We start from the raw sequence: 57,671 nt of genomic DNA on the forward strand, positions 1-57,671 counted from the left end.
ATGAACGCTAATTCGCCGCCCATCGCTCCCGCACAGCCGATGCATTTCGAGGATCTCATCCTCGAACAGGGCGATCTGATTTCAAAGAAATTGCATCTTTTAAGCATGCAGCAGTTCCCGCCGAATGCCAAGAAACTGCTTCGCCAGTTCTCGCTCTCGGAAGTGGCGCAGTTCCTCGGCGTCTCTCAAAGTACGCTGAAGAAACTTCATCTTGAGGGAAAAGGCCCCCTCCCCCAGACATCGTCGTCGGGTCGCCGTTCTTATAGTGCTGAGCAGATGGCGGAACTGCGTCAGTATCTCGATCAGCATGGACGATCGGAAGCCAGGAACTACGTGCCGCACCGTCGGTCGGGCGAAAAGCTCCAGGTCATTGCCGTCGTCAATTTCAAGGGCGGTTCGGGAAAGACGACGACGGCCGCCCATCTCGCGCAGTACATGGCGTTGACCGGGCACCGTGTCTTGGCGGTGGACCTCGACCCGCAGGCGTCACTTTCGTCGCTTCACGGTTTTCAGCCCGAACTCGACCTGTCGCCGTCGCTCTATGAGGCGCTCAGATATGACGATCAACGCCGATCGATCAGTGAGATCATCCAGCCTACCAATTTCCCGGGCCTCGATATCGTGCCTGCGAACCTCGAACTTCAGGAGTACGAGTACGACACGCCGCTTGCGATGTCGAACAAGAGCTCGAACGATGGCAAGACCTTCTTCACGCGGATTTCGCGCGCGCTGTCGGAAGTCAACGACCGCTATGACGTTGTCGTCATCGACTGCCCTCCCCAGCTCGGCTATCTCACGATCACCGCGCTGACTGCGGCTACGAGCGTCCTGATCACGATCCATCCACAGATGCTCGACGTCATGTCGATGGGCCAGTTCCTTTTGATGCTGGGCGGGATCCTGAAGCCGATCCGGGATGTGGGTGCTGCGGTCAATCTCGAATGGTATCGCTATCTGATCACCCGGTACGAGCCAACGGATGGGCCGCAGGCGCAGATGGTGGGCTTCATGCAGACCTTGTTCCACCAGTTTGTGCTGAAGAACCAGATGCTGAAATCGACAGCGGTTTCAGACGCCGGAATCACCAAGCAGACCCTTTACGAAGTCGACAAGAGTCAGATGACGCGGTCCACCTATGAGCGCGCGATGGACTCCTTGAACGCAGTCAACGCCGAGATCGCCGAACTCGTCCATGCCTCTTGGGGGAGGAAGGTTGTCAGTTGAGAAGTGTAAACTTCCCCGGCGACGGCCCGGTAGATCGCAGGCAAACGGAGCAGGCAGATGGCGAGAAAGAACCTACTGGCGGGTCTAGTAGACACAGCGGAAATCCCGCACGCAGACGTTGCGCCCGCCTACCCGATGCGCGGGGCTTCGAAGAGCATGGTGCGCTCGCTCGACGAGTTGTCGCGCCAGGCCGAGAAATTTCTCGAAGGAGAAACGGTCGTCGAACTCGACCCTGAGACACTCGATGGTTCGTTCGTCTCCGATCGCATGGGCGATAGTTCCGAGCAGTTCGAGGAATTGAAGCAGGCGATTGCCGAGCGCGGGCAGGATACGCCCATCCTTGTGCGCCCCCACCCGTCGGCAGCCGATCGTTACCAGATCGTCTTTGGACACCGCCGAGCCCGCGTTGCCCGCGAGCTCGGCCGCAAGGTTAAGGCGGTCGTCAAGGCGCTGGATGACCGTACGCACGTTATCGCCCAGGGACAGGAAAACTCGGCGCGCGCCAACCTCTCCTTCATTGAACGGGCGAACTTCGCCTCGCACCTCGAGAAGCTTGGCTATGACCGGACAATCATAGGATCGGCGCTTGCTGCCAATGCGGCCGCTATCTCGAAAATGATCGCCGTAATAGATCGTATTCCTGAAGAGACAATCGCAAGGATCGGGCCCTGCCCGGCGGTCGGCCGAGAACGCTGGGTCGAGTTGTCATTGCTTGTGGGTAAAACCGCCAACGAAGAGAAGGTGAAGGCAATCGTCTCTGATCCTTCCTTCAATGAACTGAGCACTGACGATCGCTTCAATGCCCTGTTTTCTGGTCTGAACAGCGCGGCGAAGCCTGTCCGGAAGACGACTCCAAAGATCCTGGAGAACTGGCAACCGGCGGACAAGACCGTCTCCGCTAAGTATTCGAACTCCGCCAAGGCGTTTGCCTTGTCTATGAAATCAAGGAATGCCGGCCCCTTTGGGCGGTATATTGCAGACAACCTGGACCGGCTCTATGCCGAGTTCCTGGAGCAGGGTAACCGGAAGGAAGACTGACGCAAAAGAAAAAGGCCCCCAGACGGTAACCATCGTGGAAGCCTCTCTCATCGTTTAGCAGCCTGAGAATCGCATTTCCACGAATCGCAGTCAAGAGTCTTTGGCACCGGAACGGGTGAGCGGACGTCTTTTGCCTGAGGATAGGTGAAAGAAGATGCAAGATGGAAGTGTGACGACGCCGTTCGGGCGGCGGTCGATGACGCTTGGCATGTTGGCAAGCCAATATATGTCGCGTGAACTCGAACCTGAAACATCGGCTGACAAGTGGAAGCTGTTTCGAGCGCTCTGCGAAGCTAAGCCGAAGCTCGGCATCAGCGAACGTGCGCTCTCTGTTATGAACGCACTTTTGAGCTTTTATCCCGAGACGACCTTGTCTGAGGAAAACGGCCTCATCGTGTTTCCCTCTAACATGCAGTTGTCGCTTCGTGCGCATGGCATGGCTGAAGCGACGTTGCGTCGCCACATCGCAGCGCTCGTCGACGCTGGCCTTCTGGCACGCCGGGATAGCCCAAATGGCAAGCGCTACGCCCGCAAGGACGGAGACGGTTCGATCGATGAGGCCTATGGGTTTTCGTTGGCTCCGTTGCTGTCACGCGCACGCGAGATCGAGCAAATAGCTGCCGATGTCAAAATTGAGCGACTGCAGTTGCGTAGACTTCGCGAGCGCCTGACGATCTGCCGGCGCGATATCGGTAAGCTGATTGAAGTCGCCATTGAGGAGGGAGTGGACGGTAATTGGGACGGAATTCACCAGCACTACCGCAGCCTAGTAGCGACCATTCCTCGAGTGGCAACGGCCGCGACCGTCGCCCCCATCCTCGAAGAGATGGAGATGTTGCGCGAGGAAATCTCCAACCTTCTGGAAATCAGGTTAAAAATCGAAAATTTGAGCGGCAATCCTGATCAAATTGAGCGGCACAAACAGAATTCACATCCCGAATCCACTAATGAACTTGAACCTCGCTCTCGAGAAGAGCAGGGCGAAAGGCCGAGCCCAGCCATCGAACCGCAACGCGAGCCGATGAAGGTGTTTCCGTTGGGGATGGTGTTGCGGGCTTGCCCAAGCATCTCAGATTATGGCCCCGGAGGCGTAGTTGCCAGCCCGCGTGACCTGATGCAGGCCGCAGTGGTCGTCCGCTCGATGCTCTGCGTCAGTCCGTCGGCCTACCAGGATGCCTGTGAGGTTATGGGGCCCGAGAACGCATCCGCTGTCATGGCCTGCATTCTGGAGCGGTCAGGGCACATCAAATCGCCCGGCGGATATCTCCGCGACCTAACGTCTCGGGCAAAGCGGGGCGAGTTTTCGCCGGGGCCAGTGTTGATGGCACTGCTGAGGGCGCGCGGCGGAAGTGATCGATTGGCCTCCTGACCGAAGAACCCGCTTAATCGGCGGGAACCAATCCCCTCAGCTCTTGGGCGACCGCTTGTTGTCGGCTGACAAAATCGGCAGATTGCGACGTCGAGTCAACCGACTAGGAGAAGTTATGACGCTGTCGTTTATGGTGGTCTCAGTAGGGGGAGCAACTCCAATGGTCCGCGTCGGTACGAGGACTTCACAGTGCAGGTAGGGACATTCGATGGCAATATGGACGACACCAAAGTCAGGGACAAGCCCGACCAGTCCGCAGCTCCCTCAGCATGGTGTCCGAGAAGTTGGCGGAGGCATTCGAGCATCAGACCAGAGATGTTGCTTGAGCGCCAGGACGATGCTGTGAAAGGCCAAATGCTACACCAGATCTTGATTTTTGGTTGGTTGCGAAGCAAGGGGATGACTATTGCTTCCTCAAAACAGACTGTAAAAAGTTGTCAGCTGACAAAAACGGAAATTTGCGCAAATTAATCAAAGCGTTAGTTCTAAACTGTCTTCGTGTGCTGTTGAAGGGAGGGGTTCCGTCGAACTTTCGAGGCGTTGATCGCCTGTTTGTAGGACGCGAGTCGTAAAGTCGTTGTAGCCAGTCCGTAGGTGACCGCCGACAGGAGATAGGAGGGCGCGTTTCGTCATTCTGCCAGAATGACTGTCACACTTCCAACAGAGCATTAGTTATCGCTTGGCCAAGCGTATTTCATGCGGCTGGTAGCGCTCGCCGGTCGATATTTGCTTCATTTGGTAGATGCGGAACACCACCGCGCTGTTGGTTCCGGCCTTCCATGAGCCAGCGTTTCAAGGCGATCGCCGGCCGGCAGATCAAGAGCACATGTTCGTCATCATCGCTCGTCGTCGTTTTGGTGCGGTCGAGGCGGATTGAAACGCAGGGTGGGGCAGGGGAGGCTTCGTCGGTTGGCACGGACCTGTTCCTGGTCGGTGAGACATCAACGTGTGACGCTCTGATTGACCGGCCGCGGTGGTCCCTGGGACCTTCGTTCGCTATTCGATGTTCTACCGTATGTTCCTGCTCAATTAAATGTTCAGAGGCGGGAAGGGGTCCTGAGTTCGATTGACGCAGCGCGCTTACGCTTCGCCAATTTGGTACAGTCCGGCGGGTTGACGAGGGCCCGTAACGAAGTTCGGGGGCAGCGATGGCAACGGTACTGTCGGCATTCCATGAAGGCCTTACCACGGCGGAGATCGGGATGTGCAAGGAGGAAAATCCCTACCCACAACAGCGACTGGAACGCAGGCTACGACGCTGCCACGAAGGCAGGCGAAGCAACGAAACTCGACGACAAATAGGGTCGTGCCCCTTGCCAGCGTGCCCCGAGCAGCCTCGGCGACGGGCTTTTCCGTACGTTCCCGCGCTCACACGATTAGATGCGCTCGAAGGCAGCTCCACTGCTTTCAAGAAGCGCGGCGGATCCTGAAGACCATTATGTTCGGCTCCTATGCCTGCGACGCTGTAGTCGATCCCCACACGACGTTGGGCGGTTTTCGGACTTCGGAATTCTCGTCCTCGTCAGCGACCGCAAGCTCGCTGAGCCGCAATACTCGAACAAGGCCTCCGACCGGTTGAAGTGGGACACGGTCATATCGACGCCGGTCGCGGCTGATCGCGCGCGGTGCGAGAAAGATCAACAACTAACTCGCCAAGGGAAAATTCGTCTTCGTCGATATCCTGCGCGAGGGAATTGTGCTCTACGAACTCGAAGAGCGCCCGCTCGCGGTATGGCGGTGCTGTTCGCGCGGCCAAGCTTCGACGAGCCGCTGTCCCGGTGTTCGGCCAAGTCGCGCAGGAACGTCAGGCTATGCGAGAGGAGGGCCGTGGTTCGTCAGGGTTAGTAGCAGAGTGGGATAAGCGCCCTCAACGGCACGGGGGCAGGAACGCCGCGTGTTTGTCCCAGTCGCGGGAGATTGCCACACGGCTAAGCTCAAGCAACCGTTGGGCTCTGCTGTGTTGCCTGTCGAAATGCTCCCTTGCCATTTTGAAGTCTCGGAGGAAGCGCTGTACTGGCTGATGGAGCGCGCCGACTTCCTGCTTCGGCAGTAGAAACCATCTTACCGCGAGCGTCTAGCGGTACTCGAAGGGGCAGCGGGCCGGGCAGACTGATCTGTACGTGGGCAGATCAGGTGGCGCGGGAGCATGATCCTCGAACGGGTTCCTCATCCAAGCGAATACGTTCAGGACGAGCGCATCGAGGTCGGCCGCGCCCGGCGTAACCGCGCCGGTGAGCGCGGCGATCACCGTTGCCTAGAGAAAGGCAGTCAGCGCGAGCATCGCCGTGTCGCGCGTCGGCATCGAGGGCGACTCAGGCACCTAGCCCACGACTCGCGACGACGAGTTCAGCCGCCAGAGCCAACCTTGCGGGGCTCTGCGGAAAGCGCGCCTCGGATGAGCCTCTGCGGCAAATGGAGGTCTCACCTGGCGCCGGACTTCGACCCGTGCACGCTTGGGTTCCGAAAACTCAGTGATCTTATCTGCACGACAAATCAGTTCGACGTGTGGCAAGCCGAGGATGCTCCCGTCAGCATCACGGCTGAAACAAAGAGGCAAAAAGTAGCGTCTATGGCGACGAAGATCGCTTGCTTGGGCTGGGCAGTTGCGTCAACGTTCGGGCTGCTTTACCCGGAGCGGAGAAGCGTCTATCTGTGCGCGCGTATACGAAGCGAGCCTCGCCCGCCCTGTGGCGGTACGGCAAATGATCGAAGGAAGGCATGATGGCGACCGGAACGGTAAAATGGTTCAACGCGACGAAGGGCTTTGGTTTTATTCAGCCGGACGACGGGAGCGCCGATGTCTTCGTCCACATTTCAGCGGTGGAGCGGGCTGGCCTGCGGGAGCTGAAGGATGGGCAGAAGATCAGTTACGAGCTGGTAAAGGATCGTAAGTCCGGCAAGATGTCGGCTGACAATTTGCAGGCCTAGGCCGCCCCTTCCTCACAACGCGAGCTTTCTGGAATAGCCCGGGGGTTGCTCGGTCTTTTTCCATTTGGAAGCATGCGGCGACCGGAAACAGTGCTGCACCCAGCTTTCGACGCCGCGTGAACACTCTTGAATTCATGAACCAGCCTCTCAAGAGCGAACCAGCCCGATGCGGTTCGCCTCGTCCAGTAGTGCTCGGACGGAAGACGGTTGCCATTTGCGGCCGCCACGTGGCGGTCGCTCCTGCATCTGGTCCAACTGGGCGGCAATGTCGCGCAGCGACAGATCGGGATCGGCGATGGCGATCCCGGCAACCAGCCGCATCAGATGATCCTCGGGCGGCCGGCGCGGCGATCGGGCAAGCAGTTCCGGTTCCGCGAGCTTTTCGCGCACCAGCCGGTGGACCGCCCGCCGCAACCGTTCGACGGTCCAGTCGTGCCCCCCGCGATTGAGGATCCGCACGACATTGTCCCAACTGTGTCGCGGGCGCAGCCGCCGGACTGTCGGCAGCCAGGTCTGCGCTGACACAATCAGTTCATCGAGGTAGGCCCGCTCGCGCGCCGCTGAGACCGCGCGGATGGCTTCCGGCCGGCGTTCTCGAAGCCCGGGATTGCCGGCAAGCCGGCCGCGCGCCTTGGCGGCCTGCATACCGGACTTGGTCCGCTCCGCGATCAGCGCACGCTCGAGCTGGGCGACGGCGCCGAGCACCTGCAAGGAAAACATTCCCTGCGGCGTCGAGGTATCGATCGGATCACGCAGCGAGCGGAAATGCACGCCGCGCTTCTCGAGGTCTTCGATGACGTCGAGCAGGTGGCTGACCGATCGGGCCAGACGGTCGAGGCGAACGACGACGAGGACATCGCCCGTGGCAAGGTCTTTAAGAAGCTTCGCAAGCACCGGCCGCGCGCGTGATGCGCCGGATCCGTGCTCTTGGTGGATGCGGTGGCAACCGGCCGCCCGCAATTCGTCGACCTGAGCGTCGTTGAGCTGATCCTCGGTCGAAACACGGGCGTATCCGATCAGCCTTTGCTGCAGGGAAGGAGAATTGAGGTTTGCAGCCGTTGCCATCGGATTTTTCGGCCGTTTCGGGGCGGTTTGTACAAATGAAACATGTGTGAGAAAACGTTCCTTTGCAAGCGTGTTTTATGGTCTGAATGGAAGCCCGTCAGATTCAAAATACCGCCGTGGACGAGTGTCGGGTCATGAACATAGGCTAACGCGCGCCAGCGGGCTTCTGTGGCGGAAATGCCGCGAGTTCGGTTGTTTTGAAGGCAGCACGTATCGCGCTGGTGTTTCAGGCGGCCTTTGAGATGGAAAAATGACTGAGGAAAGCTCTGCCGCCTACCGCTCGGACGAGGGCCCTTCCATTCGATCCGGCAAATGAGTCTGCCGAACTGGGTTGAAAAGCGGCTGAAAAGCCCGGTTTCCTAGGCAAATCCACTGATCCAGGACGACTGACAATGGTCAACCAGACCGCCAAATCCATCGCTATCGATACTTGGTACCTATCGATAGTTATAGGCGCTTCTAGGAGCCATACCGAGTGAGGAACCTTAATTTCCAAATAGAGTTCTCTTAGCGAATCATTTACCATGATTTCAATGCCTTACGATCTCACCAGATTACCCATTCAGACGCTGTTGCGCCCAGTCTCCGACGTCGGCATTGCGCTCACCCGCCTCGACGAGCGCATTGCCCGTTCTGACGTGGGGGGCGGGTGGATCGAACGCTCGCATTTTGCCGATGCCTGTGCCTCGCTGTGGATCGACGGCGAACTCGTCCACCTCGAGGACCTGGTGCTGCACGACGCCGGCCACGACATTCGCACCCCGACGCACGAACTCTCCATTGCCCGCGACGTGCTCCGAACCCGCCGGCGCATCGCATCCCAGCCACCCGGTTGGGCGTTGAGCCCCGACGGCCTCCGCACCCTCCGGCAGGCGTGGCCTGCAGCAACCCTTCGAGCCGACAGGATTGCGGGAGGAAAAGAGGCCACGCCAGACCTTGCTGCAGACAAAGGAGGGGAGGGGGAGCAAGCATCCGACAGTCCGTTCGACGCTGAGCTCGCCGCCATCGATGCGCTGCTCGCCCGATCGGAAGCAGCGATCGAGGCAGCGAAGACGCCCGGCCCGGCTCGGGCCGCCCGGGACAAGGATCCGCTGGTCTACGATCTCGACTGGGACGAGGACGACCGTCTCGAGGAATGGCTCGGCGTGCTTACCATGATCGGAGATCAGCCGCCGGTGCTGCAGGCGGTCGTTGCTCTCGACGCCTGGAACGAACTCGCCGTGCTGCAGCACGCGCCTTGGCTCGGCCGGCTGCTGGCGGCGTCGCTGCTGCGCCAGGCCGGCATCACCACCGCGGCGCATCTCGCCACCTTCAATCTGGGCCTGAAATCCATCCCCGTCGATCGCCGCCGCCATCGCGATCGCGCGACCCGGCTAAAGGCGATCGCCCACGGGCTGATCGCGGCGGCCGAGTTCGGCCTGAAGGAACACGACCGCCTGGCGCTGGCGCGGCAAATGATGGAGCGCAAGCTCGCCGGCCGGCGGATCTCGTCAAAGCTGCCGCAGCTGATCGAGCTGGTCATGGCAAAGCCGCTGGTCTCGGCCGGAATGGTCGTGAAGACGCTTGAGGTGACGCCGCAGGCGGCGCGGCGGATCGTTGGCCAGCTCGGTCTTCGCGAGATAACGGGGCGGGGGAGGTTTCGGGCGTGGGGAGTAATTTGAGATTATCGCGTCTGCCGCGTAGTTTCGGGGCGCGCGATCACTCTGCGCCGGCCGGATCTGGCCTTCATAATCGGCTAGCAGCGGCAGCCTTTTTCCAAAGGTACCGGATTGGACGCGTCAGCGGAAGTTGCTCTTGCATCGGCTAAGCCGTTCGAGACCCTCGAGTTAAATTGCTCTTACGAATCTCCGCAGGCCCGCCCTTTCGCGACCGCCGACCACGAGCCCTAGGCTAGGAAAGTCAAAGTGATACCGGTCGCGCCAGTTCCAATCTGGATGTTCGTTCTTAAGGAGAGAAAGCGCTGGGTTGAAGCGGCGGAGTGGCCAACCAGTCAGTTCATGAAGTTCCGGGCTCTGCAACTCGATATTTTCAAGCATCAACTGCGCAATACGCATAGCATCCTGCCGCGTCCCACCCCCCTCCCATCTCATTAGTTGATGATCGAACTGCTCGTAAAATAGTTGCGTTGGACGAACCCGCCATGCACCGATCGTATTCTGCAAGCTCAAGAGCCCATAGCCCGCGAGTTCTTCTGCCTTGTCGATTATCTCGTCTTCCGAAGTCTCGGGCAGCAAGTCTTTCAGCTCATCAAGGTGAAGGAAGTGCTCCGCCAACCCGTCAGGGCAGGCATGACCAACAGCGTGAATCATTTGCGCTTCGAGGCCGGAAAACTTTATCTCGCTCGGTGAGAGGATCTCTTCGTGACGGTCCAAACGCATGTCATGTTCGTTTGAACGCTCAGTAATGGATTTCTGCCAATCCTCCCGTTCTTGCTCTGACTTAGGCGGGTGAGTCGTGTGGTAGAGGCGTGCAAGAGCACCGGTGATGGGCCCGAAACCAGCTAGCGCTTCGACAATCGCGCGAATGCCCGCGCGTCTAGGGTGGGCACGTGGCGCGTCAATGATTTTCCTGGTCCGTTCGGTTTCATCTGGCATCCGGTCTTCCTTAAATTGGCTGCGATGACGAGCACCTTCTCGATCTAGGCAACAGATTGCCCTGCGATCGATCCTCCTGGTCGTGTTACTGCTCCCAGAGGCGGCAATTCAATTCGATACTATAAAGGGAGCGTCGGGCTCCTCGAAAACACGTGCACTGACCGCGCGCCCCTCGATAAAGCAACGTAGAGATGCTCCTTCGTCATCGCGTTGCGAGCATGATCGGCATTGAGGATGATAACGTGGTTCGCTTCCAAGCCCTTTAGAAGAAGCGTCGAGCCAACAGCCTTCATCGGAATTGCCCGTCCCGACTGCCTGCGCTGCTCGCGCAAAATCGCAATCGTTTCTCCGGGTGTTTTCGCGGTCTTGATGGCGGCGGAAAGGCAATCGATCAGGATATTGAAGGCACTATGTCTATAAATGCGTCGGTCGCGATCCGAGGCCATGGAGCGAAGAAAGGCGACGGCCTCTGCGTAACTGCCACCGTTGGTCAGCGTAATCGCTGCCAGTTCCTGCGGCGTCGGCGGCGTTCTGTTCCGATTGTTTAGGATTGTATGCACTCGCGCCTGGAGCTGATCCCCATTTACGTTAACCATCACGGTCGCCAGAAATTGCGTGCAGGTTTGAAGGAGGGCCGATCCCGTTTGTCCCGTCATCTGCTCCGCAATGCCGACGACGTCACGGAAGTCGACCGGTTCGACCACGCTGACGCCTTGCGCGCGACTGGCATAATCGTGGCGCGACTGAGCCTGGATGGAATCGCCAATGATGAGTAGGCTCTCGTTCGGAAACTGTCGGGCAACTTCGTACTGGACTCGGACCTGTTCCGCGATCAGCGCACCGGGCTCGGCGCCGATCGGATGCCAGAAAATTCTATTTGGACAAGTCCTCAGATCGATGCTGTTGCCGGATGCAAGCTGCGTCCGGGCTGCGACAAGCCAGTTACCTAAGTCATGCGCGCCGGCATTGTTCCACCTCCACGGTGTCGTCAGAAGGCCAATTCGCGGGAACGCTGCTGCGGCCTGTACGTACCAGCCCGCAAGCGGATCGTTGCCGAACCCAAAAATAGCCTGCATCGGGTCGCCGAAAACGACGGTCGGAAGCGAATTGGCGATGCCACTGGCGATCGTATGCTGGCTGACGGAGCAATCCTGGTATTCGTCGACGAGGAGCCGGCCGTATGTCGCACGAAGTTCTCGATCGATGTCGCCGGACTGGCAAAGTCGGCCGACGGCTGCCTGAATTGCGGGATAATCCGGTGGCAAGAGCGGGTCGTGAAGGTATGAGGCGCGCTCTGGAAACATCGAGACCATGCCAATCGCCCAGCCGGCGATCGTGTTCAGTCGGTAATTGGTTGGCGGGACGTTGGCGCGGTGCAATCGGTGTCGCAGCGCCGCCACACCAGCTGTCGTATGCGTAAGAATCAAAGTTGGTTTCGACACCGTGCCAGCGGCACAGCCGGTGATGAGCTCGGTTTTGCCGCAACCTGCTGGTGCCTCTACGTGACCGCGGCACGTCTGCAGGATATCGAGAACTGTGACCATGTCAGGAGGCCGTGCCGGCTGGCACGTTCGTCACCCATTGCCACAGAAGCTCGATCGGGGTTCTGAACAATGCATGGGACCGCAGCATATGTGGGGCGACGACCTCGCGCATAGCTCGCTCAGCTGGCTCGATGTCTTTGAACCAACTACCATCACCCGCCGCTCGTCCGAGAGCTGGGCGCATTTCCTCGGTGAAGGAATCTCGGCAAAGAGCCAACGTCAAATTCCCGTTGCTAGCATTGCCGATCCGGGCGTTGACGGAGTCCTCACCGCGCCAGTCGCAGGCAATCTCGAGCAGTCCCGAAACAAAATCGGCGGGCACGGAGGCGAACAACGCGCTTTCGGTCGAGTAACCCTCGGCCCACCGGAATACGGCCACACCCGCGCGCCGGAGATCCTCATAGACCTGAGGGGCGTAAACGACGTCCGAATCCATGAACAGAGCAGTCCGATAGCCCATGTGTGCGAAAATCATTGCGCGTTCCATCATGGTCGAGCCGCCGCCGTCGGCCCAGTGGGAGCCATAAGAAAGGATACTGCGTTGACCACGTTCCTGGCAGGTGAGATCGATGCCGCGGAGAATGCCTATCTCGGTCTTCCCTTCGCAGACGATGACGCTTGGCGCCAGGAAAGCCTCGGCGCAAGCTCGCAGCGTTTTTTGTGCAGCCTCTTCAGCGCCGAGATGGGTGACCCAGTTTCGGGTTACCTTGCTCGCGCGTTGGACAATAATCTCTCCGTTCATGATGGGCGGAATCTTCTGGCTGAGCGCGCGGACGGCGAACAATTGACATGAAGAAAGCTCCCGCAGCACGATCGGTGAATGGGTGGTCAGGAAAATCTGCTGGCTTGCATCGTTGCGCTTGGCGCCAAGAGAATCCAGCAGCCGTACAATACGGTAGGGCTCAAGGCCGAATTCGAGCTCATCGACGATAAAGATTGAGGAGCGTCCAACGGCCTTCTGCAGGCCTGCTACAAGAAGCCGCGTCGAGCCGGAACCAAGGTTTTTCATCGGAACCTGATCCTGGTCGTGAAGTGAGATCGCACCGCCCGAAAGGCTCACACCCTTGACATCGAGCAGCGCCTTCACCTCATCGACATGGATTCCCATAGCGTTGGAAATCTGCCTCGAGGTCGCCAGAATAGCATCGACGCCTTGGCAACCCTTGTCCGCGAAGGCCTGCCGAGCCTGACGTGACGCCGATGCGAGTGCGGCGGAGGTCTGCGTTGTGTCGGTCGAAAGCTTTCCCAGAACCGAGCGCGGGCCGAGCGCCATGTGGTGAGACGCCGCCGCCCCAAGCCTGACCGGAGCAAGCTTCTGCCGGTGTTTCCACTGGAGATTCTTTTCCCGGCCTTCAGCTGACGGTCCGGGTGAGTACAACATCCACTGCGGCTCTAGGTCATCCCTGACGATTAGCCGGGCCGTCAACACGGTCTCAAGCGCCGCGCCGGTCTCGTTATGCAGCTCGCCCGTCGCATGGTCCCATCCGCGCAGGAAATGACCATAGGTCTCCAAGTCAGCCAGCTCGTCATCAAGGCTTCCGACCGTGATGTCGATTATGATCGGCTCGGATACTTTACACAAATGAAAATCCGCGTCGGTGAAAGTGAAGTTTTGTCGATTGCCAATGCAAAGATCGATTGCGTCGAGGATTGTAGACTTTCCGGAATCTCCTGGTCCTATAAGGCAGTTGATCCCGGGCGAGGGCCACCATTTCAGATGGGAGATGCCTCGAAAATTGCGGACTTCCAATTCTCTGATGACTGTCACAGTTCGAATCGCCCTCATTGACTGTACTTAAAATATAGCTGATTGCATGCCAGGAGGGTCACGGTCCGTCCACCGAGGTTTCGGGCGTGGAGTAAGTATCCTCAGAGAGATATGCGTCGACCTGGCTGCTCCGCGATTCGGAGTTGTGTGAGCGTCGACCAGCGTGTCATTTCAGGTACCGGTTTAGGGATACGGCGAATGAAGGAACTGCCGCACGGAATTTTGAATACCTATGCGCTAGCCCTGCCGCGAGGGCATGCATTCGGGATGCGTCCGCCGTGCGAATCCTGGCAAAGTGACGATGGGCTTTCAATCGGGATAATCAGGCGGGACGTCGATACCGATGAATTGGGTATAATGGTGAGGCGCCGTCGGCTCGATCATGTTTGGATCACGGTTGTTGAAGACCGGCCAATTCCCACACTGGTAGAAGCGCGCGTTGCATTGTCTGGCTTGCTCATCGACAAGCCGCCGGAGCCGCTCCCCCCGAACACAGCACCTAGGCCAGCCCTCTATGATTTTGAAGGTCGCACGCTGAGTGATGCGTTCAAGGTTCTATCGACTCGTTCTCATCGAGTAGCGGCGTGGATGATGAACCAGCTGTACTTGTCGCTCCCTCATCCAGACAAGAACTGGACCGGGGATTGCCAGACGGGGAACTTTCACACGCGCTTGTGGGAAGCTCAATTGTTGGCGGCTTTCCGGGAACAAGGGCTTTTGGTCGAGCAGCCGCACCCATCGCCTGATTTTCGGATTGAAAATCGGCTCGGCGGGGAAGCATGGGTCGAGGCAGTCACCGCGAATCCGATTGTTCCATACAATCACGTCAACGCGCCGCCAAGCGAGCAGCCAGACGACAAAGAAGAACTATCCTCTGGGGCGGCCGCGCTACGTTTTGCGAAAACGCTTGGGAGTAAGCTTCAGCGAGACTATCCTTCGCTGCCTCATGTGGCCGGAAAACCTTTTGCGATCGCTCTTGCCGACTTCCATGCTCCCGCATCAATGGTGTGGAGCCGGGAGGCACTGATCAGCTATCTTTATGGCATGCGGGCGTACACTGCCGACGTCGATGGGAAACGTATCGCTATATCCGTTCCGATGACTGAGCTCTTGGGTCCTTCGAAATTTCCAGCTGGACTATTCGCTTCGGATCGACAGAGTGATTTGTCTGCCGTCATATTTTCTAACGCCTGCTCGATTGCAAAGCTGAACCGCGTGGGGGTGACCTTGGGCGCGAAGACTGATGGGCTGCGGTACATGCGTATCGGCCAACTCTTTGACAGAACGCCTGGTGCCTTGGAAGGCATATCATTTTGCCTTGATATACGAAGCAAAGATTACCTATCGCTGTGGCCGCAGGGCAGCGAACCGTGGTCGGCGGAGATGGAGGTGTTTCACAATCCGTTTGCTCGGTGCAAGCTTCCAAAGGAGTTGCTGCCGGAAGCAACACACTGGTTCGAAGAAGCCGGCGAACTTGTCTGCTCTTCCTACTACGAAACATCGGTACTTTGGTCGCAATCACTAATCTTGGATGAGGATGCGAGGATCCCTACCCTCGACGATTTCCTACCATCTTCTCAAGCCGGTGCTTGATGTGGCAGAGGTATAGAGGCCGATTCCGATCAGGGGCGAAATGACAAAGTGGCACCCGCTGCCGAGCACGTCCGCTAGGACATCTAACTATCGGAAGAATCCGTTTGTCTCGAGTAAGAACCGAACTGAGTAGGGGGTTAGGTCAAAAACTTGCCTTGAAACGAGCGCGCCGTCAGGATGCGCCTGGATGTGTTCACCGCTTTCTACATCGTAATAATTGAGAGCGATTTCCGGGGGCCATGCAAATTTAGGGTCGAACGGTACCTCTGCATATGGATTGAAATAGACTTGCAGCCCATCCAGATGGGTCTCACGATAAAATGATGAATGCTGGATAATCATATCTGCACCGCCGATCTGATTCCCGCCTTCTCGTCTCTGCGTGACAAGGTAGTTCAGCGTGGTGAGCTGAAACCGGTGCGTTCCGACCTGCCAGAGTTTCGAACCGGGCTCAACCTTGTCCTTGTCGATCAGCCTGTAGCGGGTTGCTCGGACGAGTCTATCCATTTTACTTTCAACAACGGCTTTTCCAAAAGTCCCGACCGTCGAGAACAAAACGGCGCTGATCTCTTTGAACGTGTCGTTCGTGAAAATTCCCATCTCAACCGGCGCACCCGAAGGCTTCAGAAGAGGGGTTTACTTGTCTTGTTTCCCTAGGTCTGGCCCTTCGAGCACCGGCGGTGCCATACCAAAAAGGACCATGTTGATAAGTTCGTTGTTTTGAGAGAGCGAGAGGTCGCTATCGAAGGGCGCGATCGCAATGAGAAATGGTCGACCGCGCACGTGGCTCATTGAGGAATACGGGTGCTTCTTTCCATAGCTGCCGCGGTAAAGATCCTGACCTTGCCCCCAAGTTTTATCCAATTTTGAGTTCGCTCCAGCGGTTTTTGGATGCTGTATTTGGGGCGGTAGCGGCGGGTTGCGGTGCGGAGCCATTTCGGCTGCGCAGCACCGCATCACGTCGCGGGTTGATGGTCTGAGCGAACTCGGCAGGCGTCAGCCAACCAAGGCCTGAGTGCGGGCGGTGATCGTTGTAATCGCTGCGCCAGTTTAAAAGCGCGGATCGAGCTTGAGGCAATGACGAGAACAGGGTTTCATTCAAGAACTCGTCTCGCAGCCGTCCGTTGAAGCTTTCGATGAAGGCGTTCTGGATCGGCTTGCCCGGGGCAATGTAATGCCAATCCACCTTGCCCCGATCCGTCCATTGCAGAATCGCGTTGCTGGTGAATTCGCTGCCGTTGTCGCTGACGATCATCCTGGGCTTGCCGCGTGCCTGGATGATCCGGTCCAGCTCACGGGCAACCCGCAGGCCGGACAGCGAAGTATCGGCGATGAGGCCCAAGCATTCTCTGGTGCAATCGTCGACGACCGTCAGAATCCGGAACCTGCGTCCATCGGTGAGTTGATCCGACACGAAGTCCAGCGACCAACGATCATTGGCAGTCATCGGGATCAGCATCGGCGCTCGGGTGCCAATCGCTCGCTTACGGCCGCCGCGCTTGCGCACCGTCAGCTTCTCCTCCCGATAGAGCCGGAAGAGCTTTTTGTGGTTCACTAGGTGTCCCTCACGTCTGAGCAGCACATGAATGCGTCGATAGCCGAAGCGGCGGCGTTCATGTGCCAGCGCCTTCATTCGCTCGCGAAGGCCATGATCGTCGCTGCGCCTGGTTTCATAACGGATCGTCATTCGGCAAAAGCCGATGGCTTTACACGCCCGCCGTTCGCTCATCCCATGTTGGCTCATCAGATGCGCGACAGCACTCCGCTTGGCTGCGGGCGTCACCACTTCTTTCCCAAAAGGTCTTTCAGAGCAGCATTGTCGAGCATCGCATCCGCCAGAAGCCGCTTCAGCTTCGCGTTCTCGTCCTCCAGCGTCTTCAGCCGCTTGGCTTCGGACACGTCCATGCCGCCGAATTTGGCCTTCCATTTATAGATGCTCGCATCGCTGACGCCGTGCTTGCGGCAAAGCTCCGAGACCGGCGTGCCCGCCTCGTGCTCCTTCAGAATCCCGATGATCTGTTCGTCTGTGAAACGGTTGCGCTTCATTCTCTGGTCCTCTCAATGGCCAGAGCTTACTTCAAAATGGATTATTTCAACGGGGCAAGGTCAGAGATCCAGACGTCACTCTCGTCCTCGACAGTGATTTCAGCCTGAAGCGCGCCCAGTTTCTCGCTGATGTTCGTCGCATCATCTGATCGTGTCCCTGGAAGTGGTGTAGGTCGCGGCTGATGGCCGTGCTTTCCAACGTAGGGCCGGAGGAATATCAGCGTGCCACAGCGGGCAGACTGATCTGGGGATCATCGCTCATTTGCACCATGGTCTCAAGTGTCAGGTATCTGGCGCGTTGGACGGCCCATTCATCATTCTGTTCGAGCAGCAGTGCGCCAACGAGACGGACGATCGCTTCGTCGTTCGGAAAGATGCCGACCACCTCGGTGCGGCGCTTGATTTCGCCGTTGAGACGTTCAATCGGATTCGTTGAGTGCAGCTTTGCCCGATGCTCCTTCGGGAAGGTCATGTAGGCCAGCACGTCCTCTTCAGCGTCGTCCATGATGGTGGCGAGCTTCGGCACTTTCGGTCTGATCTGATCGGCGACACTGCGCCATTGAGCGCTTGCTGCCTCCGGGGTCTCCTGGGCAAAGGCCGTTGCGATGAAGGCGGATACGACCCGCCTGCCGCTCTTTCCAGCATGTGCCAGCACGTTCCTCATGAAGTGAACCCGGCACCTTTGCCAGGTGGCATTGAGAACCTTGGTGACGGCGACCTTGAGACCTTCATGCGCATCGGACACGACAAGCTTGACGCCACGCAATCCTCGGCGTGTCAGCCTGCGCAGGAATTCCGTCCAGATCGGCTCGGCTTCGGACGTGCCGACTTCCATACCCAGAACCTCACGCCGCCCGTCGCTGTTGACGCCGACCGCGATGATGACGGCAACAGAGACGATGCGACCACCACGCCGGACTTTGAGGTAAGTCGCGTCGACCCAGACGTATGGCCAGTCACCTTCAATCGGCCTGTCGAGGAACGCCTTCACCTTGACATCGATCTCTTCGCACAGGCGGCTCACCTGGCTCTTGGAGATGCCGCTCATGCCCATCGCTTTGACGAGATCATCGACCGAGCGCGTCGAGATGCCCTGGATATAAGCCTCCTGGATAACGGCGGTCAGAGCCTTCTCGGCCATCCGACGGGGTTCGAGGAAGCTCGGAAAGTAGCTGCCCTTGCGTAGCTTTGGAATGCGGAGCTCGACCGTTCCGGCCCGAGTCTCCCAATCCCTATCACGATAGCCATTGCGTTGAGCGAGACGCATCGGGTTCTTCTCGCCGAAGTCAGCACCGGTGGCTGAACCTACCTCCAGTTCCATCAGTCGCTCGGCTGCAAAGCCGATCATCTCGCGCAATAAATCGGCATCGGCGCTCTTCTCAACGAGCGAACGCACGTTCATCATGTCATTGGTCATCGGTGATCTTTCCATCAGGTTGGTCTTGAACAACCCGACCCTAAATGGAAAACACTGATGGCCGCCTAAACCTCAGGACCTACACCACTTGATGGGACACGATCCATCATCTAGCAATGCGCTTCGGATGAGGAGAGTGATCTTCTCTCCATTCAACTCAAGTTTGGGTCGGTCATCGACAACCCGGAAATCGGGTTTGTCACCCTCAACGGCGCCGTCAGTTCTCACTGACGGCAGAGACTTCCCCTCGTCTTCACACCAGAAGGCCTTGTCGAAGATGTCGAGGGGCGATGCGCCACACCCGGGGCAGTGCCAGAGGTTTTGAGCGATCTGAATACCGGTAATCTTTCCGCTACAATGTAAGCAGAACCACGCGTCCGACTCGCGCCCCCACAACGGGCGGCGAACAACCCCGTCGAGGTCGGGTTTCGTGGACCGTCGGGGCCAATCCGTGGAGATTTCGCCCCGAACCCAGCCCGATCTCTCACTAGGCTAGTTTCCGTCCATAAAGACGCGTATTTTTCTGCGTTTACAATTACTTGTCCTTGGTGCAAGGGTCCTTGAGGGGCGCTGGCGGGATAAAGGGCGCGGTTTCTGTGCAGAGCGGAGTTACGGGCGCGATCACGCGCACGCGACGAGGGCCGGTATGACCGGTTCGAGGCGGCCGCGATGGCGGGTCGGCATCAGCTCGGTTTGAGGCGTGAGAAGAGAACGAGGTTGTAGGCCACGACCGAGGACCAGACGTAAGCCTTGAAGTGGTCAAGGCCGCGCCAGGTGCAACGCGCCAAGCCGTAAGCGCGCTTGAGGCATGAGATGCCAGCTTCGATGCCGGCGCGGAAGTTGCGCAGCTTGCGGTAAACCCAATTGCTTTGGACCATGTCCTCGATCCTAAGGCCGGCCTTCTTGTGAAACGCCATGTCGCGAACGCCCCAGGCCTTCGCTGTGGCCAGATTGTCGCGGCTGGCGAAGCCGCCATCGGCCGCCGCCTGCCGCGGCGCGTGTCCATAGAACGCGATGTGACGCTCCAGCATCGGCAGTAGCCGGTCGCTGTCGGCGGGATTGCCTGCTTCGATCACCAGATCGAGGATCATGCCGCTCCTGCCGGTGGTCAGGTTGAGCTTGTGGCCGTATTCGGCGTCGCGACTGCCTTTGACGATGATATCGGCGTGGGATTCAAACAGGCTGACCAGCTTCTCGCCGGCAGGCACCGGCTCGCCGGCCAATACCCGCCGCTCGCTCTGTGTGAGGATGCGTTCGATCAGCGGCCGATAGTGACAGACCTGGCGTTGCCACAGTTTGATGAACGGATTGGTCGCCGCGGCCAATCGCTCGCTCGCCCGACGCAGATAGGCCAGGGTCGCGCGGGCGATCGTGATCAGCTCGCGGTAGAGTTGGACTCGGTTGGGCCGACCGCGCGTGAACTGGATGCGGCGGGCGCGCTTCTTGGCCGCTCGGCAATGATCACGCCATGACGGACCGGCGTCGCCAACCAACGCATCAGCCTGCTTCAGCAGGCGCACCATGACCCGTACAGCATCCCACAGCAAGCTACTGTCGCTCGGTTCGTGCATGAGCGCCGAGGTCACAGTGCTGTCCAACCGCACGACCGCGCCATCTTCGCGCTTCGCCTGCTGAGCACTCAACAGCAGTGCCCGATTGATCTGTTCCCAGGTCTCGGGCCGGATCGCGCTAATCGTCTTTTGCAGCACCGACTTCTGCGGGTTCCACGACCACGGCAGCCGGGCAAAGGCGCGGAACGACGCCGAGTCCTCCAGATGGAACGCCAGCTCCTGATAACTCAGTTGTCGGTATTGCTTGAGCAGCGCGCAGCGCAACACCGCTTCGGCGGGCAGCCCCTGTCGTCCGGTGGCTTTGACGCCGAAACGAACCAGGTCCCGGGCCACCAAGCCAAGTAGATCGCGATGCTCGTCCAGCCATTGCGACATCGCCTTCAGCTCATGGCCGATCTCGTGTGTCGCGAAAACATCGAATATGCTGGCTTGGACGGTGCGTTCTTGGCGCATTGTCGGCTCCGGCGGTGAAGGACTTTGGAATCAGTGGCATGATCCAAGGTACCTGAAACCGCCGGGCTTTGCCCGTGCAAACTACGATTCAGCCAACAAAATCAACACTTTGTCGTTTATGGACGGAAACTAGGCTAAGTGCTTTCTGGAGGAATTCCAGCTCAAACACCGGGCATTTGCCATCATTTTCGGTGACTGTCTGGACGATCGGCCGCGCACCAGGGTTTTCTGGCACTGTGATGCTCCACCCATCTCCCACCATGATGACATCGTGTAAAGCCACTTGAAGGCGGTATGGGTGATCGCCGATCATGCCATGTTCGGCGTTATCCAGGTACGCCAAGCGGTGGGCCATTGCTGCAGGATGCCCAGCCTGAAAATCTGCTGGAAGAGCTCCCTCAACGATGGCTTCGACGCTCGCCATCTGTTCGGGACTGGGGATCCAATCCTTTTTGCTGGTGGAGACGAGTTTGGTCCAGCTAACGAATCCCAATTCCCCCGCAAGCAAGTCGAGAGCTTGGTGTAGCGAGACCCTGTTGGCCCGCGCGTATCTTTTAGCAAGACGCCTGAGGCTGCTAAGTTTATTCGCTTCGGTCATATCCATGTCCTGAAATGATCCGACCATGTACCCGCTAATGGCCAGACCATGCCGATTGGCACGGGTGACACTTCAGAAATGAAACGCTGACCTAGCTTTGCGTGGCGGGCACACCGGCCCGCGTGTAGGGCCAAGCTTTGTATGCCAGGCAGGGCGTCGTCGGTCAAGCGAATGCAAATTTACCCACGGCGATTTGACACAGCACGCCGGCAACCGCGGAACGGTGATGACACTGTCACAGTATTTCAATGCTTTAGTTTGAATTGGCCGGCGGGCCGCGGGTTCATATCCCTTCAAGGCGAAGGACCGGAGACATCCGGACTGAGCGGCATGTTGCCGGCTTCCAGTCTCAGGCGGATGGAGAGTTCGCGTTGCTGCCTTTGATCTGGACGCCCGGGAAGCGGGAAGAACGGATTCTTGGTCCGTATGAATCCGAGCGTCTCAATTGGGGCCGGAAGCGGTCCGGCAAGTTTCGGAATAGCAACGAGAATGCCGGACATTGCGTGAAACGCGGTAAGCGGTTAGCTGACGGCGTCCGACCTGAAGTTCCAGGGCATGAGGGCTTCGATTTCGGATGCTGGCCAGCCTTGAGCAATGCGGGTCAGGGTCTGCGAGAGCCAGTCGAGCGGATCGGCGCCATTCATTTTCCATGTTTTATGCCGACCGTCGAACTATGCCGAGCACCTCTTCCAACATACCGGTTGAAACGCGCTTCTCTTGCCGTTTTGGTCGAAGACCAGTCGTTGGCACTCGGCATAGTTCTCATGCTCAGAGGGCGTTCAGGAATTCCAGAAGCCGGTCATTTGGTCGAAATCGCTTGGTCTTGGCGCCTTCGTACGGCTTCAGCTTTGCGAGTGCGGATTCCTTCAGTTCAAGATGTGCATGAAGATAGGTCAGCGTCGTTTCCATCGCCTCATGGCCCAGCCACAGGGCAATGACCGAGCAATCGACGCCCGCCTGTAGCGGCTCCATGGCAGCGCTGTGCCGCAAGACATGGGGCGACACCCGCTTCGAGCGAAGGGAGACGCAGTGCTCGCGCGCTTTGGCGACATATTTGTTCAGCAGGGCCTGCACGCCGTCGGCGCTGAGGCTGCCACCGTGCATATTCGGAAAGAGAGCCGTTGCGCCTCGCTTCCCTGGTTCCTTGAGCCAACGCCGGAGGGCTTGCTGTGCAACCTTGGTGAGCGGCGTACTTCGCTCTTTGCGGCCCTTGCCGACGCATTGCACATGCGCGCCCTGGCCCAGCATTACCGAGTCTCGGTCAAGATCGATGATCTCGGAGACCCGCAGCCCCGTTTGCGCGGCCAGCAATAGCAGAGTGTAGTCGCGGCGCCCCAGCCACGTGCTTCGATCCGTGCAGTCCAGGATTGCTTCAATCTCGGGCCTGGTTAGAAACTGAAGCTGCCGCTTGTCACATCGCTTGCTGGGGATCGCGAGCACACGCTGAATATGGGCGCTATGTGCCGGCTCCTCGAACGAAGCATATCGGAAGAATGATCGAATGGCTGTGAGGCGGAGATTCCGGGTCCTCACCGAGGCGGCTCTCTTCGTCTCAAGATCCTCCAGGAATGCGCCGATGAAAGGAGCGTCCAAATCCCGCAGTGTCAACTGAGATGGGGCTCTCCCAAGGCGCGTCTGTGCGAACGCAAACAGGAGCCTGAAGGTGTCGCGATAGGAGGCAATGGTATTGGAACTTACACCTCGATGCTTCATGAGCCGATCTGTGAACCACCGCTCGATCAGCACGGCCAGGTCGTTCGTGCGTCTCATGACCGAATCTCCCAGCGCTTATCCAATCGCCGTACGGCATGGTTCATCAGTTCCGGCGCGGCGGACAGGTACCAGTAGGTGTCGCGAACATTCGCATGGCCGAGGAAGGTCGAGAGAACCGGCAGCTCGCGTTCCACATCTTCGCCAGCGCGATGCCAGTTGATCAGGGTCTGGACGGCGAAACGGTGACGAAGATCATGAATCCGTGGGCCATCGCGATTCCCCTCCTGCCGTAATCCGATTTGCCGGGAAAGTCGCCAGAACACGCGGTGCACGTATTGATGCAGCAATCTGCCGCCCTGTTCGGCGACGAAGAAATAGGGACTGCGCGGCGTACCAAGGTGTGCATCGCGTCGGACGGCATAGTCTGAAAGGACAGCGATTGTCGTGGCGTGCAGCGGGACCAGCCGTGACTTGCCGAACTTTGTCTCTCGGATAGTAATGACGCCCTGGTCGAGATCGACGTCGGCCCGGAGCAGGCCGAGCGCTTCGGAATGGCGCAGTCCGGCCACCGCTATCAGTCCGAACCGGCAGTGATTCCAGCGTCGAGGGCCGGCGGCAGCGAAAGTGCTGCCGCCACAAGCGCCTGAATCTCGATCTCGCTATAGATGTAGGGCTTTGTCCGCCGTGCCGGCGGCACAGCGTCGCTTAGTGGCACTTCCGTCAGAGGATCGAAATGAGTGAGGTGCTAGGCAAAGCAGCGCACATCAGCCAGGCGGATGGACCAACTCGGCTGTCGGCCCATCAACGTCACCCATTCCATCGCCAGATCAGTCGTGATGGTATCGGCGCCGCGGGCTTCCATGAAGGTGACGAATGACGACAACCGTCGTGCCGGACCGTCGTATTTGTATCCCAGCCCTTGGCGCATGCCGACATAGCGCTTGAGCGTTGTGCGAAGCCGGCTCATTGGACACCTCCCGGCCAGGGTAGGCTCAGTTCACGCAGCTTCTCAATAGGTACTGTCACATTGATTGAGCGGTGGTTCTTGTAGGTCGGTGCACTCACGGTCATGGGTGCGCTGCTACCTCAATTTCCTTACCGCTCAATCAATGTGACAGTACCCGTCTAGCCGCACTAGCGCTTCATTGACCATCAGCCGGATCGGGCGCAGTGGATGATCGGCTGGCACGAAATCCTCCAACCGCTCATCGTGAACAGCTGCTCCATGAACACATCGCTCCTGCGCATCGAACCCCTCGCCAAGGGGATCGGTAGTCTATCTTTGGCGTAGGTATTTCAGCAGTCTGCTAGGCGCCCGCCGCCACGTGCGGGCGACGCCGGCATCAACCGGCGGGCAGATGTGCCGAGGGCAACAAGCGCGCCTGACGTAACGCCGCCAGATCAGCCGAGCCGGTGCAGAAGCAGGCGACGGCCAACTGGCGGATGACGATCTCGAAATGTGAGACAACCGCCTCGGTGGACACCGTCGCCGCGCCCAGCACGCCGGCCGCCTGCCCAGCGATGTCCGCGCCCAGGCGGATGGCCTTGGCCACGTCGACGCCGTCGCGGATCCCGCCCGACGCGATCAGCTTCACCGTTGGCAGCGCCCGACGTACCGCCTGCACGCTGGCCGGGGTCGGAATCCCCCAATCAGCGAACGCCATCGCCACGGTACGGTCGGCGGCATCGCGGGCGCGCTCGCCCTCCACCGCGGCCCAACTGGTGCCGCCGGCGCCGGCGACATCGATTACCGCCACGCCCGCCTCGACGAGCGCACAGGCCACCGAGGCGGACAGGCCCGACCCCACTTCCTTAGCCACGATCGGCACGCCCACGCTGCGCGCGGCGCGAGCGATCTGCGCCAGGACGCCGCGCCAGTCGCGGTCGCCCTCCGGCTGTACCGCTTCCTGCAGCGGATTGAGATGGATGATGAGTCCATCGGCCTCCAGCGCATCCACCGCCCGGCGCGCCAGGTCCAGGCCGTCGGCCTCGCGAAGTTGCGCGGCGCCGATATTGGCCAGCAAGGGAATGTCTGGGGCCAGGCGGCGCAGCGCGCGCGTCAGCCCCTGGGAGTTGAGGGATTGCAGGCTCAAGCGCTGCGAACCGACGCACATGGCGATCCCCAAGTCTTGCGCTGCCTCGCTCAGATGCCGGTTGATGGCCTCGGCGCGTGGCATGCCGCCGGTCATGGAGCTGATCAGCAGCGGCGCGCGCATGGTCTTGCCCAGCAGCGAGGCGCGCAGGTCGATCTGCGTCAGCTCCAACTCGGGCAATGCGCAGTGTTCGAAACGGATGTACTCCCAGCCGGCGGCGACCGTGGCCGGCGCCGTTCGCCGATCCAGCACGATGTCCAGATGGTCGTCCTTGCGCCGGCTCAGGGCGGTGTCGCTCATGCTCGCTCCATCCGTCGCATCGGGCGACGGCGTTGCGTCGGATCGGACCGACGGCAGCGCGCACACGCCGCCGCCTCCCGCGCATTCAGGCCGGCGCACGCTGGCCTCCCCCCGCAGCGTCGCTGCGGTAGCGGCTGGTCGAGGTCTGGTAGAACTGCGCGCGGATGGCCGCCATGGCCTCGATCAAGGGTCCCCACGGCGCGGGAAAGCGTTCTTCCGCCATCACCCGGTGCAGCATGCGCGTATGGCCGGCCAGCTCGTCGTTGAGGAACTCCACCGCAGGCATAGCCGGATAGCGCTGCTGCACCAGGATCGCCGCGTTGTCGGCCTCGCCGGCCGACCTGTCCTTGTCGCGTCCATGCAGATCGTTCTGCAGGCGCCCTATCGCGGAGATGAGCCGCAGGACATGGCGAAACGCCGGACGCGCGCGCAAGGTCGCCATGTCCAGCCCCCACAGCAACGACAGGCAACAGAACACGTTCGCGTAGCCGATCGAATCGATACCGTTGTGCAGGTACTCGGCGTAGGACCAGCGTTCCGCCCCTGCCGCCTGCGCGTGTCCGGCGCGCAGCGCCGCGCAGTAGCACCGGGTATCGTCGAGAAGCTGAGCATAGTCGCGACGATCGTAGGCGAGCGCGGCCAGCGAAGCGCGCAGCACAGCGCAGCCCTCGAATCCGGGGAGCGCGCACGGCACGCCCTGCCCCACCGCCAGCTCCACTGCGGCGAGCTGCTCCGGCGCGATCAGGCCAAGGTCGTTGCAATCGTCGAGCCAGAACAGCAGCGCCAGTTCGCGATAGAACGCCACGATCAGCGTTTCGTCCTGCGGATCGCGGCCGGTGCGGGCGCTGGTGTCGCGCAGGCTCGGGTGGATGCGCTGCAGGATGTACTGGCCGCCCCTGACTGCTTCCTCGGCATGCTCGTCGGCGAACCCGGTCAGGGAACGCCCCCACTCCAGCACCTGCTGCAGCGCGCGTTCGGTCTGGATCATGGTGCCGCTCCTGCTCCCTCGGCCAGGACGCGCCGCCCCCAACGAAGCGCCAGCCACAACCCGGCGAGTTCGGCCACGCGCACGACCCGGGTGGGGCAATACAGTTCCTTGCCGATCCACAACGGCGTCTGCGGCAATGCATGCGCCGCATGGCGGGCGAGCATCCACTCCAGCGCACGCGCCACCGCCTGCGCGATGCGCCGGCGCCCTGTCGGCTCTTCGCTCCCGTCCATCACGTGCAACGCGAACAGCGCATAGGCGGTTTCCTCGAATGTGGACGCGCGACCGGCGCCCCAGCCGCCGTCGTCGCGCTGCGCCTGCAGCAGCGCCGCTAACGCGCGCTCGTCGCGCCACTGGGGCTTGCCTTGCGCAAGCGCAGCGACCGCATGCGCGGTGGGATACAGCCACGAAACGTGCCATTTTTCGTTGTCCCATAGACCGTGCGGGTTGCGATTGGCCTCGACGTAGGCGCTGGTGCCGGCGGCGGGCTTTCCCAACAGTCGCAACGCATGCAGGGCATGGATGTTGGTCGACACCGAGGCATTGCGCTCGCCGGGGAAGGTGACGAACAGCTCGCCGATTTCGAAATGGCGCAACGCATCGACCGCCGGCTCGCGGCCTGCAAGGCGCAGGACGCACAACGCAACGGCGGTGTCGTCCGCATCGGCCGCGAAGTGCAAGGCCGGGCCCAGACCGCGCACGCCCAGGCGGGCGTCGAGCTGCGCGACGATCACGCGCACCGCCTCGGCGAGCGCGGGATGCGCGAACAGCCCGGCCAGATGCAGGGTGTACAGCGACCAGCATGGCTCGAACACATTGATCGGCCAGACGTTGGGAACGACGCCTTCGATGCCGCTGCGCGTCGCCCGCGATGCCGCTTGCAGATACGCGTCGGCGCGCCCGACCTGCGGCGTGCTCCCCTGTGTGACGGCGTGCGCACGCCACGCGGCGGTGGCCGCCGGACTGATGCCGATGCTGCCGTCGTCATCAGGGCATGCAGTGGTCGGCGACGTCCCCCAGGCTTCCCAGGAGTGCAGCAACGGATGGCCGCTCGGCAACGTCGCCACCGCCCGCAGCTTGACCAGGCACGCTTGCCGCAACGGCAACAGCGCCGGATGGCGCGGAAACTCCACGCCGCCCAGCAAGGATGCGGCCTCGCCGCACAACTGCGGCAGGATCAGCTCCGCGCCGATCGGCGCGTCTTCCGGCACCACATGCGAGTAGGGATCGGGCTGGCGCTCGAGGAACCGGGTTGCAGTCTGGACTGCGTCGGCAGCGCCGAGAAGAGGATCGGCACGCTGCAATGCCAGCAACGCCGCCCACGTGGGCGCATGGCGGAACAGCGGGAAGTCCGCGCTTCCCCATCCGCCATCGGCCTGTTGCTGCGCGATGAGCCACGCGTATGCGTCCTGCCGACCGGTGACGTTGCCGTGGAACTGTAGAGCTCGCGCCGTGTCATAGACGGACGGACCGACGCTGCCGCCGTCGCTCATCTCGCTCAGCAGGTGGCGCAATTCGGAAAGGATCTGTTCGGACAGCGCGTTCACGCGGAATGTTCCTTCTGCAGACGGTTGACGAGAACCAGGATCGGGCAGTCGCCGCGAACTCGGACACAGTGCTGCATGCACCGCTGCCGCTGGTCGATCCAGCGGCACACGGGCGACTCCATGCGGACGGCGCGCTCATGCGCATGGCGCGTGCTTGAACAGATACGCGTTGGCCCGCTGCAGCATCTGCGCCATGCGTTCCGCACGCGGCCCCAGCGGGGCGATGGCCTCCCCGGCGTCGCGCAACAGATCCAGCGCGAACTGGCGCGCTGCCTGCAGCCCCATGATCGACGCGCAGGTCGGCTTCTGCCCCGCCGCGTCCTTGCCGGGGGTCTTGCCCAGCGTCGCGGTATCCGCAGTCGCGTCGAGAATGTCGTCGACCACCTGCAACGCCAGGCCGAAACAGGCGCTGTAGCGATCGAGCGCACAGTACAGCGCAGCGTGCGCGGCATCCTCCGCGATGGCGCATAGCGCGCCCATGCGAACGGATGCGCGCACTAGCGCTCCGCACTTCATCCGGTGCATTGCCACGATCCTGTCCAGCTCGACGTGCTTTCCGACCAGCGACAGATCCATGGCCTGCCCGCCTGCGGCACCCTCGGCGGACACCGCCCGCGCCAGTTCGCGCACGAGCGCGATACGGTTGTCGCCCGGCGCATCCAGGCTCGCCAGGGTGAGGAAGGCGTGCGCCTGCAGCGCATCGCCGACCAGGATCGCAGTGGCTTCGCCGAACCTGACGTGCACGGTCGGAAGGCCGCGGCGAAGCACGTCGTCGTCCATCGCGGGCAGGTCGTCGTGGACCAGGGTACAGGCGTGCATCATCTCGATGGCAGCGCCGACGTCGTCGAGCATGTGCGCCGGCGTGTCGGCCAGTGCGCCGGCAGCCAGACAGAGCAATGCGCGGGTGCGCTTCCCGCCATGCAAGGTGGCGTAGCGCATCGCCGCCATCAGCTCGGTCTCACCGTCGTCTTCGGCGCAGAGAAGACGCGCTAGCGCCTGTTCGACCCGCTTTGCGCCGTCCTGCATCCAGATCTCCGGCAGCAGCCTGCCGGATGCGCCGCCGCCGAGCGCGGAAACGCCAGTTCGGTCGTCGTGTAGCGTGGAATCGGTCTGCATGTTGTTCATGTCCTTGTACCTGACAGGAGACGGCCACGGCGAGCGGCGATCCGCCGCGGCCGGCGCCGCTGCCTCGCCACACGGGGCATGCGATGCCAGCTCATGAGATATGGCTGCCGCGGGAATGCGCCGTTGGCCGAGTTGCAATTCCTGCAGCGCGCGACGCGGCAGGAGCGTGATTGCCGGATGCACGCGCAGCGTCTCGCGGAATAGCGCCTCGGCGACCGGACACTGCGCCAGGTCCTCGTGCCGGGTCGGCGCCGCGCCCACGCGTTGCGCCTCCTCGACCAGGGCGTCCCACAGCACAGGCTGCCGCGCCAGCTCGATCACCATCCAGGCCATCGTCGAGGCGGTGGTGTCGTGACCAGCAAGCAGCAGCAAGCGGATATTGGCGACCAGGACGTCATCGGAGAGCGCATCGTCGCTGCGATCGAAGGCGCTCACCATGTCGTTGATCAACCCGGTGCGCGCGGCATGCGCGCGCGCGTCGCGGACGAACTGGCGCAACCGCGCATCGATCCAGTCGCGGGCGGCGCGGCCGCGCCGCAAGGGCAGTCCGGGCAGGTCGACCGGGGGCGCGACGATCAACTGCAGCAGTTGCCGGTACTTGCGATGCCATCCCGGCAGGTCCTGCGCTGGGATTCCCATGAGGCGGAAGATGAGCTTGAGCATCAGGTCGCCGGTTTCGCGCAGGATGGCTACGTCGCCGCGGTCGCGCCACGCCTGCACCCGCGCCCGGATGACGGGCGCGAACAGGGCGCCGATGCCGGCCTGGGTCAGCCCCTTGGGCAGGAGCGCCGCCTTGATTGCATCGCGCGCCTGCCGGTGCGCGCCGCCGTCCTGGGCGACCAACGTTCCGCCAAGTAATTCGGGCGCGATCTCTTCGATCAGCGCCGAGGACACATCCTTGTGCCGGAGTAGTGCGAACGCATCTGGATCCACGCAGGTCATCAGGTGTCCGGCAGGCCCGAAATCCAGCCAGAAGTGGCTGCCCAGCGTCCGTTCCGCGCGCCGCAGCAGGCGCGGCAGGTCGCAGACGATGGCGGGAAGATGCCCGACCAGGGGGAAAGCGCCGGGCACGACCGGGATGTCGTACCGCAGCCGGTGCCGACGGTCCAGCGGGTTGAGCAGCATGTCCATCAGCAGCGCCCCGCTTCGGCGGTGTCGCCGGCAGCCCGCGCGGCGCGGCTGTTGCCACCGTCGGCGTACGTCGGGACATGCGCCAGCATGCCGCCGTCGATGCACACGACCTGGCCGGTGATGAACGCAGCATCGTCGGAGAGCAGGAAGGCCACCAGCGCGGCCACGTCCCTTGCCGATGCCGGCGCCGGTCACCACGGCCACTTTGCCTTCAAACCGTCCCATCGTGTCCTCCTGGATTGCGTTGGTCTTTCGCGGCATGCCGCTCAGCCTCCGCCGGAGAAGGCGCAGGGTCCGCGCTGGCGCGCTCGCCATCGCCAGTGTCGCTTTCGATGACCCGGATGGCGGCGACCGGGCACTGGCTGGCCGCGAGCAGCACGGCGGCGTGCAGCGCCTGCGGGACCGTCGCCACGCACACTTCGGCCACGCCGTCCGGTTTGCGCTGGCGAAAGGTGCCCGGCAGCGTCAGCACGCACTGCCCGGTGGTTCCGCACAGATCCTGGTCGACCACGACGCGCATCTCAGCCCCCCCCTTGCGCATGCAGCCGCACCGGCAGCGCGCGGAACGTCCTGAGGAACGCGGAGGGCTCCCGGGTCGGCTGCTCGGCCAATGCCAGCGTGGGGAAGCGCGCCTGGATCCGCGGCAGGCTCTCGGCCAACTGCATCCGGGCCAGTTGCGCACCGGGGCAGAAGTGGATGCCGTGGCCGAAGCTCAGCATGATCTTCCCGTCGGTCGACATGCCAGGATTGGTGCCGCCAGGATTGGTGCCGTAGAACCGCGCGGGATCGAAGCGGTCGGGATCGGCGAAGGCGTCCGGGTCGCGATTGCCGGCCGCGATCAGCAACCGCACGTCCGCGTTCTTCGGGATCACCACGCCGCCCAGCTCGATGTCGCGCTGGGCGATACGCGGAGTGGGGCTGAACAGGACGGGCGCGTCGCAGCGCAGGACTTCTTCGACGAATGCCTTCACCCCCACGGCGTCTCCCTGCAGCCAGTGCCGCTGTTCGGGATACGCCCGCATCGCCAGGACCGCATGGTCGATGGTCGCAGCAGTGGTGGCGAAGCCGCCCAGCAGCATGCCCCACAGCATGCTGATCAACTCCGCATCCGACAGCGTGTCGGCATCGTCGTCGTGTGCGCCGACCAGCATCGACACGATGTCGTGGCGGGGATCGGTGCGCTTGCGCTGTATGAGGTCGCCAAAGTAGGCCAGCACCCTGGCGCTGGCCGCGTCCGCCGCGGCGAGCTGGGGATCGCTGGCGTGCGGGCCCAGGCCTTCCACAATGGCGCCGATGCCGGCGGCGAGCCCCAACATGTCGTCCTGGGGCAGGCCGAACAGTTCGGCGAAGACCAGCATGGGCAAGGCTAGCGCGAATTCCCGATGCAGGTCCACCGCCTCCCCGCGCTCCAGCGCGGGCGCCATGCCGTCCAGGCGCGCTGCGACGATGCGCGCGGTGCTCGGCCGCAGGTTGTCGATCTGGCGCATGGTGAAGTCGCGCGAGATCAGCCGGCGCAGACGCGTATGCGTCGGTGGGTCCTTCATCGCTAGCGTGGATGCCATCAGATTGACCGACAGGCTCGTCGCGGCACGCGGGAAATAGCGCGCCAGTTCGCCCGGCGCCGGTCCCCGAAACGCATCGCCCGTGGCCTTGAGCGCCCAGTAGATGTCGGCGTGGCGGCTCAACAGAAAGAGGCCCGACGCCGCGCGATGCACGGGATCGTGCTCGCGCAACCACCGCATGAACGGATACGGGTCGTGGATGCACGCTGGCGACGCCAGTTCGGCGAAGGCGTCCCGGCATGCTGCAGTGGTTTCTTGCGCGTCCATCTTGGTTACCTGTTGGCTGGCTGATCTGACAAGCGATGGAAGGGTATCCGGCGTGTGCCGCCGTTCAACTAAGGCAGCAAGAGTTGTGCCAACTGCGCAGAGAGCGCCTCAGATAAGCTGCTCTGCACATCATTCTATGACTTAACTGAGCGCGGCACGCGCGGGCCGAACATCACTATGTCGCGGACGCGACAAACCCGACAGTAGGTCAACGCAAGGTATGTCGGTCGCCTTAGCTTGGCGCAGAAGTCAGGGTTCGTCTGTCGGGCATGATCGGACGTCCAGTATGGAACCGAAGCTATGTCATCGAAGGGAGGAAGGTGACCGGCAGGCGCTGCGGGAGCGAATGACGTAAGACGAAGCTATACTAGCTTAGCTAGTGCCCGTCCATAAACGGCAAGTCGCTGATATTGTTGGTTATTCTCGGTTTTTCCGCGGGTAAAGCCCGGCGGTTTCAGGTACACTTTAGCATCAAGCGACTGATTCTAAAGGGAAACCCGCAACCGCCGGAGCCGACAATGCGCCAAGAACGCACCGTCCAGGCGAGCATATTCGATCTTTTCGCCGAACACGAGATTGGCCGTGAACTGAAAGCGATGTCGCGATGGCTGGACGAGCAGCGCGATCTGCTCGGCCTAGTGGCGCGAGACCTGTGTCGAGACGGCATCAGGGCCACTGGACGGCGAGGGCTGCCGGCCGAAGCGGTGCTGCGCTGCGCGCTGCTCAAGCAATACCGACAGCTGAGCTATCAGGAGTTGGCCTTCCATCTGGAAGACTCCGCCTCGTTTCGAGCCTTTGCCCGGCTGCCGTGGTCATGGAGCCCGCAGAAGTCGGTGCTGCAAAAGACGATCAGCGCGATCCGGCCCGAGACCTGGGAAGAGATCAATCGGGCACTGCTATCGAACGCTCGGCGGGCGAAGCTCGAAGATGGCACCGTCGTGCGGCTGGACAGCACCGTGACCTCAGCACTCATGCACGAACCGAGCGACAGCAGCCTGCTGTGGGATGCTGTGCGGGTGATGGTGCGCCTGCTGAAGCAGGCTGATGCGTTGGTCGGCGACGCCGGTCTGGCGTGGCGCGATCATCGCCGCGCGGCCAAGAAGCGCGCCCGCAGAATCCAGTTCACACGTGGTCGGCCCAATCGTGTCCAGCTCTACCGCGAGCTGATCGCGATCGCCCGCGCGACACTGGCCTATCTGCAGCAGGCGAGCGAGCGATTGGCTGTAGCGACCAATCCGCTTGTCGAACTGTGGCAGGTCCAGGTCTGTCACTATCGCCCGCTGATCGAACGGATCATCAGCCAGAGTGAGCGGCGGGTGTTGGCCGGCGAACCGGTGCCAGCCAGCGAGAAGCTGGTGAGCCTGTTTGAATCGCATGCCGATATCATCGTCAAAGGCAGCCGCGACGTCGAATACGGCCATAAGCTCAACCTGACCACCGGCAGGAGCGGCATGATCCTCGATCTCGTGGTCGAGACTGGCAATCCGGCCGACAGCGATCGGTTGCTGCCAATGCTGGAGCGCCACATCGCCTTCTATGGCAACGCGCCACGGCAGGCGGCGGCCGATGGCGGCTTTGCCACGCGCAACAACTTGACCGCAGCGAAGGCCCGGGGCGTTCGCGACATGGCCTTCCACAAAAAGGCCGGCCTCCGGATCGAGGACATGGTCAAAAGCAATTGGGTCTATCGCAAGCTGCGCAACTTCCGCGCCGGCATCGAGGCCGGCATCTCCTGCCTGAAGCGGGCCTACGGCTTGGCGCGTTGCACCTGGCGCGGCCTTGAGCACTTCAAGAGTTATGTCTGGTCCTCGGTCGTGGCCTACAACCTCGTCCTCCTCACGCGCCTCAAACCGACCTGATGCCCACCCGATATCGCACCTGCCTCCCGCCGGCCATGCCGCTCCGGCGTCGTGCGCCCAACAACCCCCAACAACCCCGCTCAGACGAAAACCAGCGCCCCTTGACCCCGTCCACACCCTCCAAGCCGACGCCGACCTACGACAAGTGCTTGCAAACCCTACAAAATATGCGCGTTTATGGACGGAAACTAGCTAGATCAGCTTCGGCCATCAACGATCCCGAAACCGCCGAATATGTCTCCAGGCGCTGCGGCGCTACGACTGTGGAGGTCAATCAACTAAGCCGGTGGACGCAGTCCTCCGGCTCGTCGAGAACCCGCTCGAAGCAACTTGTCAGCCGGCGGCTGATCCTGCCGCATGAAGCGTGGCATGCGCGCCGACGAACAGTCTTCACCGCCGGCAATGCGCCTCTTAGGTGCGGGCGCGCGATCTGGTTTCGCAGAGCGGATATGAAAGCATGCGTGAAGCCAAACGCGTCTTTCATGCTAACGCGGAGAGGCAGTGCAGCTTCTGTCTTAGGTAGCGTCCTGGTCCTCTGGAATTTCCTCCAGAAGTCCGTCATAGACTTCGAGCAGCACATCTGTGATCGCCTTACCCAAAGCATTGCCGGCCGCGCGGACGTCATCCTCCGTTCCGTCACGCGCGGCCTTGGCAAGCTCAAAGCCCTGCTCGCCGACAATCTGCTTGGCAACTTCAATCGCCCAGAGGCCGAAGTCGCCACGGCTCCCGATTTGAACAGTTTCTTCCATGCTAAAACCTCGAATGTCTTCTCCGCGCCGAAAACCAGCGCGCGGCTACTAACCGGTGTATTCATCATTGTTGTGAATCGATCAAGACGCATCGATTCACAAGTGCCGTTGGACTGTGACCCGGCATTTGCGAGTCCCATCTAATGATCTCGCAACCCTACCATCTTTGCCGTGCCCACGATGACACGGGTATTGATTTCCTGTCGCCCTTCGCCAGCACCGCGCGACGTGCCGCCACGGCATCATGGAGCGTCACTGAAGGCAAGGTCAAATCAGCAAACGGGCTTCCACGAAATTCTCCGAAGGCCTATGAAGATACGGGCCATTTCCCCGCGGGTCATATTTCACTAGGAGACCTGTGCGCGGGAAGTATTTTTTGTTGATTTTGTTTGATCTTATCGGCTTCGAGGGTAAGGGGCGCAATGATATCAGCGCCGGCGCCGTCGGCTGTGTCTTCTGACGCTCTGGTGTGAGCGTCAGTGGTGTTTTTGCCGCCTATCCAGCCATAGCGATGACCTTCAAACTGCGTTTCATATTGTAGGCGATGGCGGTGAGGCGAATTTGAACGCCTGCCTTGGCAAGCCCTCGCCATCGCATGCGTCGAAGACCATAGCTCCGCTTCCAGGTGCCGAAGATCTTCTCGATCCGGCCACGGATGCGATGGATCGGTTGGTTCCAGGCATCGAGACGTGCCAGGGTTTCGGCCTCGTCGCGCCCCCACATACCGGTGGCGATGACGCGCGGCGTGCCACCTTTGGCGCGCACCGCATCACTGAAATGGCTGCCTCGGTAGGCGCTGTCGGCATAAACCTCGCCGGGATTGTCAGGCAGAGCATCGGGACCGGCCTTGCCGTCGTTGATGTTGGCGGGCGTGACGGCGATCTCCTCGACCAGAGCGGTATCGGCATCGGCACCGACATGGGCCTTGAAGCCATGAACCGCTGGTCGGCCCTTATGCTTGACCCAATGGCCCTCTTCGTCATCCTCACTGGCCGAGGCGATGATCGTTGCATCGACAAGCGTGCCGGTCTTGACCCGGATCGCTTTGGCCCTGAGCTGGCGGGTGATCTCGCCGAACAGCGTCTTGTCCAGACCATGGGCGACAAGGGCTTTTCGGAAACGAACAAAGGCGGTGCGCTCCGGCGTCGGCTCCGAGACCGAAAATCCACAGAAGCGCCGAAAAGAGGCGCGGTCGTCCAGGGCTTCGGCGAGCTTGACGTCGGACAGGTCGTACCAGATCGACAGCAGCATCGCCCTGAACAACGCCAGCGGCGGCCAGGCCGGTTCGCCCTTGGCAGCATTGGAGATCATCCCGAGAGCGCCATCGATCGGTGCCCAGTCGATCAGTTTGACAAGCGCATCCAGCGAGGAAGGTTTACCGCGTTCGACGACAAAGCCGAACTTCTCCTGACCTATGCGCCGACGTCCCATCGCATCCCTCAATCCATTGTTCACATTGAGAGAATCACAGATCAACACGCCAGTCCAGACACCCGCGCACAGGTCTCCACTAGAGCATGCTGCTTTCATTCGGAAGCATACCCTGAGTTTCTGAGATAGTTGGCGCATTCGGCCGGCGAGAAGGTGTCGAGCAATTCACCGGCCTTGCGCCATGTTGCCTCGACGGTCCGTGGGGCTGCATTCCTGAGGAGATGCTTGAGCTTGGCAAAGACCTGTTCGATGGGATTGAGGTCGGGGCTGTAGGGCGGCAAGAAGAAGAGGTGTGCCCCGGCGGCCCTGACGGCGCGGCGCACGGCTTGCCCCTTGTGGCTGCCGAGATTGTCGAGGATGACGATGTCGCCCTTGGCGAGCGTGGGCACGAGGACCTTCTTGACATAGAGGGTGAAGAGCTCGCCGTTGATCGGCCCGTCGATGACCCAAGGCGCATCGATACGGTCGCAGCGCAAGGCGGCGATGAAGGTCAGGGTTTTCCAGTGGCCGTGTGGGACCGGCGCAGCGAGCCGCCGGCCGCGCGGCGCCCAGCCCCTGAGCGCCGCCATATTCGTCTTGATCCAGGTTTCATCGAGAAAGACCAGCCGACGGGCTTCGATCCGATGCTGGTGGGTCTTCCATCGCAGCCGCTTGCGGGCAATGTCCACTCGTGTTTGCTCAGCCGGCAGAACTGTTTTTTTTGAAGCTCAGGCCTTCGGCTCGAACAAAGACCCAAACCGCTCGACGGTCGGTCTTGATGCCACGTTCGGCCAATTCCGCCACCAATCCCCGTGTCGTAAACGGCCCGGATCGACAGCGTTCACGCAACCAGTCGGCCCGCTCGCCCGACAGGGTTCGCTTCTTGCGCCCGCCGACACGGCCAGGCTCAAGCGAGCCGGTCTCGGCAAGACGCCGCTTCCATTTCGAAATGCAGGAGGGAGCAATCGAAAGCGCGGCCGCGATCGACCGCGTCGTCTCCCCGGCACGCAATCGGGCCAGCGCCCGCTCGCGAAGGTCTTCGGAATAAGCTCGTGTCATCCAGGCCGGCCATCCTTCCGGCATGGACAGGGAATCACACCCCAACTGATTTGCGAATCCCCCGATTCCGGAAAAATGCAGCACGCTCTAGCGAGACCTGTGCGCGGGTGTCTGGACTGGCGTGTTGATCTGTGATTCTCTCAATGTGAACAATGGATTGAGGGATGCGATGGGACGTCGGCGCATAGGTCAGGAGAAGTTCGGCTTTGTCGTCGAACGCGGTAAACCTTCCTCGCTGGATGCGCTTGTCAAACTGATCGACTGGGCACCGATCGATGGCGCTCTCGGGATGATCTCCAATGCTGCCAAGGGCGAACCGGCCTGGCCGCCGCTGGCGTTGTTCAGGGCGATGCTGCTGTCGATCTGGTACGACCTGTCCGACGTCAAGCTCGCCGAAGCCCTGGACGACCGCGCCTCTTTTCGGCGCTTCTGTGGATTTTCGGTCTCGGAGCCGACGCCGGAGCGCACCGCCTTTGTTCGTTTCCGAAAAGCCCTTGTCGCCCATGGTCTGGACAAGACGCTGTTCGGCGAGATCACCCGCCAGCTCAGGGCCAAGCGATCCGGGTCAAGACCGGCACGCTTGTCGATGCAACGATCATCGCCTCGGCCAGTGAGGATGACGAAGAGGGCCATTGGGTCAAGCATAAGGGCCGACCAGCGGTTCATGGCTTCAAGGCCCATGTCGGTGCCGATGCCGATACCGCTCTGGTCGAGGAGATCGCCGTCACGCCCGCCAACATCAACGACGGCAAGGCCGGTCCCGATGCTCTGCCTGACAATCCCGGCGAGGTTTATGCCGACAGCGCCTACCGAGGCAGCCATTTCAGTGATGCGGTGCGCGCCAAAGGTGGCACGCCGCGCGTCATCGCCACCGGTATGTGGGGGCGCGACGAGGCCGAAACCCTGGCACGTCTCGATGCCTGGAACCAACCGATCCATCGCATCCGTGGCCGGATCGAGAAGATCTTCGGCACCTGGAAGCGGAGCTATGGTCTTCGACGCATGCGATGGCGAGGGCTTGCCAAGGCAGGCGTTCAAATTCGCCTCACCGCCATCGCCTACAATATGAAACGCAGTTTGAAGGTCATCGCTATGGCTGGATAGGCGGCAAAAACACCACTGACGCTCACACCAGAGCGTCAGAAGACACAGCCGACGGCGCCGGCGCTGATATCATTGCGCCCCTTACCCTCGAAGCCGATAAGATCAAACAAAATCAACAAAAAATACTTCCCGCGCACAGGTCTCATATAAACCTGCTCACGGCAACTGGGTGTGCACTGAACGGTGGCGTTGCGAACGGGCGAACCGTCATTTGAACGAATAATCGTCGAGCCAGCGGATCCCCTTAGACCCTTAAACTATTTGTTCGTTGACTCTTCGAGCGCCGCTTATTCGGAAGCCGAGTTTTTTGAACCTTAAGTCCCGCGGAGCGGTCGAGGTTTGCAGCGGAGGACTCGCGCAAAGATCAAAATCCGCAATCCAATACGGTCAACGATCCATTCTTTGACGGGCTTGCCGCTCTTGAGGCGGATACATCACCCGCGAAAGCGGCAGCCTGATCATCGGCTGCCGTCTCATTAAGGAGCTCGGCAAGAAGCACCGGACGCTTGTCGCAAACGCTCGGTCGGGCACGGATCGAACTGCGCACGCACATCCGCAGCGCGGCCTTCCAGGGCTATGTCGTCGTTTTTCGCTAAGTTGATGAGGGCATTTCGAGGACAATTTCCTCGAGGGCACGGGGATGCCGGCACGGTGTTTTCCCAAGAGCGGCCTGTCTTTGGAAGATATCCGCGACGCTCTCATCGATGCGGCCGACTGGGATTTCGTGGTCAGTCAGGCCCGTTGAACTCAACGCATTTTCCGCTGTTAAGTCCAGTACTTAAGGCGGCGGGACAGACCGGCAAGGGGGTCTGTCGGCTCGCCGCAAATCCAGAATGCGGAATCAACCGCATAAATATTCCCCCAAGTAATCCATAAAAACTATATTTTTTTGTTTTATGCTCCGGTGGCTTCCTAATGTCTATCCCGTGAATGCAAGCGAGATCATCCGATGACCAAAACGATACGCTTCAACGCCTTTGAAATGAACTGCGTCGGCCATCAGTCGCCGGGGCTCTGGCGCCATCCGCGCGACAGGTCGTGGCAGTACAAGGACCTGGAGTATTGGACGGATCTGGCAAAGCTGCTCGAGACGGGCTTCTTCGATTCCATCTTTATCGCCGACGTGATCGGCTATTACGACGTCTACAAGGGCAATCTCGACAATGCCCTGCTGCAGGGCGTCCAGATACCGGTCAACGATCCGCTTCAGCTCGCCAACCCGATTGCGCTTGCGACGAACCATCTCGGCATCGGCATCACGGCGTCGACCAGTTTCGAGCATCCCTACACCTTCGCGCGCCGGCTTTCGACGGCCGATCATCACACCAAGGGGCGTATCGGCTGGAATATCGTCACGTCCTATCTTGAAAGCGGTGCGAAAAACGTCGGGCAGGGCGGCTTGCGTTCCCATGACAACCGCTACGATGTGGCATCGGAATATCTCGAAGTGGTCTACAAGCTCTTCGAAGGAAGCTGGGAAGAGGGGGCGGTCGTTCGCGACAAGGAGCGCGGGATCTTCGCCGACCCGACCAAGATTCACGAGGTCGGTCACAAGGGAAAATATTTCGATGTGCCCGGCTATCACCTCTGCGAGCCGTCGCCGCAGCGCACGCCTGTCCTCTTCCAGGCCGGAGCGTCGAATGCCGGCAAGGACGTTGCCGCCGGTCATGCAGAATGCGTGTTCATCTCGACGCCGCTCAAGGATGCGACGCGGGCCTATGTCGCCGACATCCGCCAGCGCGCGGCGGCGCAGGGGCGCGACCCCAAGAAACTGCTGGTCTACGCCATGGCGACGATCATCGTTGACGAGACCGACGCGAAAGCGCGAGCGAAATACGAGGAATACGTCAAGTACGCTTCTTATGACGGTGCGCTGGTCTTGATGTCCGGCTGGACCGGCATCGACTTCGGTCACTACAAGCCCGCCGACACCGTACAGCACGTCAAGACGAACGCGATCACATCGGCGTCGAACGCCTGTCCGACGGCCGGAAGATCTGGACGATCGAGGAGCTGGCACAGTGGGGTGGTATTGGCGGCATGGGGCCGCTCTTTGTCGGCTCGCCCTCTACGATCGCCGATATCCTGCAGGAATGGGTCGAGGATACCGACATCGACGGGTTCAACCTCGCCTATGCACTGGCGCACGAAACCTTCGCCGACGTGATCGGCTATGTGGTGCCGGAACTTCAGAAGCGCGGCGTCTATGCCACCGGCTATCGCGAAGGAACGCTGCGTGAAAAGCTTTTCGGCGGAGGCCCGTATCTTCCCGCAACGCATCCGGCAGACCGGTTCCGTGACATCGAGAGGTGAAGCGGGAAGCAGCAGCCAACGCGGACGAAAGGGCGGCCTGACAGTCGTTGTCCTGAGCCGGTGGGGGACCCCGGCCGACGATAAGCATGAGACATTAACGGACGCCGGGCCTCTTCCGTCCTGGCGAAGGGGCGGGGCTTGCCTGCCGCAAACATGGAGTAACAGGCCGATGAGCACATCCGCGACGCCGGCGCTTGAGATCAAGAACGTATCGCTCTCCCTTCGGGGCGTGAAGGCGATTTCCGATCTTTCCTTCCAAGTAGAGAAGCAGGAAATCTGCGCGCTGATCGGTCCGAACGGGGCCGGCAAGAGTTCGTTGCTGAATATCATCAATGGGGTCTATATCCCAGATGGTGGCGAGATCGTCTTCGAGGGCGAACGCTTCCAGCGCATGCAGCCGATTGAGGCGGCACGCCGGGGAATCGGGCGCGGTTTCCAGAACAACGCGCTGTTCTCCGGCATGAGCGTCATCGACAACGTCATCGCCGGCCTGTCGCGGCATTCGCACGTGACGCTGGTCGAGGAGATGTTCCGCCTGCCACGGGCGCTGAGAGAGGAGCGCGATTTCCGTGAGCGGGCGGGTGCCGTGCTGCACCTCTTCGACCTCGACAAACATGCCCGCACGCCCGTGGGCACCCTGCCATACGGGGTGCAGAAAAAGGTTGAGATGGCGCGCGCCGTCGTCGGCGAGCCGAAGCTGCTGCTGCTCGACGAGCCGCTGGCCGGCATGAACGCAGGCGAAAAAAAGGAAATCGCCGCGGTGATCCAGCGGCTGAACGCCGAACTCAAGCTGACAATCGTGCTGATTGAGCACGATGTCGGCATTGTTTTGAAGCTCGCCCACCACGTGGTTGTTCTCGACTACGGCCGTAAGCTGGCCGACGGCCCGCCGGAGACGATCCGCGACAATCCGGACGTCATCGCCGCCTATATCGGCTCCGAACATGCGGTGGCGGCATGAGCATGTTCCTCGAAACACTGATCGGCGGCCTGCTGGCGGGCACCATGTATTCCCTCGTCGCGATAGGCTTCGTGCTGATCTACAAGGCATCCGGTGTCTTCAACTACGCGCAGGGTTCCATCCTCCTCTTCGCGGCGCTGACCTTCGTCACCCTCACCGAAAACGGCGTACCTGCCTATGGCGCGATCGCGATCACCATTGCGCTTCTGATCGCGACCGCCATCGCCATCGAAAAACTTCTCCTGCGGCCGCTGACCAATCGCAGCCCGATGACGCTCTTCGTGGCGACGCTCGGCTTGTCCTATGTGGTCGAGGGCGTGGCGCAGGGCATCATGGGATCACAGGTCAGGGCGCTGAACCTTGGTATCGAGGATCTGCCGATCTTCCTCGGCGATATCCTGATCAGCCAGTTCGATCTCGTGGCCGCCGGCGTTGCATTGGTGCTGGTCGTCGTCCTCTCCCTGTTGTTCAACAAGACGCGCATCGGCATCCAGCTTCGCGGTGTGGCGGACGATACGCGGGCCGCTCTCTCTCTCTCTTGGCATCGATATCAACCGCATCTGGCAGATCGTCTGGGCCGTTGCCGGTCTTGTTGGTCTCGTTGCCGGCCTGCTCTGGGGTGCGCGGCAGGGGGTACAGTTTTCTCTGTCGCTGGTCGTCCTTAAGGCGCTTCCTGTCCTTATCATCGGCGGCTTCACCTCGATAGCCGGCGCTATCGTCGGCGGGCTGATCGTCGGTGCCGGCGAGAGCCTGGCAGAAACCTATGTCGGCCCATTCGTCTGCGGCGGTATCACGCCGTGGTTCGCCTATGCGCTGGCACTCGTGTTCCTCTTCATTCGTCCAGCCGGGCTCTTCGGCGAACGCTCCATCGAAAGGGTCTAAGACCCATGGCTGAATTCGACCTGCGCGCCATCGCCGAACCCGTCGATCCGATCGGGCTGAAAGCCGTCGGACTGGTCTCGGTCGCCGCCCTGGTGCTGGCAGCACCATTCCTCGCCTCGGAATACTGGATCAATGCGATCATCGTGCCGTTCCTGATTCTGTCGCTGTCGGGCCTCGGTCTTAATCTCGTGACGGGCTATGCGGGACAGTTGTCCCTCGGTGCCGGCGCCTTCATGATGGTCGGCGCCTACGCGACATTCGCGCTTCAACTTCGCGTGCCGGAACTTCCGTTGCCGCTCGCGCTGATCGCCGCTGGCCTGATTTCCGGTGTAGTCGGCCCCGTTTTCGGTCTGCCGTCCACCCGCATCAAGGGCTTCTACCTGATCGTCAGCACGCTCGCCGCCCAGTTCTTCTTCGAATGGCTGTTTCTCAAGTTTCCGTGGTTCTACAACGGCAATTCTTCAGCGACGATCGCCCTGTCGCGCGGCCTCTCCTTCTTTGGCCTTAATGCCAACGGCGCGCACGGTCGCGATTATCTGACGCTTGGCATCGTCGCGCTTCTGACGTGGCTATCGTTCAACCTCATCCGCAGCCAGACCGGCCGCAACTGGATGGCGATCCGTGACATGGATACGGCGGCCGCCGTGATTGGTGTTCCGGTGCTGCGCGCCAAGTTGCAGGCCTTTGCCGTCTCAAGCTTCATCCTCGGCATTGCCGGTGCATTGTGGGCCTTAGCCTATCTGGGGTCGGCCAGCGTGCAGAGCTTCGGCCTGCATCGCTCCTACCAGATCCTTTTCATCATCATCATCGGCGGGCTTGGTACGATCCGCGGCGCCTATTTGGGTGCTGCCTTCGTCAGCCTCCTGCCACTCGCCCTCGACTGGCTGTTCCAATATCTTTTCAGCGGTCAGGTCGATGCTGGCCTGCTGCAGAACATTGAGAAAGCCATCTTCGGCATTCTCATCATCTGGTTCCTCATCCGTGAACCAGAAGGATTGTCGCGCCTTCTCGCACTTCGGCGCACGGCAGCCGTCGCCTTTTTCCTTCGTAACCCTTTCCTCCATTTCTTGAAACAGGAGCCTGAACCGTGAAACGATTGATCGTTGCCGCCCTTCTAGCCGGCACCCTCATCCCACGCCGCATCCGCCTTTGCGGCCGATGTCAGCCAGTACATTCCGCTCCCGACCTACCGTGTCGGCGCCTACGCGTCCTCAGGCGAACTCTGGTGGGCGGGCGAGCGCGATTACTTCCGCTACATCAACGAGGTTGAAGGTGGCGTAGAAGGCGTCAAGCTCGAATATGAGGAATTCGAGACGGAATGGAGCCCGGACCGCACCGTCGAGGTCTACGAGCGCGTCAAGGCCGGCAAGAACGGCTCGCCGCTCGCCTTCTTCTTCACCCATGGCACACCGGCGACCTACGCGTTGCTGGAGAAGGCCGCAGCTGACAAAATCCCACTGATTGACCCGGCTGGCGGCAAGACGGAGACGGTCGATGGCACCGTCTTTCCATACGCCTTCCCGCTGCTCTTCAGCTACTCCAGCCAGGCATCGACGGGTATCAATTACATCGCCTCGAAGGTTGGTGGACTCGACAAGCTCAAAGGCCTGAAGATCGCGACCGTCTATCACGACAGCGCCTACGGCCGAGCCAGCCAGACCGCCGTCGAGGTGCTGGCGAAGAAATACCGTTTCGAAAACATCCAGATTCCAGTCGCCGACCCCGGCAACGAGCAGTCGCCGCAATGGCGCCAGATCCGCGAGCAAAAGCCGGACTGGGTCTTCCTGCGCACCTGGGGCGTATCGACGGTGGTAGCGCTGAAGACGGCGCAACGCTTCGGCTTTCCGGCCGACCATATCATTGGCGATGTCTGGGCCGGTTCCGAATCCGATGCGATACCGGCAGGCACCGCGGCCGTCGGCTACTTGGCGCTCGCGCCCTATCCGGGCGGCACGGATTTTAAGATCCACAAGAAATTGAAGGCGGAGATCCTCGACAAGGGCAAGTCGGACCTGCGCGATCCGAAGCTTTTCGGCGCGGTCAATTACAATATCGGGCTCGTCAATGCCGCGCTCGCCGTCGAGGCGCTGCGCACCGGCTACAAGCATTTCGGCGCGCGGCCACTGAACGGCGAGGAAGGGCGCTGGGCCTTCGAGCACGTGACTATCGACGACAAGCGGCTCGAGGAAATCGGCTTCAAGGGCCTGCTGCAGCCGATCGCGATCACCCCGACAGACCATGAAGGCGGTGGTGCCGCCCGGATCCAGAGCTGGGATGGCGAGAGGTGGGTGCTGCAGACCGACTGGATCAAAGCGGATCACGAACTCCTCAATCCCCTGATCAAGGAAGGCGCCGCAGCCTACGCCAAGGAACACGGCATCACCCCGCGCACGCCCGAAACCGAAACCAACTGATCGACGACAATGAGGCCTATCAAGTTGAAGAAGATTTCACGCACGCTTATCGCTGTCGCATCTCTGGCGCTTCTTGCCGGAAAGGCCCATGCCGTCGATACGACGCCCGGATCGGACAGCGACAAGCAGTTCTTCCCGATCGCGAGCTACCGAGTCGGCCCCTATGCCGCCTCGGGCACGTCCATCTGGGCGGGTATCATCGACTACTACCGCTACATCAACGAGGTTGAGGGCGGCATCAATGGCGTACCGATCGTCTGGCAGGAATGCGAGACGGAATGGACGGCCGAGAAGGGCATCGAGTGCTACGAGCGCTTCAAACGCGGCTTGAACGGCGCGCCCGTCGCGTCCTATCTCCCGAACGGCGCGCCGGCCGCCTACGCGCTGTCGGACCGCGCGCCCAAAGACAAGCTGCCGTTGGTGACGATGGCCTATGGTCGTACTGAAGCAACGGACGGCCGGGTCTTCCCCTATATCTTCCCGGTTATGGTGACCTTCTACAGTGAGGCATCCGCTCTGGTGAACTACATCGCCGAGCGGGAAGGCGGCTTCGACAAGCTGAGGGGCAAGAAGATCGCAACTGTATACCACGACAGCGCCTATGGTCGCGAAACGCTTGACCCGCTGGCCTTGTTTGCCGAGAAATACGGCTTCGAGAACATTCAGATCCCGGTTCCCGATCCTGGCAGCGAACAGTCCGCGCAGTGGCGGCAGGTTCGCGAGCAGAAGCCGGACTGGGTGTTTCTCAGGACCTGGGGCGTTTCGACGCCTGTCGCGGTGAAGAGCGCGCAACGCTTCGGCTTCCCGGCAGATCGCATCATCGGTGACGTCTGGGCGTCGTCGGAAGAGGATGTTATCCCCTCCGGCGATGCGGCCAAGGGCTATCTTGCCCTCACACCTTATCCCGCCGGCACCGATTTCGAAATCCACAAGCGCCTGAAGCAGCACATCCTCGATGCCGGCAAGTCGGACCTTCGCGATCCAAAGGCCTTCGGCAGCGTTTATTACAACTCCGGCCTTGTAAACGCGCTGATCTCGGTCGAGGTCGTGCGCCAGGCGCAGGCGAAGTTCGGCAACCGGCCGATCACCGGCGAGGAAGGCCAGTGGGCGCTGGAGCACCTAAAGCTGAACGATGCCGCACTTGAAAAGGCGGGCTTCCTCGGCCTCGTTCAGAACCTGCAACTGACGCCGGCTGACCACGAGGGCGGTGGTGCGGTGCGCGTTCAGCAGTGGGATGGCAGCCGCTGGAACCTGATCAGCGACTGGGTACAGGCTGACCGCGAATCGCTGCGGCCGCTGATTGACGCCAAATCCGCCGCCTATGCCAAGGAACACGGCATCACCCCACGTGACGTCGGTACGAACTGACAGGCGAGCATGCCGGGACGGCAACCCGTCGCCCAGGCTTTCGACGGAGATGAAACAATGACGAAGCTGGCGCAGCAGACACAGGCCGACAAAGGGGACGATCCACAACTCGATGTCTCCGGCATCGAGGTCGTCTATGGTGGCGCGATCCTCGCCGTCTCCGACGTCTCGCTGACGGTGGGGGCAGGGGAGATCGTCGCCCTTCTCGGGGCGAATGGCGCCGGTAAGAGTACCGTGCTGAAGGTCATCTCCGGGCTCGCTTCGGCGGACCGGGCCGGTGTGCGCCACGGCCAGATCCGCTTCGATGGGGGAGACATTCTCGGCCTGCCGGCAAACAGGCTGGCTGGACGCGGCATCGTGCATGTTCTGGAAGGCCGCCATGTCTTTTCGCACCTGACGGTCGAGGAAAACCTGCTTGCCGGCGCTTTCCTTCATCGTCCCGGTCGCCGTGCACTGAAAGAGCAGCTTGATGACGTCTATGACTGGTTCCCGCGGCTCAAGGAGAAGCGGCGCACCCAGGCGGGCTTCACCTCAGGCGGCGAGCAGCAGATGGTTGCCATCGGCCGGGCGCTGCTGACGCGACCGCGTCTTGTCCTTCTCGACGAACCATCGATGGGACTTGCGCCGCGCATCGTGCAGGAAATCTTCGAGATCATCGTCCGCCTCAATCGCGAACGCGGCACGGCCTTCCTGCTTGCCGAGCAGAACGCAGCGCTATCCCTGAAGCACGCCGCGCGCGCATACATCCTCGAAAGCGGCCGCGTTGTTCTGAGCGGCGTGGCGGAAGACCTCGCAAGACGCGACGACCTCCATCGTCTCTATCTTGGAGACGCGGGCTGAACCGCGCCCCTTCCATTCAACGGGATCACACCCCATGACGCAGATCGACCTTGGCTGGGGCGAAGGCCCTTCCGAACACTACGAAATTTTGGCCGAACAATTCCGTCCGCTCTTTGCCGACATCGCCGCCGGAGCCCTGGACCGTGAGTTGAACCGCAAGCTGCCCGATGCCGAGATCGCACGGCTGAAGGCAGCCCGTTTCGGCGCCTTGCGCGTGCCGGAAGCCGAAGGCGGTTTGGGGGCAACGGTGCCCGAACTCGTCAATCTGCTCATCGAGCTTTCGGTGGCGGATTCCAATATCACCCAGGCTTTGCGCGGGCATTTCGGCTTCGTCGAGGATGTCGTCAACAAGGCGCAAGGTCCCGACCGTGCCCGTTGGACGGGGCGTCTGGCACGCGGCGAGATTGCCGGCAACGCCTGGACGGAGATCGGCAATGCGCAGCAGAGCGGTTTTTCTACAAAGGTTTCGAAGGCGGACGGCAAGCATGTCGTCGACGGCCAGAAATTCTACACCACAGGCTCTCTCTTCGCCGACTGGATCAATGTCGGCGTAACCGGCCCCGATGGCGTTAGCAGCTCGGTCCAGGTGCGCCGCGACGATCCCGGCGTCGAGGTGATCGATGACTGGGACGGTTTCGGACAGATACTGACGGCAAGCGGCACGACGCGCTTTGCCTGTGCAACGGTCGACCCGGCCGACATAGTCCCCGACGAGGACCAGTTCAAATATGGTGCTGCCTTTTATCAGGTTGTTCTTTTGGCAACGCTTGCGGGCATCGGGCGCGCATTGTCGGTGGAAGTCGCGGCCGCAGTCGCAAAACGCGTCCGTAATTATTCGAACGCCGCCGGACCGCGCTCCAGCCAGGACCCCCAGGTTCTGCAGGTCGTCGGCCGTATCCGCAGCAACGCCTATACGGCGTCGGCGATCGTGCTCCAGGTGGCCCGGGCGATCGAACGGGCCTATCGCGCGCACTTCGCGGGTGATGCCGCCGCCGAAGAACAGGCCAATGCCATCGCCGAACTCGAAACCTCGCAGGCGATGACCGTCGTGACCAATCTGATCCTCGAAGCGTCAACTATTGCCTTCGATGCGCTCGGCGCATCCTCCACGCGCAAGCCTCTCGGCCTCGATCGCCATTGGCGCAATGCACGCACCTTGTCGTCGCACAATCCGCGCATCTACAAGGATCGCATCATCGGCGACTTCGCCGTCAACGGCACGCCGCCGCCCTATCAATGGCGCATCGGTCTTGCGTCGTGATCGGGCTGAGAGTGCCGTCGGCTTCGTCATCCGTCTGATCGCCATGATTGAATACTCGGCATCGCAGGGCGATCGGTGGGGGTGGGCATCGGTTCGCCTTCAACAACCGCTACCGGCGGTTCGACGCCAACATTTGATTGCCTGTGTAGACACGCTTGCTGCCCTGCCTGAGATCATCCAGTTCCTGGGGCTCCGTGGGCATTTCTACAATAATACCCGCTAAGGGAATTTGAAGTTGTTTGGATTGAAGCGGTTAGGGCGGATCGGCCTGAAGCGTTCGAGGGGGCGGTCGATTTCATTCCAGAGGTAGTCTCCGGCAGCGCGATATGTGCCCATGGCAGCGGTGCGACCTGGGTACCGGGCGAGTGCAGTTCGTTGATTGTCGATCGCCCGCAGCGCTGCAGCCATGGGAGCCTTATGAGCTAGCGACCATCTTCATAAACGTTGTTCGTTGGAATATTGCAAAACCCTGATGCCTGCGTTACGCCGGTTGGAGGAGGGGCCTGTAGCTCAATGGTTAGAGCCGTCGGCTCATAACCGATTGGTTGCAGGTTCGAGTCCTGCCGGGCCCACCAAAGTTATTGGCCGTACGCTGGTCGTCGGTGTCGGGAAAGAGTTAACGCCTCCGGTGGTCGGGTCAGGACCAATCCCGGCCCTCACATAAATTCTACCCGGATTCTGAGGGGATGTCCCGAACAGCGGCGAACCGCAGTTTGAACAAAAATGTCGTGTGATTTCATTGCCACTGTCTGCAGTCTTCGAAAATGAGCGGTGTCGCCGGGAATCATGCGAACCTTGTTAGCGTTGAATGGGGATACTGACCCCGAAAGCGCGACCAGGTGATTGCGGCAATCTTGGAAATGACAATACGCCGGGGCCAACCGGTTCGCCGCATGAAATCCGGACTGCGCGGCAAAGACATGTTGCGCTAATTTCGTCAGACATATCCACGCCACGCTTTCTACGAATAAATAAATACCCTCGTCGCAGCAAGCTTAGCAACGCTTCAAATGTCTGGAATGGGGACGTGGGCGTTTGCCCGACTCATGAGTGTCCGCATCTGCCTGGGGTGGGCGTCTGACCCGGCACGCCCATCCCTGGCGTTTTTTTGGGGCTACGATTGTCGCAAACTAGGTTGGTTACGAACAACCGTGTCCCCACAGATCCCAGAGGAAATTGCCAGAGATGCGATATGCCCATCCAGACGGGGAATGGTTCGGCAAACCGCGTTATCCAGGAACGGCAGGCAACGCGGAAACAGTGACTCTCGTGATTGCCCCGACGGATTATCGAGAACAATCGACAGCGACGCAGTCTTGCCCCGTTTGACGATCCTGCCATGCTCCAGGACAAGAACCCGATCGCTGATGTGCTCGACCACGCCAAGGTCATGGGAAATGAACAGATAAGAGATGCCCATCCGCGCCTGCAATTCCCACAGAAGATCCAAAATCTGTGCCTGGATCGGAGGCGATCTGTGACCAGTCGATCGACCGCGACGCGAAGTGTTCCGCCAGAAACGGCGCCTGTTTCAGCACGCGGAAGTGCTGCATCTTCGCGGCGTATTCGGGGGTACAACTGGCCAGCTTCGGCAGAGGCGTCTCCTCCAATCGCAGGAATCGTACAACCAACCTGCACCAGAACCGCGTGCTTCGGTTATGGGTATGTCAATCCGGTTCAAGAACCGCACCCCAGAAAAATCAAAGACTTAAATGCGCAGGTTCAAATCGCAAAAGCTTACCCCGCAACCAACATGGCTGAGAAAACCGTTTGTTGAATGGTCCGGAACTGCCGCCACAGTTCCGGACCACGGCAACATCGCTTCAGTGCGATGTGCCCGAACCGCCCACAGGTGGCGATTCAGCTCAGATTAGAAGTCGCGCTGCAGGCGGACGAAGCCGCTGACGAAATCCTCCGTGTCTGCGCCGATGTCGCGACTTGTGTACTGCACGGAAACACGTGACGCCAACCCAGAGGTGATCTTGTAGTCAACCGCCAGACCACCGCGCCATTGATCCGCATCGCTGACGAAGCCGTAATCACCCCAATACTGGAGCCCCGGGGTGATCGCGAGCTTTTCGGTGGCGTTGTAGCGATACGAGGTGGCAACGGTCCACTCGGAAGCGGCGAAATAGACGTTCGGGTCGGATGCCCAGACGCCGGCAATCTGGAAGACGCCCGGGCCGAGTTCGGCCGAAACCAGCGCGCGGATGGCTCCTTCCTCGACCTCGGTATCGTAACCGCCGAGAAGGTCGATCGAGACGCCGCCGACCGTCGCCGAAGCGATGCCCTGCACACCGATGCCGTTTGCCTTCGTGGTCGCCCCTTCGAGCTCATTGATGGCAACGCCTGCCTGGAACGCGCCGCCCTCATAGAGGTAGGCAATCGAATTGAACTCGGTGATGTTCGCCAGCGAGTCAGTTTCGCCGTTCAGGCCTTTATCCCACCAGCTGTAGAAGAAACCCGCCTTGAAACCGCCGAGCTGGATATAGGCCTCGTCGAGGTTGATCAGGCTGTCACCGACGTCGCTGTCGTTGTCAGCGTTGAACTCGCTGGCGAAGAAGCCGGTGAGCGTTCCAAGTTCGGTGTCGCTCTTTGCGCTGAAGGCGATGTATGCGCGCGAGAAGGCGTCCCAGTCGGAGGTGCCCTGGGCCCCCCAGCCTTGGCGTTTGTTGACCTCATCCGGGCCAAACGAGACCTGGAAACGAGCGTAACCATTGATCTTCAGGCACGTTTCTGTGCCGGGGATATAGAAATAGCCGATGCCGAAAGCGTCGCAGACGCGAACGTAGTCCATCGGTTCCGGCTCCGCAGCGACGATCGCGTCAGCTGCTTGTGCACCAGAGACTGCTGCAAGGGCAACGGTGGAGCCGAGAAGCACAGTGCTAAAATTCATTCTCATGCGGTCGATCTCTCTTTTGGGTTGGGCAAGGGCCGGGGCAGGTCGGTCCTGAACTTCAACGGCACCCTCGCTCGCGCTGCGGCGAAACGGTCCGTCAATATTGACGGGCAGCGCGCTACCTTTACCAACGAATATATTCATATTCTAAAGGTATATTAATTCCGTAAGGAGATGAAATGAAAGTGCGAGACATTCGTTGCTGACACAACACATAAATATTGTCGCATTTTGTACAGAGCACAAGACTGAGCAATGTTTCAAGAATACGAATAGTTGGTAGGAGAACGCCGAATTAGCGCGGAATAAAACTTAAAATAACTTGACATATAAGAAACTGATGATAGATATATATCGCCCGATGAGAAGAGGGCTCTTCCCGACTAACGCCGCCAGAGCCTCCAGCCTGGCGGCGCATTTCATCTCGACGCTATGGGCGTTTTCCCAGGCGCTCTATATCGGTAGCGACAGGACCTTCATGCTCGTCGGACTTTGCCTCGCCGGATGATTGGGAAGGATCGCCCGTCTAGGGCAAATCGTCGAGCGCGGTTCCGGAATGTCGGAACGCTGTCAGTTTCCGTGGCAGAGCGCTCCCCGCGGCCAAGCTTTGCTTTGGTCTGTCGCCCTTGGACTAGGACGAATCGACATTCATGCGAGCCAGATCATAGTGGCGGCGAGTAAGGCAAAGCCCTCGAAGTGGATTGTCCGCCGATCATAGCGGGTGGAGAAGCGCCGGAAGTGTTTGAGGCGGTTGAAGCAGCGTTCGATGCGGTTGCGGTGTCGATACACTTCGGCGTCATGCGGGATGATGGTCTTGCGCGAGCGGTTTGAGGGGATGACCGCCGTAGCCTTCATTGCGCATTTCGCTGATTGTGAGCAGCCATTTCACGCGATGGTGAGCGCTCATTTCATTTGATCGTGAGCAGGTATTTCAGGCGATCATGAGCGGCCGCTTCGACCGACGTGTTCATTGATTCAGGTGTTTGAGTCTGCGTCAAGAGCTGAGCGTTGAGCGTTCTGTTTTCGCATGCTTTCTCCGGTGAGTTGAAGACGGTGAGCATTGTGAACGAGGCGGTCAAGAATCGCGTCGCCGAGGGTGGGATCGCCGATAACGTCGTGCCAGTGTTCCACGGGGATTTGGCTCGTGACGATGGTCGATGCGCGACCATGGCGATCGTCGAGGATCTCCAGGAGGTCGCGGCGCTCGGCCGCGGTGAGAACCGACAGGCCCCAGTCGTCGAGGATGAGGATCTGCACGCGCCCAAGCGTCTTGAGCAGGCGCCCGTAGCGTCCGTCGCCCCGCGCGAGGGCGAGCGCCTCGAAGAGCCGCGGGACGCGATGGTAAAGGACCGAACGATTGTCGCGGCAGGCTTTGTGGCCGAGAGCGCAGGCCAGCCAACTCTTGCCAAGGCCGGTTGCGCCGGTGATGAGCAAGTTCTCGTGGCGGTCGATCCAGTCGCCGGCGACGAGCCGGGCGAAGACGGCGCGGTCGATGCCGCGCGGCGTGCGCAGATCGACATCTTCCACGCAGGCGCTTTGGCGCAGCGCGGCGAACTTCAGCCGCGTCGTGAGCCGTTTGGTGTCGCGCTCGGCGGCTTCGCGATCGACAAGAAGCCCGATGCGCTCCTCGAACGACAGGGCATCGAGATCCGGCGATCGTCGCTGCTCCTCGAAGGCTTTGGCCATTCCGGTCAGGCCGAGTGCGATCAGCTGTTCATGAGTGGGGTGGGTGAGCATTGAGACCTCCATGGTTCAGTGGAAATAGCCCTGACCGCGGATGTTGCCGTGGCGCAGAGGTTGGTGATCGGGCGCCTCGTCGAGGAAAGCGCGATCGAGGCCGTTCTTGAGGATCGAACGGATCGAGGCGACGGAGCGCGCCTTGATGAGGATGCCGCGTTGGCAGGCCGCATCGACACGTGCATTGCCGTAGCTCTTGGTCAGCGACAGAATGCCGAGACAGGTGCGAAAGCCCTGTTCGGGATGCGGCCGGTCCGCGATGACAGCCTGGAAGAAGGCGGCGGTGGAAGGACCAATCTTCTCGCCGGCGGCGATCAATCCTCCCGGCGTCCACTTGCCGTAGCGGCGATGCGCGCTCGGCATGTGATCGGCGACTGTCGTATGGCCGCGCCGGTTGGGTGCACGGGCGTGGCTGGCGATCCGCTGGCCCTTGTGGAAGATCTCGACCGTCTTGTCGGCGATCCGCACATCGACGAGCTCGCGAATGAGGCGGTAGGGCGTGGAATACCAATGCCCGTCGATCTCGACGTGATAGTCGGGTGCCACGCGGCAACGCTTCCAGCGTGCAAAGACGTATGGCTGGTCCGGCAGTTCTCCCAGCTTCGGCCTGTCGATCTCGGCGAAGAGTTCGGCTCGGCTGGAGCCGAAACCGCGCATCTGGCGGGCGTTGAGTTCGGCGACGAGCACGCGGATGGCAGCGTTCAGCTCTGCCAGGGAGAAGAAGCGCTGATTGCGCAGACGCGCCAGGACCCAGCGCTGGGCAATTTGCACCGCAACTTCAACTTTTGCCTTATCCTTCGGGCGTCTCGGCCTCGCCGCGAGTACCGCGGTGCCGTAGTGGCTCGCCATCTCGGCATAGGTCCGGTTGAGACCGGGGTCGTAGCGATCGGGGTTGGTGACGGCGGCCTTGAGATTATCGCAGATCACGAACTTCGGGACGCCGCCCAGAAAGGTGAAAAGGTTGGTGTGAACGCCAATCCAATCGGGCAGGCTCTCGCTCGGGCACGCCTCGGCGTAGGTATAGTTCGAGGCGCCCATCGCTGCGACGAACAGCTTCATGGCGTGCGCTTCGCCGGTGATGGGGTCGAAGATGTCGATGGTGTCGCCAGCGAAATCGACAAACACTTTCTCGCCGCCCAGGTGCGTCTGGCGCATCGTCGGGCGCGTCCGCCCTTTCCAGGCCTCGAAGGTCGTGCAGAACCAGGTATAGCCAAAGCCGTCGGGATTGGCGGCGCGATACTCTTCCCACAGCAGCACCCGCGTCACGCCGCGGCGGCGCAATTCCTTCTCCACATAGCTCCAATCGGGTATCGGTCGCCGGGGGCTTTGCGATGCCGCCTTCGGCGCCGGGAAGAGGAGCAGCTCAAGGCCTTCGTCATCCATCCCTTCGGGCAGCGGCCAGCTCAGCCCGGCAAGACGGGCGCGCCGTAGATAACCATGCACGACGCCATTGCTCACCCCGAGCGTGCGCGCGATGACACGCTCGGTCAGGCCTTGGACATGTCTTAGACGTAAAACTTCTCTGATCCGGCGCATCGACAATCTCTGGGTTGGCATCAGGCTTCCTCGTTGCATTGACGAGGCATCCTGTAGCCTGGTTGAGATGTCGGCCGAAGCGTCCACAACCTTCGAGAAGGCTGCTCATGATCGTCTGAAATCGCTGCTCACGATCCCGCGAAATCCGTGCTCACGATGCGGTGAAATCCGTGCTCACGATCGCCTGAAATACGCAGCCTTCATGGCGGCGATCGTCTCGCGCAGGGCATTGCTGTCATAGGCTTTGTCAGCAAGGACGGCGGTGCCGGACCGCCCCTCCAGCAAGGCTTCTGCCTGCGTGACGTCGCCGACCTGACCGGCGGTGATGATCAGCCGCAGGGGGCGTCCGAGCGCGTCGGCCAGCATGTGGATCTTGGTGGTCAATCCGCCTCGGGAACGCCCCAGCGCCTGATCCTTGGCCCCCCTTTTCCGCTCGCCGCCTGTTGATGGGCGCGCACGATGGTACTGTCGAGCATCAGGTATTGGTTGTCGTGGTCGGCGGTCAGTTCCGCGAACACCCGCTCCCACACACCGGCATGGCACCAGCGGCTGAAACGGCGATGCACCGTCTTCCACTTGCCATAGCGTTCCGGCAGATCGCGCCAGTGCGCCCCGGAGCGCAGCACCCACAAACAGCCGTTGACGAACAACCGGTTATCGGCGCCCGTCCGGCCAGGGTCACCAGCCTTGCCAGGCAACAACGTCGCTATCCGCGCCCACTGCGCCTCGCTCAGTTCATATCGCTTGATACCCATCGCCCGCTCCGCATCGCAATTGCGGAACGCTATGAATCACAGCAACGGGCCGATGGGAATCGGGAGGGTTCTGTGAGGTCGCGCAGGGATGGGCTGGCGAACTGACGCCGGGCGCGACCTCATTGAAGCCGGATTGAACTGGCCCGCTGACGCTGGCACGGCGCTATGGATTTAGTGCTGCGGCGTTTGATCTTGGCGCGCCGATATTGATGGCGCGCGCCGCTGCGGCGGGGGCAATGGCCCGGTGCGGCGGCGTCCGGCGCTGGTGTTGTGGGGAACACTGGGGTCTTGAGCGCGGCTTTGGCAGCGCCAGAACCGCAGCGGGATGACGCAGGGGGCACAGATCCGCATCGCACCGACCTGGGCTGATACGGCAAGGCTGTCGGGACCAATGGGCGCGGCGGCAGGCACTCATGACGTGTCGGGCCATGCCCGCGCCCGCGGCAGCCTGGCGGTGATGCGCAGGATGCCGCCGCAGCAGGGACAGACGGAGGGATCGAAGCGGTCGCGCTGGTGCCCGGACTGACTGCCTTCGGCCCGGCGGCGTTGCGGCGGGGCATCGGCCAGCAACCGCCTGATGACGGCGAGGCGGGCGCGGCGGATGCCGTTGGCGAGGAAGCCGTAGTGGCGGATGCGGTGGAAGCCGTCGGGCAGGCAGTGGAGCAGGAAGCGGCGGATGAACTCGTGCGGCGCCAGCGTCATCGAGCGCGGTGCATTGCCATGGCGGTAGTCGCGCCAGCGGAAGGTCACGCCGGTGTCGTCGGCGCTGACGAGGCGGCTGTTGGCGATGGCGACGCGATGGGTGTAGCGGCCGAGATAGGCGAGCACCCGTTCGGGCGATCCGAACGGCGGCTTGGCATAGACGACCCAGCGCTTCTTGCGCAGCGGACGCAGCGCCCGGGCCAAGGCATTGCCGTCGCCAAGCGGTTCAAGGGCGCCGAAGAAACGCAGGCCTCCGGCCGTCTGCGCCGCCTGCAAACGCTCGAGGAACAGGCGGCGGAACAGCCGGGAGAGCACCCGGACCGGCAGGAAGAAACGGCGGCGGCGACAGGCGATCCAGCGTCCGCCATCGGCGGCCAGCACGCCGCCGGGGACGAGGCAGTGGAGGTGCGGGTGATGGGTCGGCGTCTGCCCCCAGGTGTGGAGGATGGCGAGGAAGCCGAGTTCGCCGCCGAGATGCCGGGGATCGGCGGCAATGGTCTTGAGCGTCTCGGCGGCCGCCTCGAACAGGATCGCATAGAGCTGCCGCTTGTTCTGATAGGCGATCGCGGCGATCTCGGCCGGTACGGTGAACACGACATGGAAGTACGGTACCGGCAACAGATCGGCCTGGCGGTCGGTAAGCCAGCGATCGCGCGTGGCACCCTGGCATTTGGGGCAATGGCGGTTGCGGCAGGAGTTGTAGGCGACGCGGCTCAAGGCGCAGTCGTCGCAGGTCTCGACATGGCCGCCGAGCGCCGCCGTCCGGCACAGCGCGATCGCCGCCATGACGCGGCGTTCCCCCCGGCCGAGATGACCGTCATGGGTACGACGATAAGCGGGGCCATGGCGGCGGAAGATATCCGCCACCTCCAGCGCCGGTCGCATGGCGCGATCTCAGACCGGCGGCACGACCTCGAGGCGCAGCCGGTCGAGCGGGCTCTCGGTCCGGGCGATCGTCGTTGTCGCCACCTGGGTGTAGTGCGCCGTCGTCGACAGGTGGGTGTGTCCGAGCAGCACCTGAATGATGCGGATATCGACGCCGCTCTCGAGCAGATGGGTGGCAAAGCTGTGCCGCAGCGTGTGCACGCTGACCCGCTTGGTCAATCCCGCCGCCTTGGTCGCCGACCGGCAGGCGGCATAAAGCACCTGCACATCGATCGGCTTGTCGCCCCGTCCGGGAAACAGCCAATCCTTGGGGCGCGCCAGCCGCCAATAGGTGCGCAGGATGCCAAGCAGCTGCGGCGACAGCATCACCGTGCGATCCTTGGCGCCCTTGCCGTGACGGACCTGGATCACCATGCGCTGGCTGTCGATGTCGGCCACCTTCAGGCTCACCGCCTCCGAGGCGCGCAGTCCGGCGGCATAGGCGGTCGTCAGCGCCGTGCGCGCCTTCAAGGACGGCACCGCTTCGAGAAACCGCACGACCTCGTCGGCGCTCAAGATCGCCGGCAGCTTGCGCGGCGTGCGCGCATAGGCAATTCGCTCGGGAATCTCCGCCCGGTCCAGCGTCACGCCGTAAAAGAACCGCAGCGCGCAAACCGTCTGGTTGAGCGCCGGCCAGGAGACGCCCTGCGACACCAGGTACACCTGGAAAGCGCGCACATCCTCCAGCCCCAGCCGATCCGGCGAGCGGCCGAAATAACGGCTGAACTTTGTCACTGCATGCAGGTAGGATCGTTGCGTGGCCGGCGACAGGTTGCGGAGCGTCATGTCGTCGATCATGCGGCGGCGCAGCGGGTTCACCGCTGCCGGGGCGTCGGTCATCGGTCGGTCTCCTGGTCAAGGGTTGGTTCTCAACACCCCAACATCCCATCAGGAGACCGCGCCTCCAAACCCGACCTCTCCCGCGTCAGCGGGTTAGTTCAATCCTGAATGTCGATTGAACCTA

43 protein-coding genes, 1 tRNA gene and 13 pseudogenes (1 of these 57 running past the window's edge) are annotated in these 57,671 nt (G+C 61.3%); 22 read left to right on the forward strand and 35 right to left on the reverse strand.

The window, feature by feature from the left end:
- The 3 genes from repA to repC all read left to right on the forward strand — a co-directional run bounded on the left by repA (position 1) and on the right by repC (position 3,631).
- Complete coding sequence (repA, locus tag SS05631_RS26475) at positions 1 to 1,224, forward strand: plasmid partitioning protein RepA (protein ID WP_014858029.1); 1,224 nt, start codon at positions 1 to 3, stop codon at positions 1,222 to 1,224.
- 57 nt (positions 1,225 to 1,281) lie between these two features.
- On the forward strand, positions 1,282 to 2,262 hold the full coding sequence (gene repB / locus SS05631_RS26480; RefSeq protein ID WP_014858028.1) for a plasmid partitioning protein RepB: 981 nt from the start codon (positions 1,282 to 1,284) through the stop codon (positions 2,260 to 2,262).
- Positions 2,263 to 2,416: 154 nt separating this feature from the next.
- Positions 2,417 to 3,631: a plasmid replication protein RepC gene (repC, locus tag SS05631_RS26485; protein ID WP_037427082.1), complete on the forward strand. Its 1,215-nt coding sequence runs from the start codon at positions 2,417 to 2,419 to the stop codon at positions 3,629 to 3,631.
- Between the two features lie 694 nt (positions 3,632 to 4,325).
- Here repC and SS05631_RS31485 read toward each other — a convergent pair.
- Entirely contained in the window at positions 4,326 to 4,547 is a 222-nt protein-coding gene (locus SS05631_RS31485; RefSeq protein WP_014858026.1) for a hypothetical protein, read from the reverse strand.
- A gap of 463 nt (positions 4,548 to 5,010) precedes the next feature.
- On the opposite strand from SS05631_RS31485, the pseudogene SS05631_RS32145 reads away from it, so the two are divergent.
- The 3 genes and pseudogenes from SS05631_RS32145 to SS05631_RS26500 all read left to right on the forward strand — a co-directional run.
- Positions 5,011 to 5,360, forward strand: a pseudogene (locus tag SS05631_RS32145) (hypothetical protein); the annotation flags it as partial.
- 666 nt (positions 5,361 to 6,026) lie between these two features.
- Complete coding sequence (locus tag SS05631_RS32690) at positions 6,027 to 6,353, forward strand: OST-HTH/LOTUS domain-containing protein (protein ID WP_034859523.1); 327 nt, start codon at positions 6,027 to 6,029, stop codon at positions 6,351 to 6,353.
- Positions 6,353 to 6,559: a cold-shock protein gene (locus SS05631_RS26500; RefSeq protein ID WP_034859522.1), complete on the forward strand. Its 207-nt coding sequence runs from the start codon at positions 6,353 to 6,355 to the stop codon at positions 6,557 to 6,559. Before SS05631_RS32690 ends, SS05631_RS26500 begins: the two co-directional genes overlap by 1 nt.
- Positions 6,560 to 6,706: 147 nt before the next feature.
- Here the strand turns inward: SS05631_RS26500 and SS05631_RS26505 are convergent, their stop codons facing one another.
- On the reverse strand, positions 6,707 to 7,624 hold the full coding sequence (locus SS05631_RS26505; RefSeq protein ID WP_037427084.1) for a recombinase family protein: 918 nt from the start codon (positions 7,622 to 7,624) through the stop codon (positions 6,707 to 6,709).
- Positions 7,625 to 8,148: 524 nt separating this feature from the next.
- Here SS05631_RS26505 and SS05631_RS26510 point away from each other — a divergent pair.
- Positions 8,149 to 9,285 (forward strand): RHE_PE00001 family protein, encoded by a 1,137-nt coding sequence (locus tag SS05631_RS26510; protein WP_037427087.1) that lies wholly within the window; start codon positions 8,149 to 8,151, stop codon positions 9,283 to 9,285.
- Between the two features lie 165 nt (positions 9,286 to 9,450).
- Here SS05631_RS26510 and SS05631_RS26515 read toward each other — a convergent pair whose 3' ends face one another.
- From SS05631_RS26515 to SS05631_RS26525, 3 genes are all read right to left on the reverse strand, one after another.
- Positions 9,451 to 10,218, reverse strand: a complete 768-nt coding sequence (locus SS05631_RS26515) for a hypothetical protein (RefSeq protein ID WP_050988426.1) — start codon at positions 10,216 to 10,218, stop codon at positions 9,451 to 9,453.
- 119 nt (positions 10,219 to 10,337) lie between these two features.
- Positions 10,338 to 11,762, reverse strand: coding sequence for a UvrD-helicase domain-containing protein (locus SS05631_RS26520; RefSeq protein ID WP_037427089.1), 1,425 nt, complete (start codon positions 11,760 to 11,762; stop codon positions 10,338 to 10,340).
- Position 11,763: 1 nt separating this feature from the next.
- On the reverse strand, positions 11,764 to 13,530 hold the full coding sequence (locus tag SS05631_RS26525) for an ATP-binding protein (RefSeq protein WP_037427098.1): 1,767 nt from the start codon (positions 13,528 to 13,530) through the stop codon (positions 11,764 to 11,766).
- A gap of 198 nt (positions 13,531 to 13,728) precedes the next feature.
- Between SS05631_RS26525 and SS05631_RS26530 the strand changes: the two genes are divergently transcribed.
- Positions 13,729 to 15,123, forward strand: coding sequence for a hypothetical protein (locus tag SS05631_RS26530; RefSeq protein ID WP_037427091.1), 1,395 nt, complete (start codon positions 13,729 to 13,731; stop codon positions 15,121 to 15,123).
- A gap of 87 nt (positions 15,124 to 15,210) precedes the next feature.
- Here the strand turns inward: SS05631_RS26530 and SS05631_RS32150 are convergent, their stop codons facing one another.
- From SS05631_RS32150 to SS05631_RS26620, 18 genes and pseudogenes are all read right to left on the reverse strand, one after another.
- Positions 15,211 to 15,723: a hypothetical protein gene (locus SS05631_RS32150; RefSeq protein ID WP_050988427.1), complete on the reverse strand. Its 513-nt coding sequence runs from the start codon at positions 15,721 to 15,723 to the stop codon at positions 15,211 to 15,213.
- A gap of 36 nt (positions 15,724 to 15,759) precedes the next feature.
- Entirely contained in the window at positions 15,760 to 15,987 is a 228-nt protein-coding gene (locus tag SS05631_RS31180) for a hypothetical protein (RefSeq protein WP_157213228.1), read from the reverse strand.
- Positions 15,980 to 17,169 (reverse strand): IS3 family transposase gene (locus tag SS05631_RS26540; RefSeq protein ID WP_086022819.1). Its coding sequence is split into 2 segments (ribosomal slippage): positions 15,980 to 16,920 and positions 16,920 to 17,169, totalling 1,191 coding nucleotides; the frame shifts between segments, so codons are not numbered across the junction. The genes SS05631_RS31180 and SS05631_RS26540 overlap by 8 nt, the downstream gene beginning before the upstream one ends.
- A 217-nt stretch (positions 17,170 to 17,386) precedes the next feature.
- Positions 17,387 to 18,586, reverse strand: coding sequence for an IS256 family transposase (locus SS05631_RS26545; protein ID WP_037427698.1), 1,200 nt, complete (start codon positions 18,584 to 18,586; stop codon positions 17,387 to 17,389).
- 683 nt (positions 18,587 to 19,269) lie between these two features.
- Positions 19,270 to 20,610, reverse strand: a complete 1,341-nt coding sequence (locus tag SS05631_RS26555; RefSeq protein ID WP_037427600.1) for an ISNCY family transposase — start codon at positions 20,608 to 20,610, stop codon at positions 19,270 to 19,272.
- Positions 20,611 to 20,698: 88 nt separating this feature from the next.
- Positions 20,699 to 21,208, reverse strand: coding sequence for a hypothetical protein (locus SS05631_RS26560; protein WP_172900204.1), 510 nt, complete (start codon positions 21,206 to 21,208; stop codon positions 20,699 to 20,701).
- Positions 21,209 to 21,729: 521 nt separating this feature from the next.
- Positions 21,730 to 21,855: pseudogene (locus SS05631_RS26570) on the reverse strand (transposase domain-containing protein); the annotation flags it as partial.
- Positions 21,856 to 21,976: 121 nt separating this feature from the next.
- Positions 21,977 to 22,978, reverse strand: coding sequence for a tyrosine-type recombinase/integrase (locus SS05631_RS26575; RefSeq protein ID WP_095678107.1), 1,002 nt, complete (start codon positions 22,976 to 22,978; stop codon positions 21,977 to 21,979).
- Positions 22,975 to 23,888, reverse strand: a pseudogene (locus SS05631_RS26580) (tyrosine-type recombinase/integrase). The gene SS05631_RS26575 and the pseudogene SS05631_RS26580 overlap by 4 nt, the downstream one beginning before the upstream one ends.
- 153 nt (positions 23,889 to 24,041) lie before the next feature.
- Positions 24,042 to 24,169: pseudogene (locus tag SS05631_RS32155) on the reverse strand (IS5/IS1182 family transposase); the annotation flags it as partial.
- A gap of 95 nt (positions 24,170 to 24,264) precedes the next feature.
- Positions 24,265 to 25,314: a type 2 isopentenyl-diphosphate Delta-isomerase gene (fni, locus tag SS05631_RS26590; protein ID WP_037427386.1), complete on the reverse strand. Its 1,050-nt coding sequence runs from the start codon at positions 25,312 to 25,314 to the stop codon at positions 24,265 to 24,267.
- 85 nt (positions 25,315 to 25,399) lie between these two features.
- Entirely contained in the window at positions 25,400 to 26,302 is a 903-nt protein-coding gene (locus SS05631_RS26595) for a hypothetical protein (protein ID WP_014857758.1), read from the reverse strand.
- Positions 26,299 to 27,849, reverse strand: a complete 1,551-nt coding sequence (locus SS05631_RS26600) for a hypothetical protein (RefSeq protein ID WP_037427384.1) — start codon at positions 27,847 to 27,849, stop codon at positions 26,299 to 26,301. Before SS05631_RS26600 ends, SS05631_RS26595 begins: the two co-directional genes overlap by 4 nt.
- Before the next feature lie 135 nt (positions 27,850 to 27,984).
- Positions 27,985 to 28,965: a polyprenyl synthetase family protein gene (locus SS05631_RS32160; protein WP_034859625.1), complete on the reverse strand. Its 981-nt coding sequence runs from the start codon at positions 28,963 to 28,965 to the stop codon at positions 27,985 to 27,987.
- Between the two features lie 117 nt (positions 28,966 to 29,082).
- Positions 29,083 to 30,105: pseudogene (locus tag SS05631_RS32165) on the reverse strand (cytochrome P450); the annotation flags it as partial.
- A pseudogene (locus SS05631_RS26610) lies at positions 30,105 to 30,275 on the reverse strand (SDR family oxidoreductase); the annotation flags it as partial. The pseudogenes SS05631_RS26610 and SS05631_RS32165, both read right to left, overlap by 1 nt.
- A 41-nt stretch (positions 30,276 to 30,316) precedes the next feature.
- Entirely contained in the window at positions 30,317 to 30,625 is a 309-nt protein-coding gene (locus SS05631_RS26615) for a ferredoxin (protein ID WP_034859623.1), read from the reverse strand.
- 1 nt (position 30,626) lies between these two features.
- Positions 30,627 to 31,934 (reverse strand): cytochrome P450, encoded by a 1,308-nt coding sequence (locus tag SS05631_RS26620; RefSeq protein WP_014857763.1) that lies wholly within the window; start codon positions 31,932 to 31,934, stop codon positions 30,627 to 30,629.
- A 518-nt stretch (positions 31,935 to 32,452) separates the two neighbouring features.
- On the opposite strand from SS05631_RS26620, the gene SS05631_RS26625 reads away from it, so the two are divergent.
- Positions 32,453 to 33,793, forward strand: coding sequence for an ISNCY family transposase (locus tag SS05631_RS26625; RefSeq protein ID WP_037427385.1), 1,341 nt, complete (start codon positions 32,453 to 32,455; stop codon positions 33,791 to 33,793).
- A 152-nt stretch (positions 33,794 to 33,945) separates the two neighbouring features.
- Positions 33,946 to 34,257 (forward strand): annotated as a pseudogene (locus SS05631_RS32175) (type IV secretory system conjugative DNA transfer family protein); the annotation flags it as partial.
- Between the two features lie 51 nt (positions 34,258 to 34,308).
- Here SS05631_RS32175 and SS05631_RS26635 read toward each other — a convergent pair.
- From SS05631_RS26635 to SS05631_RS31495, 3 genes are all read right to left on the reverse strand, one after another.
- On the reverse strand, positions 34,309 to 34,542 hold the full coding sequence (locus SS05631_RS26635) for a hypothetical protein (RefSeq protein WP_015633479.1): 234 nt from the start codon (positions 34,540 to 34,542) through the stop codon (positions 34,309 to 34,311).
- A gap of 495 nt (positions 34,543 to 35,037) precedes the next feature.
- Entirely contained in the window at positions 35,038 to 35,973 is a 936-nt protein-coding gene (locus tag SS05631_RS26640; protein ID WP_095678108.1) for an IS5 family transposase, read from the reverse strand.
- 95 nt (positions 35,974 to 36,068) lie between these two features.
- A protein-coding gene (locus tag SS05631_RS31495; RefSeq protein WP_162109209.1) for an IS630 family transposase occupies positions 36,069 to 37,011 on the reverse strand; the annotation gives its coding sequence in 2 pieces (ribosomal slippage) (positions 36,069 to 36,674 and positions 36,676 to 37,011; 942 coding nt in all).
- A gap of 349 nt (positions 37,012 to 37,360) precedes the next feature.
- Between SS05631_RS31495 and SS05631_RS32180 the strand changes: the two are divergent.
- From SS05631_RS32180 to SS05631_RS26705, 11 genes and pseudogenes are all read left to right on the forward strand, one after another.
- Positions 37,361 to 37,483, forward strand: a pseudogene (locus tag SS05631_RS32180) (transposase); the annotation flags it as partial.
- A gap of 125 nt (positions 37,484 to 37,608) precedes the next feature.
- A complete protein-coding gene (locus SS05631_RS32185; protein WP_078070843.1) occupies positions 37,609 to 38,115 on the forward strand; it encodes a transposase in 507 nt (168 codons plus the stop codon).
- Between the two features lie 949 nt (positions 38,116 to 39,064).
- A pseudogene (locus tag SS05631_RS26665) lies at positions 39,065 to 40,428 on the forward strand (LLM class flavin-dependent oxidoreductase).
- Positions 40,429 to 40,597: 169 nt separating this feature from the next.
- On the forward strand, positions 40,598 to 41,389 hold the full coding sequence (locus SS05631_RS26670) for an ABC transporter ATP-binding protein (protein ID WP_037427331.1): 792 nt from the start codon (positions 40,598 to 40,600) through the stop codon (positions 41,387 to 41,389).
- Positions 41,386 to 42,271: pseudogene (locus SS05631_RS26675) on the forward strand (branched-chain amino acid ABC transporter permease). The gene SS05631_RS26670 and the pseudogene SS05631_RS26675 overlap by 4 nt, the downstream one beginning before the upstream one ends.
- Before the next feature lie 5 nt (positions 42,272 to 42,276).
- Complete coding sequence (locus SS05631_RS26680) at positions 42,277 to 43,362, forward strand: branched-chain amino acid ABC transporter permease (protein WP_066005175.1); 1,086 nt, start codon at positions 42,277 to 42,279, stop codon at positions 43,360 to 43,362.
- A gap of 5 nt (positions 43,363 to 43,367) precedes the next feature.
- Positions 43,368 to 44,685 (forward strand): annotated as a pseudogene (locus tag SS05631_RS26685) (ABC transporter substrate-binding protein).
- Positions 44,686 to 44,709: 24 nt separating this feature from the next.
- Complete coding sequence (locus SS05631_RS26690) at positions 44,710 to 46,053, forward strand: ABC transporter substrate-binding protein (RefSeq protein ID WP_240533512.1); 1,344 nt, start codon at positions 44,710 to 44,712, stop codon at positions 46,051 to 46,053.
- Between the two features lie 57 nt (positions 46,054 to 46,110).
- A complete protein-coding gene (locus tag SS05631_RS26695; RefSeq protein ID WP_037427335.1) occupies positions 46,111 to 46,893 on the forward strand; it encodes an ABC transporter ATP-binding protein in 783 nt (260 codons plus the stop codon).
- Positions 46,894 to 46,927: 34 nt separating this feature from the next.
- On the forward strand, positions 46,928 to 48,154 hold the full coding sequence (locus SS05631_RS26700; protein ID WP_037427337.1) for a monooxygenase: 1,227 nt from the start codon (positions 46,928 to 46,930) through the stop codon (positions 48,152 to 48,154).
- A 499-nt stretch (positions 48,155 to 48,653) separates the two neighbouring features.
- Positions 48,654 to 48,729 (forward strand) — tRNA-Ile (locus tag SS05631_RS26705).
- Between the two features lie 539 nt (positions 48,730 to 49,268).
- Here the strand turns inward: SS05631_RS26705 and SS05631_RS32190 are convergent.
- A pseudogene (locus SS05631_RS32190) lies at positions 49,269 to 49,619 on the reverse strand (microcin ABC transporter ATP-binding protein); the annotation flags it as partial.
- A 405-nt stretch (positions 49,620 to 50,024) separates the two neighbouring features.
- Positions 50,025 to 51,050 (reverse strand): porin, encoded by a 1,026-nt coding sequence (locus tag SS05631_RS26720; RefSeq protein ID WP_066005173.1) that lies wholly within the window; start codon positions 51,048 to 51,050, stop codon positions 50,025 to 50,027.
- Between the two features lie 343 nt (positions 51,051 to 51,393).
- On the opposite strand from SS05631_RS26720, the gene SS05631_RS26725 reads away from it, so the two are divergent.
- Positions 51,394 to 51,561, forward strand: coding sequence for a hypothetical protein (locus SS05631_RS26725; protein WP_157213238.1), 168 nt, complete (start codon positions 51,394 to 51,396; stop codon positions 51,559 to 51,561).
- A gap of 140 nt (positions 51,562 to 51,701) precedes the next feature.
- Here the strand turns inward: SS05631_RS26725 and SS05631_RS26730 are convergent, their stop codons facing one another.
- The 7 genes and pseudogenes from SS05631_RS26730 to SS05631_RS26765 all read right to left on the reverse strand — a co-directional run.
- Entirely contained in the window at positions 51,702 to 51,908 is a 207-nt protein-coding gene (locus tag SS05631_RS26730; RefSeq protein WP_037427348.1) for an IS5 family transposase, read from the reverse strand.
- Between the two features lie 120 nt (positions 51,909 to 52,028).
- Entirely contained in the window at positions 52,029 to 52,790 is a 762-nt protein-coding gene (istB, locus tag SS05631_RS26735) for an IS21-like element helper ATPase IstB (RefSeq protein ID WP_037427675.1), read from the reverse strand.
- Between the two features lie 15 nt (positions 52,791 to 52,805).
- A complete protein-coding gene (gene istA, locus SS05631_RS26740; protein ID WP_037437027.1) occupies positions 52,806 to 54,347 on the reverse strand; it encodes an IS21 family transposase in 1,542 nt (513 codons plus the stop codon).
- A gap of 174 nt (positions 54,348 to 54,521) precedes the next feature.
- Positions 54,522 to 55,075: pseudogene (locus SS05631_RS26750) on the reverse strand (IS5 family transposase); the annotation flags it as partial.
- 417 nt (positions 55,076 to 55,492) lie between these two features.
- Positions 55,493 to 56,668: an IS91 family transposase gene (locus tag SS05631_RS26755; RefSeq protein ID WP_095678109.1), complete on the reverse strand. Its 1,176-nt coding sequence runs from the start codon at positions 56,666 to 56,668 to the stop codon at positions 55,493 to 55,495.
- 9 nt (positions 56,669 to 56,677) lie between these two features.
- Entirely contained in the window at positions 56,678 to 57,547 is an 870-nt protein-coding gene (locus SS05631_RS26760) for a tyrosine-type recombinase/integrase (protein WP_037437931.1), read from the reverse strand.
- A gap of 121 nt (positions 57,548 to 57,668) precedes the next feature.
- Positions 57,669 to 57,671, reverse strand: the end of a protein-coding gene (locus tag SS05631_RS26765) for a helix-turn-helix transcriptional regulator (protein ID WP_078070841.1). 1,269 nt of this gene lie beyond the right edge of the window; 3 of the gene's 1,272 nt are visible here — the last part of the coding sequence; its start codon lies beyond the right edge, outside the window — the gene reads right to left on this strand; it ends in the stop codon at positions 57,669 to 57,671.

Source organism: Sinorhizobium sp. CCBAU 05631 (genome assembly GCF_002288505.1).
Classification (GTDB): Bacteria; Pseudomonadota; Alphaproteobacteria; order Rhizobiales; family Rhizobiaceae; genus Sinorhizobium; species Sinorhizobium fredii_C.

Excerpts from the sequence above, each read along its gene's own strand:
- SS05631_RS26620 (WP_014857763.1), bottom strand. The coding sequence starts at position 31,934 with ATGGACGCGCAAGAAACCACTGCAGCATGCCGGGACGCCTTCGCCGAA.
- repB (WP_014858028.1), top strand. The coding sequence starts at position 1,282 with ATGGCGAGAAAGAACCTACTGGCGGGTCTAGTAGACACAGCGGAAATC.
- SS05631_RS26730 (WP_037427348.1), bottom strand. The coding sequence starts at position 51,908 with ATGAAGGCTACGGCGGTCATCCCCTCAAACCGCTCGCGCAAGACCATC.
- SS05631_RS26625 (WP_037427385.1), top strand. The coding sequence starts at position 32,453 with ATGCGCCAAGAACGCACCGTCCAGGCGAGCATATTCGATCTTTTCGCC.
- SS05631_RS26515 (WP_050988426.1), bottom strand. The coding sequence starts at position 10,218 with ATGCCAGATGAAACCGAACGGACCAGGAAAATCATTGACGCGCCACGT.
- SS05631_RS32160 (WP_034859625.1), bottom strand. The coding sequence starts at position 28,965 with ATGCAGACCGATTCCACGCTACACGACGACCGAACTGGCGTTTCCGCG.
- istA (WP_037437027.1), bottom strand. The coding sequence starts at position 54,347 with ATGCCAACCCAGAGATTGTCGATGCGCCGGATCAGAGAAGTTTTACGT.
- SS05631_RS26555 (WP_037427600.1), bottom strand. The coding sequence starts at position 20,610 with ATGCGCCAAGAACGCACCGTCCAAGCCAGCATATTCGATGTTTTCGCG.
- SS05631_RS26500 (WP_034859522.1), top strand. The coding sequence starts at position 6,353 with ATGGCGACCGGAACGGTAAAATGGTTCAACGCGACGAAGGGCTTTGGT.
- SS05631_RS26530 (WP_037427091.1), top strand. The coding sequence starts at position 13,729 with ATGAAGGAACTGCCGCACGGAATTTTGAATACCTATGCGCTAGCCCTG.
- SS05631_RS26575 (WP_095678107.1), bottom strand. The coding sequence starts at position 22,978 with ATGAGACGCACGAACGACCTGGCCGTGCTGATCGAGCGGTGGTTCACA.
- SS05631_RS26595 (WP_014857758.1), bottom strand. The coding sequence starts at position 26,302 with ATGATCCAGACCGAACGCGCGCTGCAGCAGGTGCTGGAGTGGGGGCGT.
- fni (WP_037427386.1), bottom strand. The coding sequence starts at position 25,314 with ATGAGCGACACCGCCCTGAGCCGGCGCAAGGACGACCATCTGGACATC.
- SS05631_RS26545 (WP_037427698.1), bottom strand. The coding sequence starts at position 18,586 with ATGACCAATGACATGATGAACGTGCGTTCGCTCGTTGAGAAGAGCGCC.
- repC (WP_037427082.1), top strand. The coding sequence starts at position 2,417 with ATGCAAGATGGAAGTGTGACGACGCCGTTCGGGCGGCGGTCGATGACG.
- SS05631_RS32690 (WP_034859523.1), top strand. The coding sequence starts at position 6,027 with ATGAGCCTCTGCGGCAAATGGAGGTCTCACCTGGCGCCGGACTTCGAC.
- SS05631_RS26615 (WP_034859623.1), bottom strand. The coding sequence starts at position 30,625 with ATGCGCGTCGTGGTCGACCAGGATCTGTGCGGAACCACCGGGCAGTGC.
- SS05631_RS26760 (WP_037437931.1), bottom strand. The coding sequence starts at position 57,547 with ATGACCGACGCCCCGGCAGCGGTGAACCCGCTGCGCCGCCGCATGATC.
- SS05631_RS32150 (WP_050988427.1), bottom strand. The coding sequence starts at position 15,723 with ATGGGAATTTTCACGAACGACACGTTCAAAGAGATCAGCGCCGTTTTG.
- SS05631_RS26640 (WP_095678108.1), bottom strand. The coding sequence starts at position 35,973 with ATGGGACGTCGGCGCATAGGTCAGGAGAAGTTCGGCTTTGTCGTCGAA.
- SS05631_RS26670 (WP_037427331.1), top strand. The coding sequence starts at position 40,598 with ATGAGCACATCCGCGACGCCGGCGCTTGAGATCAAGAACGTATCGCTC.
- SS05631_RS26755 (WP_095678109.1), bottom strand. The coding sequence starts at position 56,668 with ATGCGACCGGCGCTGGAGGTGGCGGATATCTTCCGCCGCCATGGCCCC.
- SS05631_RS26700 (WP_037427337.1), top strand. The coding sequence starts at position 46,928 with ATGACGCAGATCGACCTTGGCTGGGGCGAAGGCCCTTCCGAACACTAC.
- repA (WP_014858029.1), top strand. The coding sequence starts at position 1 with ATGAACGCTAATTCGCCGCCCATCGCTCCCGCACAGCCGATGCATTTC.
- SS05631_RS26520 (WP_037427089.1), bottom strand. The coding sequence starts at position 11,762 with ATGGTCACAGTTCTCGATATCCTGCAGACGTGCCGCGGTCACGTAGAG.
- SS05631_RS26720 (WP_066005173.1), bottom strand. The coding sequence starts at position 51,050 with ATGAATTTTAGCACTGTGCTTCTCGGCTCCACCGTTGCCCTTGCAGCA.
- SS05631_RS26725 (WP_157213238.1), top strand. The coding sequence starts at position 51,394 with ATGATAGATATATATCGCCCGATGAGAAGAGGGCTCTTCCCGACTAAC.
- SS05631_RS26695 (WP_037427335.1), top strand. The coding sequence starts at position 46,111 with ATGACGAAGCTGGCGCAGCAGACACAGGCCGACAAAGGGGACGATCCA.
- SS05631_RS26505 (WP_037427084.1), bottom strand. The coding sequence starts at position 7,624 with ATGGCAACGGCTGCAAACCTCAATTCTCCTTCCCTGCAGCAAAGGCTG.
- istB (WP_037427675.1), bottom strand. The coding sequence starts at position 52,790 with ATGCTCACCCACCCCACTCATGAACAGCTGATCGCACTCGGCCTGACC.
- SS05631_RS26680 (WP_066005175.1), top strand. The coding sequence starts at position 42,277 with ATGGCTGAATTCGACCTGCGCGCCATCGCCGAACCCGTCGATCCGATC.
- SS05631_RS26635 (WP_015633479.1), bottom strand. The coding sequence starts at position 34,542 with ATGGAAGAAACTGTTCAAATCGGGAGCCGTGGCGACTTCGGCCTCTGG.
- SS05631_RS26510 (WP_037427087.1), top strand. The coding sequence starts at position 8,149 with ATGATTTCAATGCCTTACGATCTCACCAGATTACCCATTCAGACGCTG.
- SS05631_RS26560 (WP_172900204.1), bottom strand. The coding sequence starts at position 21,208 with ATGACCGAAGCGAATAAACTTAGCAGCCTCAGGCGTCTTGCTAAAAGA.